Below are 56,645 nucleotides of genomic sequence, written 5' to 3'. Positions count from 1 at the left end.
TTCAGGCCGTACTGCCCGTTGTCCTTGAAGCAGTTGCCACGGATCTTGTTCGTGGCCCCGGCCATCAGCCCCGCGCCGGAGTTGTCGCGGATCGTGTTGTGCTCCACGACCCAGCCGTCGCCGGAGTCGTGGTTGACCACACCCTGATCGCGCGGCGCGACGAATCCGGTGATGGTCAGGTACCGGATCGTGACGCCGGTCGCCTGCTGAGTGAACGCGTACCGGTTCAGCCGCTGCCCGTCCAGTACCGCGCCGGGCGCGCCGATGAACGTCGCGCCGTCGCCGGGCATGATCTGGGAGTACTGGTCAGTGCCCAGCGTGTGCGTGCCGGTCTCGAAGTAGTACGTGGTGTTCGCCTTGCGTAAGTCCACGCCGCTGTTGTCGCCCGCAGGGACGACGACCGCCCCGGAGGGCGGTGTGGTCGGGCCGTTCAGCGACGAGCTGCCGCAGACCGCTGCCGTTGCCGTCGTCGAATCGGTTGCCGGATCGACCGCGTCGCCACTCGCCGGCGTCGCGCCGCCCATGACAACCGTGGCGAGGGCCACCAGCGCCACCGGCCAGGTTCTTCGCATTCCTGTTCTCCTCCAGGTTTTGACCAGCCTTGGCCGCACTCGACTGCCAGCCGTCGCCGCTGTCGCCAGAGCTCGCGCCTATCCTCAAGATCAAACGCTGAGAGAGTACTGCAGGGCCGATGCCGGCGTCCTGCTGATCAGGGACAGCGATCGACATCACTGCCCCTGAGACGTCCCCTCCCGTGGCGCACACAGTGGCCTTTGCGCTTGCCAGTTCCGATGACCAGGTCGGGGCGGATCTGCTCCACCGATTCGCCGTTCGCGCGGCGGCGTAGCACGGTGTGCAGCAGGTCATTGGTGATGACGGGCGGGCGGCCGCCCGGCCCGGACGGATCGTAGATGCCGGCCAGCGGCCCGGCGTACATCTCCAGTACCAGGCCGTGTGCGGTCAGGTGGTCGGCCGGCGCGGTGAGTTCCTGGAGGAGGCGGCGCAGGAGCTGAGAGGAACTGCGGACGACCCTCGGCGAGCCGAAACGATTTTGGAGAGGATCGGGAGGATCGCCGCCCTGACGGGAACCGCGAACCGCCGTCATAGAAGCGGTGCAGTCAGTAGCCGGAGCGCTGGGCATCGGCCGGTAATCCTGTACTGCTCGAAAACAAGGCGTCGGCCAGGGTGTCGTGGAGCAGGCCGAGGCCACGACGGGCGAGTCGGCACTGCACGTTGATGGCGTGACAGTGGTCGGCCGCAGAGGCTACGACTACGTACGCCGGGCCGAGCGAACAACCTCTTGGCCGACTTCGTCCCCGACGGGTCGTCGACCGGTTGTGCCTGCTCGGCCCGTCCTCCCACGCATGTGGACCGGGCCACGCCGAGCTCAGCGTGGCCCAGTTCAGCTCTACCTGATGCGGGGTGTGCCGAACCAGCCGGAGAGTGCTTCTCGCAGCGCGGGCGCGGCGGTGTCGGCAGGTTCGTCGAGGGTTGCGGCCCAGGCGATGTGGGCGTCCGGGCGGATCAGCAGGACGTCGGCCGGTCGCTGATCGGTTTTGGCGGTGTGGATGTCGACGCGATCCTGCCAGTCTCGGGCGGTCCGGCGAAGGTCTGGGCGGTCGGCGAGGTCGAGGAGGATCGGCCGGGCGGGGTGCAGGAGTTCCGCGACGCTGGTGATGCCCTGGTCTGTGTGCAGGGTGAGGTCGGGGGCGAAGGTGCCGGCCAACGCGTGGTGGTGGGAGCCGGGCATCGGGTAGCGGATGTCGGTGCCGGCGACCAGCGCTCCCATCCGGCGCAACGGCTGCTCGTCGGCGAGCAGTTCCTGGAAGACTTCCCGGAGCGCTTCAGCGGCCGGGTCGTGCCCGCGCCGCAGTGCCACCTGAGCTCGGGTGTGCAGCATGGTGCGGGCACCGGCGAGGTGGCGTTCGTCGTGGTAGGTGTCCAGCAGACCGGTCGGCGCCCAGCCGTGGAGGTCGGCGGCCAGCTTCCAGGCCAGGTTGACCGCATCCAGCATGCCGGCGTTGATTGCCACACCGGTGGCGGGGAACAGGTGCGCCGCATCACCGGCCAGCAGGATCCGCCCCTGCCGGTAGCGTTCGGCCTGCCGGGCCTTGAAGGTGAACCGCGACAGCCGCATCGCCTCTTCCACGGGCAGGTTCACGCCGAGCACGCGGCGGAGGCTGTCTTGGAGTTCGGTCACGGTCATCGGTACGTCGTCGTCGTATTCGGTGGTCTCGTCTTCGATGGTGTAGAGCGAGACGACCTTGGAGTCGGGCGATGAGCCGACTCCGAAGAGACCATGGTCGGTCCGGGTGAAACCCGCGCGGATCGTGCCGAAGCCGGGGACGTCGAGATCGCCGTTGCCGAGCACGGTCACCGTATCGGGCAGGGTGACCTGGGCCAGCCGGTTGACCTCCGGATAGATGGTGCCGGGAAAGTCGATGCCGGCCCAGTCGCGGACCCGGCTGCGGGCGCCGTCACACCCCACCAGGTAGCGGGCGCTCACCTGGTACGGGCCGTCCGGGCCCCGCACGTCCACGGTCACGACGGCATCGTCCTGGCTGACGTCGGTCACCTCGTGTCCGCGGCGGAGGTCGATGCCGAGTTCGTCGGCGCGTTCGTCGAGCAGGCGCTCGAGCAACTGTTGCGGGAGCGGCAGGGCGTGCATCGGGGGATCTGCCAGCTGGGTGAAGTCCAGATGCACACCACCGAAGGGGAATCGGGGAGCCGGGACAGGGTCGGTGCAGGCTGCTTGGAATCGTTCCAGCAGGCCTCGGTAGCGCAGCAGTTCCAGGATCTGCCCGCCGAGACCACCGGCCTTCGGGATGTCTCGGCGCTGCGGCCGCCGCTCCAGTACCAGCGGTCGCACACCGGCCAGACGCAGTTCAGCAGCCAGCATGAGACCTGTCGGGCCGGCGCCCACAATGATCACGTCGGTCTCTATCACTTGGCACTCCATTCGCGGTCGTTCGTCTCATCTCCGCGTGACCCGGTCGTCACCAGGATCCCCACGGGTTCCGGCAGCCTCGGCTGACGAGCCTGTGGCACGCCTGGGGTCTTGCCCAGGCCGTCGATCTCCTTTACGGCCTGGACGATGGCATCATCGGCCTCGATGTGCATGCGGCTGGGCGAGACGTCCTTGAGGAAGCGATGCTCGCCATCGGTCACCGACGCGGCCAGGGCGTCGAACACCGCGGGTCTGGCCTGGGTGTGCTCGAATACGCCCTCAGGCAGGACCACGTCCGCCGGTCCGCCCGGGCCCGCGCGGTGCACCGGCAAGCGGCGTCCCTCCACCGCGAGATACTCACCCAGCGGCGGCGTGGCCGGGGTGAGATCGTAATGCTTCATATCGATCGCCTTTCAATCGTGCGTGAGGATCGCGGCGACCAGTTCCTCGGGCGCCGCCCGGCAGCCTGTGGCCGGCGACGTGTGCCGCTGCCCGGATCAGTTCGTGGTCGACACGGTCGGTCTATATGGTCTTCTTCTCTGCCTTTTGCACGGTCAGGCGACGTTGACCCTTTCGATCTTGGAGCATAGGCGCCGATCGTCGACGTGGCGGTTTCGCCAGGTGGGGTAGCCCCGGCAGGATCGTTGACCGGTTCTGCCTTGCGGTCCGCGGTGCTCGGCCTCGTCTACTGGGCCGGTTTGGCCTCGTCGGCCGCCCCGTCGTGCCCGCCGCAGAACACCTCCTGGACAAGCTTGTCCACCAGCTTCTGGAAGTCCTTCACCGGGCCCCTTGTGGCCTCGTCCACCCAGGTCACCGAGGCGGTCAGGGTCTTGCTGCCGTCGGGTGAGCTGTACATCAGCGCCCCGTAGCCGTGCGGGGGGCTGCCGTTGTGCTGGTAGACGGTGCCGCAGTCCGGACCCAGGTCCTGCACGAACAGCCCGAAGCCGTAGTTGTACTTCCCGTACGGCTTACGCATCTCGGCCAGCAGCGGGGCCGGCAGGAGCTTGCCTCCGTTCAGCGCGGAGATGAACGTGTGCAGGTCCTGGGTGGTCGAGATGATGTCACCGGCGCCGGCCAGGAGGGAGAGGTTCTGGCGGGCGATGTCGACCACCTTCTCCTGACCATCCTCCTCATACCGGTAGTAGCCGTGGGCGTGCGGTCCGGGGAGCTCGGTCCGGTTGCCCGGCACCACGGTGCCCTTCAGGTCGAGCGGCCGCAGGATCCGCCGCCGCATCTCCGCGGCGTAGGAGCGGCCGGTGACCTTCTCGATCAGCAGCAGGGCCAGCGTGTAGTTGGTGTTGGAGTAGTTCTGGTCCGTGCCCGGCTCGAACCGTGCCGGCTTGGACAACGCCAGCCGTACCAGCTCTTCGGGCCGGTAGCTGCGGAACCGGTTGGCCAGCCACTCGTCGCCGCTGGCAGGGGTCCCCGGCACGACCGTCCCGTCGTCGTAGTACTCGCCGGTGTAGTTGAACAACCCGCTGGTGTGCTGCAGCAGCATCCGCACGGTGATCCGCCGGTCGAGCCCGAGCTCGGGCAGGTAGCCGGCCACCGGGGCGTCCAGGGCGATCCTGCCCTCGGCCACCAGTTGCAGCACCAGGGTCGCGGTGAAGGTCTTGGTGACGCTGCCCGCCCAGAACCGCCCGTTCGTCGGCGGTTTCGCGGCCGCGCCCAGCTTGCGCACCCCGGCGCTGCCGACCCACTCGCCCCGCTGGTCGTGCACGCGCGCCTGCATCCCGGCGAAACCGGCATCGATGAACGCCTCGACGGTCTCCTTCAGCTCCGGGCGTTCCTGCCCGGCGGCGGCCTTCGCCATGGCCACGCTGCTGTCCGCGGCGGCCACCCCAGGGGCGGCCACTCCCGCCAGCAGACCGGCCGCCAGCCCCGTGACCGCCACTCGCCGCAGGACCTTGCCGCTAAGGACCGGGCGCTGATGCACGCCGTCGATGCGCTGCCCGGTCGCCGTGATCACTGATGGAGGTTGGGTTTTCATTGTTCCTCGTCTTTGGTGTCGCGCTCAGGCGAAGAGCTCGCCGAGCAATTCGGGGTCGATGGGGCGAGGCGCTGGGCGCCCATCAGGCGCGCTTGCTGTGGCTGCTCAGGTCGGCATCCCCTCAAGCGGCGTCGAGGGCTGCGGTGATCTTGCGGATCATGTCGGCCAGGGTGGGGCTGGGCTCGCTCTGGTGGGTACGGGTGGCTGCTTCGACGGCGACGATGACGGTGCTGCGGAAGTTGTCGGCCTCTGCCGGGTCCTGCTTGTTGAGCAGGTTCATGGCTTCAGTCAGCGCAGGCAGCACGTGGTCGGCGAGTTCGGCGACGGACTTGCCGTCCAGCTTGATGTCCTTGGTCTTGGCGGCGAGCACGTGCCCGATCGGGCCGGTCGCAGAAGCCAGGGCGATGGAGCCCTCGGTGGCGACCTTGTGGGGGGAGCCGGCGGCATCGGCGGCGGCCAGCAGCGAGACGGCGCCGTAGGCGGCGGTGCGCAGGGTGGTCTTGTCCTGGTCGGTCAGGATGATGGACATGGTGGGGCGCTCCTTCGATGGAACAGTCGGATGGGGGAAGGCGGTCTGGCTGGGTGGCCGGGGGTCTTGGCCGGGGTCATGCGAGGGAATCGCACCGTCGGGCGAGCCGGCTTTGGCCAACCGGGCCACGGTTCGGCCGCCAGGGGGCGCGGGCCCAGGTGTCAGTCGTCGATGGCCTGGTAGAGGGTGGTCCAGAAGTCGTGGATCAGCCGCGCCGGATCCGGCGTGGACAGCCCGACCTGGGTGAGCAGGATGCCGGTGAGCTGCTTGTCCGGGTCGGCGTAGACGGTGGTGCCGGTTCCGCCGTCCCAGCCGAACTGGCCGACGGAGGCGTAGTCGCCGCGGTAGGTGCGCACCGCCATCCCGAAACCCCAGCCGCCCTGCTGCCCTTGGCCGAAGGACACATGGACGTTGTCGGTGGCCAGGGCGTTGCGGGCGGCGTTCTGCTCGGGCGTCAGGCGGTTGGTGGTCATCAGCTCGACGGCGGGCCGGGACAGGATCCGCTCGCTGCCGTGCATCCCGCCATTGAGCAGCATCCGGAAGTAGGCGTGGTAGTCATCGGCGGTGGAGACCAGCCCGCCGCCGCCATGCTGGAAGGCCGGAGGCCTGCTGTAGCGTCCGCTCGCGGCCTCGTCCCAGACGTGGAACTCTCCGGTCTGCGGGTCCGGGGCGTAGCTCGGCGGCAGCCGGTCGATCTTGTCGGCGGGCACGTGGAAACCGGTGTCCTTCATCCCCAGCGGATCGAAGACGCGATCGCGCAGGAACGTCTCGAACGTCTGACCGGTGACCCTGGCCACCAGCACAGCGAGCACATCGTGGCTGAGCTCGTACTGCCACCGCTCTCCCGGCTGGTAAGCCAGCGGCAGCTCGCCGAGGCTGCGCATCCACTCATCCGGGTCGGGCGCCGGCCCCGTTTCCGGGTTGTAGTTGGCCTGCTCCAGCACTGCGGCCATGATCGGGGAGCCCATCAACGTCAGGTCCACGCCGAGCCCGAACGTGGAGGTCAGCAGGTCCCGTACGGTGATCGGCCGCCGCGCCGGCACGGTGTCCTCCAGCGGACCGTCAGCCCGCGCCAGCACCTGCCGGTCGGCCAGTTCGGGCAGCCACTCATCGACCGGGTCGTCCAGCCTCAGCCGGCACTCATCCAGCAGGACCATCGCCGCCGCCATCGTGACCGGCTTGCTCGTGGAGGCCATCCGGAAGATGGTGTCGCGGCGCATCGGCGCGCCACCGTCATGCTGCATCGTCCCGATCGCTTCGACGTGCGTCTCCTCGCCCCGGCCGACCAGGGCGACGAGCCCGGGAATCTTCCCGGACTCGACATGCCGCGCCAGCACCTCACGCAGCCTACGCAGCCCTGCCTCGGAGAAGCCGCTGTTGCCGTGTCCCATCATGAATCTCCTTACATACAGCGTTCGAACTTGCGAAATCGTCCCGGCGGTGTCCCTGGCTGAACCGCTCATGGCAGCTACCATCGCCGACCGCCCTGATACCGGGCCGTTGCCGTCCTGACGCGGCCGCTGACACGACACCGCCTGGTCAGCGGCGCGGGCAAAGCTGTTGCAGCACGGGTCGGCATCCCGTCGAGTGGCGTCGAGGGCTGCAGTGATCTTGTGGGTCATGTCAGCCAGGGTGAGGCTGGGCTCGCCCTGCTGGGTGGCTGCTTCGACGGCGAGGATCGGGCCGGTCGCGGAGGCCAGAGCGACGGACCCGTCCGTGGCGATCCGGTGCGGCGAGCCACCGGCGGCCAGAAGTGACACGGCGCCGTACGCGGCGGTCCGGAGGGTCAGCTTGTCCTGATCGCCAAGGGTGAGGGACATGCGGAGGCTCTCCTTGCGAAGTGGTCAGGTGGTGGGCAGGTCGAGCTGGTATTCGTGGGTGCGGCGGTGGAAGCGGAAGCCCAGCCGCCGGTTGACGGCGAGCATGTGGGTGTTGTCCTGGGCGTTGTCGGTCTCGATCTCGACGATGCCGACGTGCTCGGCACGCAGCCTGCGGACCATTGCGGCCTTGACCCACAGCCCGAGCCCGTGGCCGCGGTGCGCGGGCACCACGGCGGTGTCGTACTGCAGTGCCCGGCGGGTCTCCCCGGCCCGGATGACGATCTCGGTGTATCCGGCCATCTCCCCCTTGCCGAGCGCGGCGGTCGTCAGTAGCAGATCACCGCGGTCGGCCAGCACTTTGGCCATGGCACGGACCCGGTCGGCGGTCCAGGTCTGGTTGCCGTAGTCCATGTCGCCGGTGGGCATGTCGTTCATCGCGTTCTTGGCTGCGGCGAAGGCTTCGGCCAGCTCGTCGGGAACCGTGCCGGTCCAACCGACCAGCTCGTAGCCGGGATGCTCGATGTCGGCCTCGGTATCGTCGGCCTGCGCGACGTCGAGCAGCAGATGGTCCAGCGTCAGCACCCGGTGGAAGCCGCGCGCGGTGCAGAAGGCCTCACCCGGCCCCCCGCCGGCCGCGGCGGTAATCAGGCTGCGGCGCTGCTCCGCCTCTGCTGCTGACACGGCTGTGGCCAGAAGCAGCGAGCCGACCCCCGAGCGCCGCCGGTCCGGGTGGACGTGCAGTTCCAGCTCGGCCAGATGATCTTGGCCGGGCGAGGTGAACAGCCGCAGCCCGGCCACACCGACCACCGCGCCGCAGGTCTCGGTGGCCAGCCAGAACAGTCGGCGGCTGTCCAGTCCGGCAGCGGTGAGCTGGGCATGGACCTGCTCGGGCGTGGGCCGGGGCTCGTCGGGCAGATCGCCGGCGAGCGAGGCCGCCAGGACCGCATGCCAGGCGGTGGCCTGCTCAGCCGATACCTGGGACAACGAGGCAATGTGGATCATGAAGAACTCCCTCGGTTGAAATGCTTGGTCCGGCCGCTCTCCATCAGTCGGTGTGGCGGACGAGCGGCCAGTCGATGTCAACGCAGGCCACCTTGGCGAGGTAGTTGGTGAACACATTGAGAGCCACATGGGCGACAACCTCGACGATCTGCCCGTCGGACAAACCGTCGTGCCGGGCCATGGCCAGCTGATCGTCGGAAACAGCCCCGCGCTCCCGGACCACGGCGGAGGCCAGGGCCAAGACCGCGGCTCCCCGGGGATCGCCGGCCTCGCCCCTCCTCGCGCGGGCCGTCTCGAGCACGGTCAGCCCGACCACCTTGGTCCCGCGGAACGAGTGCACCGACAGGCAGTAGTCAGACCTGTTCTCCTGCGCCACCAGCAACGCGATGCGCTCGATCAAGTCCGGCGACAGGGTGGTTCGCTCCGGGCCCAAGGCGCCGACGGCGTCCAGATACCCCTCCAACACGGCCAGGTTGTTGGCCATCACCTTGGCCAGGTTGGGGATGACCCCCAGGGCCTTGTGCGTGGCGGCGAACAGTCGTGCGGCTTCACCGGTGGCGATCTCCGGATCAACGATGTGAAGTCCCTGCATGTCGGTAATCCTGCAGGTAGGCCTTGATAGATTCTCGATGCGATCTCTATGCAAGTGCTGGCGACCCCGGGAGTGACGACATGCGGTTCACGATCCTCGGCCCGGTAGAGGCCGTGGTTCCCGGTCCGCAGCCACCCCGACTGGCGCCCCGGCATCGGGCGGTGCTCGCCTATCTGCTGCTGCACGCCGGGGTTGTGATCAGTACAGATCGGCTGGTCGATGCGATGTGGGGTCCGCTGCCGCCAGATTCCGCCCGCGCGCAGATCCAAACCACGATCGCTGCGATCCGGCGGATGCTGCGCGCTTCCGGAGCCGATCAGATGCTGGCCACTCGTCCGGCCGGCTACATGATCACCCTCGAGCCTGGCCAACTCGATCTGGACGAGTTCACCGTCCTGATCGCCAAGGCACAGGCCGCCTCCGGTGACCAGCAGGACGTCGCCGACCAGATCCGTGCCGCGCTCGCACTGTGGCGGGGAGAGCCGCTGGCCGATATCACCGCCGATTACGTCGAGAGCGCCCGAGCACGATTGAACGGGCAGCGACTGACCGCCATCGAACGCCTGGCCGACATGGAACTGTCTCTGGGCCACCAAGACGACCTCATCGACGAACTGACCATCCACGTGGTGGCCAATCCGCTGCGGGAACGGCTCTGCGGCCAGCTGATGCTCGCCCTGCACCGCGCCGGACGCCAACCTGAGGCGTTGCACGTGGCAAGAACCTTCCGGACGGCCCTGTCAGAACAGCAGGGACTGGACCCGGGCCACGCCTTCAGCAAGCTCGAACAGGCCATCCTGCGTGACGACCCCGGCCTGCGGGCGCCGGCCGCCACACCGGCGAAGTCGCAGCGGGTGAGCTTCCTGCCCTACGACGTCCCCGATTTCACCGGACGAGAAAGCGAGCTCGACAGGCTCGCCCGCTCGTGGACGAGCAACAACGGTGGAGTCGTGACGATCTCGGCGATCGACGGGATGGCCGGGATCGGCAAGACGGCGCTCGCGGTTCACGCGGGACACCTCCTCGCGGACCGATTCCCTGACGGGCAACTCTTCGTCGACCTGCTGGCGCACACCGCCGGTCAGGCGCCGCTCGATGCCGGCGCCGCGCTCGAGGTGCTCCTGGGGCAGCTCGGCGTGCCGGCTGAACAGATCCCGGTGTCGCTCGCCGATCGCGCCGCGCTGTGGCGGTCCGAACTCTCCGGCCGTCAAGTGCTGGCCGTGCTGGACAACGCCCTCGGCGCCGATCATGTACGGCCGTTGCTCCCTGGCACCTCCAGTACGCTCATCCTGATCACCAGTCGCCGACGGTTGACCGACCTCGACGGGGCACACGCCCTGTCCATGGACGTGCTGCCTGCCGCGGACGCCGTGGAACTGTTCACGACGATCGTGGGCGAGCGGGCGGCCGCCGAACCGGTCGCGGTCCTCGACGTACTGCAGTTGTGCGGTTTCCTGCCACTGGCCGTCCGCATCGCCGCCGCCCGCCTGCACCATCGCCCCCGCTGGACCGTCGAATACCTGGCCGACCGGCTCCGCGACCAACGCCGCAGGCTTTCCGAGCTGGCCACCTCGGAAAGAGGCGTGGCGGCCGCGTTCACCCTGTCCTACCAGCAGCTGGATCCCGATCAGCAACGCATGTTCCGGCTTCTGGGGCTGCAGCCGGGCCGTGACATCGGCCCCGGTGCGGCAGCCGCGCTGGCCGATCTTCCACTCGAGCGGGCCGAGATGCTCATGGAAGACCTTCTGGACGCCCACGTCCTGGCCCAGTACCAGCCCGGCCGCTACACCTTTCACGACCTGCTGCGCGAACACGCCCTGGCCACCGCGGCGGCCGAAGAACCGCCGAGCGCTCAGCGCGAGGCCCTCGGCCGGCTGTTCGACCACTATCTCCACCGCGCTAGCACGGCCGTCGACCACCTCTACCCGGAGAGCAAGAACCGCAGGCCACGCCTCCCAGCGACCTCGTCTCCGCGGGACGAGGTCGAGGCGGTCAGCTGGCTCGACACCGAGCGCGCGAACCTCATCGCGGTCGGCCGGCACACCGCCGACAACGGCTGGCTCACACACACCAGCCAGCTGGCGGGCGTCTTGCACCATTACCTGCTTCGCCACGCCCACCACGCGGACGCACTGGCCCTCTACGGCCTGGCACTTCAGACAAACCGGCGAAGCGGCGACACAGCCGCAGAAACACGCACGCTCCTCGACCTCGGCGAGGCGCTCTTCTGGTGGCAGGGCGACACCGACCAAGCAGCCGAGCACTACTCGAACGCCCTGGCCCTTTCGCGCGACATCGGCGACCAGGGATTAGAAGCCCGCGCACTGCACAACCTCGGCAACGTCCACAAGCGGCAGCGAGAATACGACCAGGCCTACGACCACTTTCGACAGTCCCTCGTCCTCTTCGGCGAGTCCGGCGACCGCGCGGGCGAAGCCAGCGCGCTGACCAACCTCGGAACCGTCCACGAGCGCCAAGGACGATACGCGGAAGCCCACGACCACCATCGCCGGGCCCTGCACGTCTATCTCGAGACCGGATCCCGCATTGGCGAAACCATCGTCCTGAACAACCTCGGGCTGGTGTACCAGCGGGAAGGCCGCTACGACCAGGCCCACCGCCATCACCGCGACGCCTTGCACCTGTGCCGCAGACACGGTTTCCCCGGGGACGAGGCCGAATCGCTCAACGCCCTGGCCGAAGCCGCCCGATCCATGGGCGACCTCGCCCAGGCCGTAACCGACCACGACGCCGCGCTGGCCGTCGCCCGCCAGGTCGGCTACCGCCCCGAACAAGCCCGCGCTCACAATGGCCTGGCGCACGTCCACCGCGACTTCGGCCATATCGACCTCGCCCGCGACCACGCCCTGCAGGCCCTCGATCTGTACACCGCCCTCGACGCCCCCGAGGCCGGGGATATCCGCACCTTCCTCAGCGATCTCCATCAGCAATGACACACAGCTGGATGCTGGACATTCCTATGGAATTCGCACGTTCGACGCCCGCACCACTTTGCTGAACACCGCGGAGGGCATCGGGCCGAAGTGGTTGCGCAACTGGAACCGCATCGGGCCTAGGTAGCGGCGAGCTGGCGGGTGATGCTGGGATCGCTGATCCTGGTGTCGTCCGCCAGCAGGAACGCCTTTGACAGGATGACCGACAACATGCCGCCGTCCTCCTCGAACGGCAGGAACACCGATGAGGCGGAGCGGTCGCGGTCGGGGACGATGCACAGGTAGGCATCGTTCGGCTCCATCAGGATGTTGCCCGACCCCAGATGAATCCGATAGGTGCGCAGTTGCCCGCGCACGCGCAGGAACCGGTCGGTCAGCTCCACCCGGTCGGCGATCTTCAGCCGGGGCAGCAGCCGGGCCAGCGCGTCACGCCGCGTGCGAGCGGTCTCGCTCAGTTCGCCGAACCCGTACGACTGCCAGTAGCCGTCGTGCCCGGCCGCCGCCTGCTGGTCGAGCCCCAGGGACCCGACCCCCACGGCGAGGTCGGCGTCGCGCAGCAGTTCCGACAACACCAGCGGCGGCACTTCGGTGAGCGGCGCGTCACCGGGAAGATCCGCGTGGCGGAACCGGATCGCGCCGGTGGCGGCGCAGGAGGCCGTGCCCCAGGCGTCCTGCTGGGGGTCGGAGGCGACCCGCATGCCCCAGGACGATCGGCTCGGACGAGCCCATCGGCGCCTTCTCTGACCGCGCCGGAAGCCTGCCGTGGCGACTCGCGGACTCATCGGCCGGCTGCCGGTGTCGCTCATCCGAGCTCGGTGACCCTCAACGTCGGCTCATCGATGTCCACGTCTGTGCACGACCGGAGAACGATGTCCCATGTCTCCGCCCCTGAGCGCGCGATGCTGTTGTCCCTGAAGCGAATGCCCTGGGTGCTCTTGGCGTAGAGCGCCGGGACGTCACGGAGCACGAAACGATTTCTTTCGACGACGACGCGGCGGTGAACCGGGTACGCGGAGTCGGTCCGCGCATTCCGCGGATCGACGAAGACTGCCGGCCCACCCGGTTCGACGAACTCGTTTCCGCGGACGATCAGATCGCGTACCGGCCCGGACTCCCACCATTCGTCGGCGTCGCCTGAGACGTAGATCGCGGCCATTCCCGGGCGTTCGAACCGGTTGTCCTCGATGACCACCGGACGCCGCGTGGTCACGAGCACGGCGCGCGTGGGCACGTTTCGGAAGACGTTGCGGGCGATGTGCACGGCCGGCGTCCGGGTCACGTTCTCCACCGCGGCCCGCCCGGTGAGGTCGCCGGGAAGCTCGGAGCCGACGGTCAGGACGATGACCCTGAGCGGGTGGGCGCGGTCCCGCCCGCTCGGCTGCCGTACGCGCTCCACCGTCGCGGTCGCGATCGCCTGGAGCGTCTCCCGCTCCACGATCTCGATCAGGTCGCCGGGCGAGAACTGCGGGAGTCCGGCCGTCTCCGGATGCGCGTACTCGAGCACCAGCGTGCGGCGATCAGGCTGATCGGCGATGCGGAGGTAGGTGCCGTGCACATTGATCGGGTCGTCGTGCGGCCCGTCAAAGAGGCAGTCGCGAACGGCCGCCGCTCCCCAGCATCCGGAGAACTGGACGAAGTCGGCGAAACCCGCCGTGTGCCGCCCGCTGCCCGGTGGGCTTCGGAACTCGCAGCCCTCGATCGTGACGTCACGGCTCGCCTGTGCCACGACGCCGAAGCCGTGCAGGAACCGGAAACGCAGCCCGGACAACGTCACGCCGGCGCTGTCGAGCACGAGCGCGCCGGGATGATCACGCGTCGTCAGGCGCATCTCATAGACGACACCGAGGTCGGCCGGTTCCTCGCTGCGGTCGTAATCGATCCGGATCTCGCGGTCCCCCACCGCCTTGATCGACCAGACGTCGTCGAAGAGCGGGTTCGGGCCGCGCCGCGTCCTGCGGCCGGACGGATCATGGATCTGCGTGTACTCGAGCGCATCACGGCCCTCCCAGGCGACGGCGCCCGAGCCGAGGGCCTCACCGCGCCAGCGGATCGAGTGTCCTTCGACGGAGAACAGCGTGACCTCGGGCACCCGGATCACCCGGTACGCCCGCCCCGCCTCGACGCCCGCGTCCACGACCGTGGCGTCGACGACCGTCGGCACCGCGAAATCGAACTCGAGTCCCTCGACGCGCACCCGCCGCGAGTCGATGACGGCGAAGGTCGTCTGGAGCCCATGAAGGAGGATGCGGGCGCCCTCCCCCGAGATGACGAGATCGTCCATCGCCTCGACGAGTACGGCGATCGTCTTCTCGCGGTACCGCGGATCGTCCCCCACCGTGTTGGAGACGTAAAGCTCACGACGTTGTGCGCCGTCCGGCCAGAAGTGATAGTCGCCCGGAGGGAATCGGAGGACCACCGGCCCCGCCACGGCGCCGGCGGCCCGGAGGGCCGCCGCGACCGCGGGCGCGGCATCGGAGCGGCTGCCGGGAGCCGCCCCGAAGTCGGTGACGTCCAGCGTCGGCGGCACCGGGCTAGATCCCCTCGGCGGGGCCGTCCGCGCGCCCGCCGTCGAGGTAGAGATCGGCGAACGGCAGACAGACCTGCGACCAGCCGCCCTGCAGGGCCATGAGCCGCCGTTCGGCCTCCGGCACGTCGCCCCGATCGATCGCCGCACGTGCCGCGAGCAGCGTGGACGGCACCCCGCGCGAATCGGCCCGCCTGGTCACCTCCCAGAGCAGGCGGTCGGGCACCGCGACCCCGTCCGATCGGCCCGGCCGGGGAGGGCCGGGGGAATCGGCTATGAACGTCGTCGCGGAGACCTCCGTCATGTCGAGGGCATCGATGAAGGGTCCCGGCGCAACCGGGCAAGCCCACCGGAGGGAATGGCCAGCGCCTGGGGCCCGGAGGCCAGGACGATGTCCCCGTCGACGACCCGCCGCCCCCTGGCGTCCCAGGTCTCCAGGCCGGCGCTGACCTCGTCCCCCTCGTTCAGCAGGATCGGGGAGCTGTCGTCGGCATTCGCGACCAGCAGTTCCGTCCAGTCGCCGGCCGGAATCAGGATGGCGTGCGGCGCGTACCTCGCGACGAAGTGCCGGCCGCCGTCGTGAACGCGGGCCGCCGGGTACATCAGTTCGGGGCGCTCGGGCACCAGGCGGCCGTGCAGAAGGAGGTCACGGTGCTCGCGCCAGACACCGAGCCAGAACGTGAGCGCCTCGGACTGGCCACTGGGAAGCCGCGTCAGGTCCACGGAAACCTGCGGCACGCCCAGCAGTGAGTTGATCAGATGATGGGCGACCCGCTCCGGGCTGTCACCCTCGGCCCACATGATCGGGTCGCTGTGGATCGGCGTGCCCGGCCGACTCAGGCGGAGGTCGAGGATGCCGACGCGGTTCTGGACCGCGTTCAGCGGGCAGTCGCCGACGCGGATCATCGAGGCGTGCCGGGCTGCTTCCGGATGCACGTACGGCTCGCGGAACTCGATCAACGGCTCGACTCCGAGCCCTCGCAGCCTGTCGACGATCTCGGTCACGGTGTCGACGGCCGCGGCCACGGACCCCGGCGCCTCCGGGTCCTGGAACTCCTCCAGGAAGTCGAGCTTCAGGCCGTCGGCCGCCGTCCGCGCGATGATCTCCTCCATCCGCCCGACCAGGTAGGCGCGAGTGAAGGGGTCTCGCGGGTCGAGGACCTCCGCCTCCAGCTCGGGTTTGTCGCGCAGCGTCGCAAGTCCCAGGTCGCGGGTCTTCGCCCGATAGCCCAGGAATGGTGTGCCGATCCACCACACGGTGCGCAGCCCTCGGGCGCGTAACGCCTCGACCAGGCCGGCCGCATCGGGGAACTTGTCCTCCGCGACCTCCCAGTCGCCGCACGATCCGTATCCCCGGCCGTGCGAGCTCGTCTGCCAGCCGTCATCGACGATCACGGTGCCGAACCCCATCGCGGCCGCACGATCGGCCTGCCCGAGTACGGTGGCGGCCGAGACGTGCTGGTGCGCGAAATACCAGGTGCACAGGACCGGGTCCTCGGCCCCCGGCGCCCCGCGATGGCCGTCCTCCCCTTGAAGCCAGCGCCCCGCCTCGGGAACGGCTTCCGCGAAGGTGCCGCCGGACACGTCCAGGAGAAGCCGCACGTCGCCCGCCGCGCCAGAGCCGCCGACGGCGATCTTGATCACAAAGTCGGCGGTCTCCTCCACCAGGCCGGCCAGCACCTGGGTCTCGCTACGGCCGGTGTCGACCGCGTAGACCAGACGGGCGACGTCGCGCGAGCCGAGCAGGGCCCCGAGCGGAATGCCCCGCAGGGCGGTCGCTTCGACCGCCGCCCCCCACGATGGCGGGATCGTCGCGTGCGGCACGGTGCTGCCCGGGCACCACCACGCGGCCGCATCGGTGGCGGGGATCGTCACGGTGAGACTGATCGGCTCACCCAGCGTGCTGAACACGACCTCGAAGACTCCGCCCCGCAGTTCGCGCACGTCACCCGGCCGCGTCGCCCGCAGCAGGAGCCCCGCGCCGGAGTGATCGGCGCCCAGCGGGACAGGCGCCTCAGGCTCCGAGTGGGTCCACCCCGGTAGCCAGGAGGCACCCGTGGCAGGCATTTCGATTTCCGTCATTTGATCCCCGTGAATGATATTCCGCCGATGATGTGACGCTGCGCGAAGAAGAAAAGAAGAACGCACGGGAAGGTCACCACCAGGGTGGTGGCCATCAGCAGTGGAGTGTTCGTGCCGTGCACGGACTGGAAACCCGCCAGGGCGAGCGGAAGGGTCTTCCACCGATCCGTTGAAAGGTAGATCGCGGCCTGGAAGAAGTTGTTCCAGTAGGACATGAACTGCAACACCGCGGTCGCGATGACGATGGGCCGGGAAAGCGGCAGATAGATCGAGAACCAGATGCGGAACCAGCCTGCGCCGTCGATGAGGGCAGCATCCGTCAGCGCGTCCGGCAATCGCAAATAGAACTGCCGGTACAGGAAGATGAAGAACGAGGAGCCGAAAAAGGTCGGGACGATGATCGGCCACAGCGTGTCGATCATGTCGAGATCTTTGAAAAGAATGAACTGCGGAACGATCGTCACCTCCCCGGGAAGCAACATCGTCGACAGCACGATCGCGAACAGCACCCCGGAGCCCCGGACCCGGATCCGCGCGAACGCGAACCCGATGAGCGACGACGAGAAGACCACCGCGACGACCGGGACGAGCGTGCTCAGCACCGAGTTGCGCAGGTAGGTCCAGAACGGGAACGAGCCGAGACCGTCGGAGAAGTTGGACCACTGCCACTGGATGGGCCAGAGCGACACCCCTCCCTGCGACACACCCGCCTGCGTCCGCAGCGCGGTCGCGATCATCCAGAGGAAGGGGTAGACGAAGACGACGGACCCGACCACGAGCAGCGTGACCGCGAAGATCCTGGGCCCGAGCGGCCGGGGTCGCGCCCCCTCCGCACGCACCGCTCCCGCGCTAGCTGACATGGACACGCCGCCTCCGCTCCCTCGGCCGTTGCGATTCGTAGTAGACCCAGAAGGCGCTCCCCCGGAACACCAGCGCCGTGAGCACCATGATCATGCCGAACAGGATCCAAGCCAGGGCGGAGGCGTATCCCATCTGGAAGAAGGAGAACGCGTTCTGGTACAGGTACAGGACGTAGAAAAGGAGCGAGTCGGACGGGCCGCCCCCGTTGTGCGTGACCACGTAGCCCTGGGTAAAGGTCTGCATCGCACCGATGAGACCCGTGACCACGTTGAAGAAGATGACGGGGCTCACCTGGGGAAGCGTGATGTGCCACAACGAGTGCCGGCGCCCGGCGCCGTCGATCTCGGCCGCCTCATAGAGGCTCTTCGGCACGTCCTGCAAACCGGCGAGATAGATGATCATGTTCCCGCCGACCGTCCAGAGGCTCATGAGAATCACCGCGGGCAGGGCCCAGTCGGCGTCGAAGAGCCACTTGGGTCCGTCGACGCCGAACAGGCGGAGCAGCCCGTTGACGAGGCCGTAACTGGGGTTGAAGACCCAGATGAACAGCACTGCCTGGGCCACTCCCGTCACCAGCGAAGGCAGGTACCAGATGGTCCGGAACACGTTGACCCCGCGAACCCGGACGTTCATCAGGAGCGCGACACCCAGGGAGAGCACCGTCTGCAAGGGAACGCTCACGACGGCGTACGTCAGGGTGACCTTGATCGCCTGACCGAGCGCGGGGTCCGAGAGCGCTTCTTTGTAGTTGGCGAGCCCCGTGAACTTCGCCGGATCGATCAGGTTCCAGTCCATGAATGACAGGACCAGGGAGTACACCATCGGCCCACCTGTGAAGATCACGAAGCCGACGATCCACGGAGAGACGAAGAGCCAGAACGCGGCGGCGTTCCGCGAGATCCAGCGCGCCCTGAGGGCGCCCCACAGACCGGCGCCGATGAGGCCGAACACGATGGCCAAGATGATGACCAGGGAGAGGATGGGCCTGAGCCCCTCGTCGACGTGCAGCCGTTCGAGGAATCCCGCAAGCCCATCCACGATGCCTGACATGCCGAGATCCCCTCTACGCAATCCGCTCGGCGACCGTCACTGCGCCGCGTCCAGCAACTTCTGGCAGTCGGCCTGAAGCTGCGGCAGCACGACGGCCGGATCCTCGGTGCCGGACCCGATCGCGGTGCGCGAGTTCAGGTCTCCTGAGAAGGCGCTCTCGATCCGCACCTTGTCCTTGACGGCGGGCGTGGTCACCGCGTTCGTGACGGCGTCGATGAAGGCCTGCAGGTTCACCTTCGGGGCGATGGATTTGAAGGCGTCGAGCGATCCCTGGATGACGGGGATGCCGAGGGCGGACGTCGTCGTCGCCAGCAGGTTCTGCGCGTCGGGGGTCGAGCTCATGAACTTCGTGAAGGTCTTCGCCGCGGCGGTCTCCGCCTCGCTCGCGTCCTTCGCGATGCCCAGGCTGTCGACCTCCATGGGCTCGCCCTTGCCGGGCATCGGCACGATGAGGAACTTCGAGGTGTCCAGCGCGGCGATCTTGGCGATGTTCCACGGGCCGAAGTCGGGCAGCATCGCGACCTTGCCGTCGGCGAGCCACTGGAACATGTCCTGCCCCTGCGCGTCGGCCTGGTTGGGCGCGAAGCCGTCGGCCTTCACGGCGTCCACCACGGTCCGGGCGGCGCGGATCCCGTCGGCGTTGCCCATCGTGCACTGCTTGCCGTCCGCGCTGTAGTACGAGCCGCCCTCCGCGATCAGCCAGCCGTCGTACCAAAGGGGCGCGGAGCCATAGACCTTCTTGGAGTCCGATCCCGACGTCAGCTTCCTGGCCGCGGACACGAAGTCCGCGGTCGTCATCGGCGTCGTGCCGGACGGGACGGCGATGCCGGCCTTGTCGAAGGCGTCCTTGCCGACGGCCATGACCTTGCTCTTCGCAACGAAGGGCACCGCGTAGTCGACCCCGCCGAACGTCCCCGCCTTCTGGACGGCCGGCGAGTAGTAGACGCCCTTGTCGACCTCGACCTGCTTGAAAGCGTTGGCGAAGCTCGGCAGCGAGGTATCGGAGATCTCCGCCACGGTCGGGGCGGAGCCGCCGGCGATCGACGTCTGGAGCTTCTGCTCGTAGTCGCTCTGGATCCAGTTGGGCTCGACCTTGATCGTCGGGTTGGCCTTCTCGAACGCCGCGATCATCGCCTTCATGGTGGCGGCCTCGTCGGTGGTCCCCCAGAAGGCATAGCTGATCGTGGTAGTCCCGGCCGAGCCTCCTCCATCACCGGTCTCGCTGCTACACGCGGCGAGCGCGAGGAACGAGGCGGCGGTGACGGCGGCGAGTGCCTTTCGGTGCAAGGGGGGTCTCCTTTTGTCAGTGATCTATCGCTGCCCGCGGAGCACGACGACGCTGCCGTCGGCACCTGCGCGTACGCGTGAACCGTTCGGCACGTCAACCGTGGTGACGTGCCCGTTGTCCCAGGTGGAGGTCCAGGTCACGCCTGGTCCGCCAGTCACCTGAAACTCGGTGGCCTCCCTGGCCTCGTGCCGCAGTCCGACGACGGAACCACCGACCGGAACTTCTCCGACCTCGATCCACTCCCCGGCCGGAAGATGCGAGCGGGTGTGGACGACGCCCTCCCTGGCGCCCGGCTCCAGCCCGGTCAGGCCGACCGCGACGTGGGCGACGTGCGTGAAGGGGACCTCCGGATAGTCCGCCCTGGAGCCGGCGAGGTATCGCATCCACCGCAACGCCTCCTCGTCCCACCCGTACCGGAAGAACGCCTCCGGAAGGTAGGTGAAAGCCTCGATATTGGACGGCGGCGTCGCCGCGAGGCCGGATCGGAGGAAGCCGAGATGCGCGCTCGAGCGCTGGTCGTCGCGCATGATCCCCTTGAGCGCGGGGAACCAGGTGCTCTCCAGCCGGAACCCGCCGGCCGGTCCGTCGGCGGTGAAGCCCGCAGCGTAGTGCTGGTCGCCGGGCAACCACCATGATGTCGAGAAGTGCTCATCCAGCTGCTCGGCCCGCTCACGATTCCACGCGGCGAACTCCTCGTCGAGCACCGTACCGGTGACGGAGCCGAGCGCCAGGTGCGCCGCCCATTGGCTCGCGATCCCGTCGGCGGCGACCAGGAGGTGCGGTGGCCGCTCCACCTCGTTGTAGGTCGCCGTCCCGCGGAAGATGTCCCCGCTGCCACCTTCGCCCGCGACACCCGTCCCGAGGGGATCATGGGCGTCGACGAACGACGTCATCGCGTTGCGCACGAACGCCGCGATCTCCGGAGCGAGCAGGAATCGGTCGTCCGCCGTCCAGCGATATTGCTCGACCGCCTTCTCGACGAGTTCGAATGGCGCCGGGACCTCTCGTACGAAGTCGTCATCCGAGTGGTAGTCGATGGCGGCCGGCGTCCCGTCGAACTCGAACGCCCACAACGGATACCAGCCGCGGTCGCCGTTCGACGATCCGGCGAAATGCCGGAGCATCGAAAGGTTCTCCGCGTCCAGTCCGAGCAGATGCGCGCCGAGCATTTGGTGGGCGAGGTCTCTCGAATAGAACATCGGCCGGTCCGTCAAACCGGCCCAGTAACTCGGGAGATATCTCGGGTCCCGTCCGGTCTGCACCCACTCATGCGAACGATGTGACGCCCAAATGAAAGATTCGACAAGATCGTGCATGCTCGAATCAACCCGAAGTTGCCATGGTGGGTGATTTTGGCCGGCCCGTGTGGCGTGCGCCGCAGGTGGTGACTGCCTCATCATGAAAACCGAGTGTTACATACACGTCATAAACACGTCAACAGCAGGGCAAAACCGTGCATTACAAGACGGCAACACGCTCAAGGAGCCCGCGTCCCACAGCGACAGGGCGGACCCATCGTGGGCCCGGCAGGAATCACACAGCCCGCCGTAGCGGCAGGCAGCCCCTCCGCGGCGGCCGGCGACGGCGGCCGTACCACCCCACCGTCCGGGCAGCCATCAGTAGAGGACACATCCCGCGAGCAGGTACGATCGCCGCCGATGCCGTCACGCTGGCGACATCGGGCGAATCCGGTGAATCAGGCAGCAGCGAGCGGTCGCGGATCAGCCTGCTGAGCCGCGACCGGCGACTATGCGCGTGGGGCGGCCGTCGAGCCGCGGATGATCAGCTCGGGGTCGAACATCAGCTCCCCCGCCGGCACCGGCCTCCTGTTGACCAGATGCACCATGGTGGCGGAGATCGCCTGCGCGATCCGCTCGATCGGCTGCCGGACCGTCGTCAGGGGCGGATCGACGAATCCCATGATCTGGGAGTCGTCGTATCCGACGACGGACACGTCGCCTGGCACGGACAGACCGCGGCGCCCCGCCGTACGAATCGCCCCCAGGGCCATGTAGTCGCTCGCGGCGACGATCGCGGTCGTACCCTGGTCGAGCAGGGTCTCGGCGGCCGACATTCCGCCCTCGACGCTGTACACCTGACGCGCTACGAGTCGCCGCGGGTCATCCACGCCATGTGAGCTCATCGCCTCGACGAAACCGTCGAGGCGCCGCTCGCTGGGCCGGTTCCCCACCGGGCCGACGATCATGCCGATGTCACGGTGGCCGAGGTTCCACAGGTGGTCGACGGCCAGCGCCGCCGCCACTTTGTCATTCGTGGAGAAGCTGGGGGCCGGGACGCCCTCGATCGCGCCGTTCATCGAGACGATCGGGATCTGGCGTTCCAGCAGCAGCCGGTACGGCGCCGGGTCCGCGCCGATCAGGGTGTTACTCGCCGAGGCGAAGACCGCGCCCGCGATGCCCAGATCCATGGTGGAGGTGATGAAGTCGATCTCCTGCAGCCCGCCCACCGTCGTGGAGCACACGACGGCCTTGAACCCCTGGGGTGCCAACGCCGACTCGATCAGCTCGCAGAGCCGTCCGAAGAAGGGCTGGGCGAGGCCCGGGGTCAGGACGATGACGAGCTGGCTCTGTCCTCCGCGGTCGTATCCCAGCTCGCGGATCGCGTCCTCCACGACACGGCGCGTGCTGGCGGCAACCACACCCCGACGGTTGAGCACACGACTGACGGTCGCTTCGCTGACCCCGGCACGAGCGGCGACGTCACTGATTCCGACCTTGGCCATAGCTCCCTTTTGATCATACGGACGACGCGTGATGTCACTATACGGCCAGACCTACTGCGCAGGCAGTTCGGTCACACCGCGGCAACGGTGTCAATCCTGGGCGTGCCGTGACGGCGTGGTGGCTGACCAGGCAGAGAGGGATGGTGGGCTGTTGGCCGGCCGAGGGCGCGTTTTCGTTGCATGGCGGCGGTCGCAACGGGCCACGGGCGGGTGGCCAGACTCCGGACCGTGGGGTGGCCAGACTCCGGACCGCGAGGCCGAGGAGCGCAGCAACGCGTTTGATGTTGCGCTCCTCGGCATACCGCTCGAATATTGAGTGCCGTGCTCCGTGTGAGCCGCTCAGCGACGCCGGTCTGCTCGGATGCACGAGGGTGTCACATCGAGCGTGGACAAACTTGATGATCTTGGCCGTACTGGTCGTCCATGCGACACGAGCTTCTCGACACCTGGAGAGCCTGGGACAGGCTCGAGCGACTGGACTCGGCGCGGGCAGACCATGCGCCAAGACCGGCTCATCGACTTCAACCCCGCCGCCGTCCTCAAGATGCCGGCCCAGACGCGACCCAAACCCCTGGTGTGGACCGACGACCGGGTCCGAACCCGGCAGACCGGCTACCACGCCGCCCGGCAGGCCGAGAAGCAACGCCGGGGCGGGCGGCGGGTCGACCCCATCGACGCCTACACCACCGTGCCACACCCTTCACCGGTCATGCTCTGGACCCCCACCCAGACCCGCCTCTTCCTCGAAGAAAGCCCAACGCCACCGCCTGTTCGCCCTGTACCGGCCCATCGCGCCGCGCGGGCTTCGCCGGGGCGAGGCATGTGGGCCGCGATAGAAGGAGGTCCACTGTGTGATCCCAGCGTTCCTGTACCACCTTCACCTCCACCCCGGCCGCCAGTGCCACCTGCGGGTAGACAGAGGTATAGGTGTCGGCGATGAGGGCGCTGGAGACTGGTCGCCGCCCGCCCAGACAAGTGATGGACTACTATCATTTTTGAAGGGCGTTTCCGGCACATCGGCCTCTCCAGGAGATGACATGAGCGATCCTGTGACTCTGCCCCTGCATATGCGGCGCACCGCGTTCGACCCGGTTCCCGAGCTCGCGAAGCTACGCGACGGCGTGGGCATCGAGCGGGTGCCCACGCCGTTCGGGCTCGAAGCCTGGCTCGTCACCCGCTACGCCGACGTCAAGGAGATCCTCGGAGACGCCGAGCGGTTCAGCAACAGGCGCCCGCAGAACCTCCCCATGCCCGGCATGCAGGGCCTGAGCCCCGAGCAGGTCGCGAAGATGCAGGCGGGCAACCTGCTGCTGTTCGACCCGCCCGAGCACACCCGGCTGCGCAGGATACTGACGCCGGAGTTCACCATGCGCCGCATGCGCCGGCTGGAGCCCCGCATCCACGACATCGTCAACGACCACCTCGACGCGATGGAGCGCGCAGGCTCGCCGGTCGACCTGATCAAGACCTTCGCGCTGCCCATTCCCTCACTGGTGATCTGTGAGCTGCTCGGCGTCCCGTACGAGCACCGCGACGACTTCCAGCGGCGTACCAACACGCTGCTCGACATCTCCAGGCCCGCCAAGGAGCGCACAGCGGCCTCGCTGGAGTCGCGTGCCTACATGTCCGAGCTGGTCGCCCGAGCCAAGGCCGAGCCGGGCGAGGACATGCTCGGTATGCTGGTGCGCGAGCACGGCGACGACCTGTCGCTCGACGAGCTCGCCGGCATCGCCAGCCTGCTGCTCCTGGCCGGCCACGAGACAACCTCCAACATGCTCGGGCTCGGCACTCTGGCCCTGCTGCGCCACCCCGACCAACTCGAACTCCTCATGAAGGAGCCCGAGCGGATCGGCGCCACGGTGGAGGAGCTGCTGCGCTGGCTCAGCATCGTGCACTCGGGCGTGGCCAAGGTGACCACCACCGAGGTCGAGGTCGCGGGACAGCACATCCCGGCGGGCGATCTGGTGATGCTGGCGCTCCCCTCGGCCAACCGCGACCCGAAGTTCATCTCCGACCCCGACCGTTTCGACATCGCCCGTGGCGAGATGGGCCATGTCGCCTTCGGCCACGGCGTGCACCACTGCCTGGGCGCGCCGCTGGCCAGGATGGAGCTGCGCATCGCCTTCCCCGCTCTGTTCGACCGCTTCCCCGGCCTGCGCGAGAGCGGCGCCCCCGCCGAGTTCCGCTCCTTCCACATCGTCTTCGGGCTGACCAGCTTCGAAGTCGCTTGGTGAACCCGGGGCGCGTCGGCTGCTAGCGTTCACATGTGCACGAGCAGCGAAAGCGAGCCGACGCGCTGCGTAACGCGGACAAGATCGTCCGGGCCGCCATCGCGAGTCTGCGCGAGCACGGCCCGGACGTGTCACTCGAGGAGATCGCCCGATACGCCGGCATCGGCAGCGCCACCGTCTACCGCAGGTTCGGCGACCGCGATGGCGTGATCAGGGCGGCCTTCCAGACGTACTTCGCCGAAGAGGTCGAGCCGCTGGTCCTGGCCGCCCGCGACGCCGACGACGCCGGACGGGCGCTGACCGAGGCGCTGACCGCCTCGGTCGAGACCCTCGCGGCGCACCGCGCGCTGCTGCGGGCGGCGCGCATGTCGGGGGCGTTCACCGTCGATATCGCCGTGCGGTTCATGGGGCCGCTGGGCGTCGTGCTGGCCAGGGCCCAGCGGCAGGGCGTGGTACGCCATGACCTGATCGTCCGCGACCTGGCCGCCATCCTGGTGATGGCGCTGGCCACCATGCACTCGGGCGACCCCGAATGCGGCGATCTCCGCCGCTACCTGGCGCTGCTGCTGTCGAGCCTGCGGCCGTCGGACGACGAACTGCCGGCCCCCTCCGCCCGGTCGCGCCACATCCTCGACTCGTCCCCAGCTTCGCGACAGATCGGACACTGAACCCGCCTGATCGCGGCTACCCAACGTGGAGACGGCTCGGCATCAAGATCGCGCCCTCCACCGTCTGGGAGCCCCTCAAACAAGAAGGCCTTGACCCAGCACCCCAGCGGGCATCCACCACGTGGGCCGACTTCCTGCGCTCGCAAGCCGACGCCCTACTGGCCTGCGATTTCATCGAGACCGTCACCTTGAACGGGCAGCGTCAGTACATCCTGGCCGTCATCGAGCACGCCGGCAGGCGCATTCGCGTGCTCGGCCCCACCGCTCACCCGAGCGCCGGCTGGGTGATCCAGGGGGTCAGGAATCTCGTGATGGACCTGGAGGATGCGAACTGCCGGACACGCTTTCTGATCCGGGACAGGGACGGCAAGTTCCCCGCCCTCATGGACGAGCTCCTCGCGCGAAGGCGGCATCAAGACGGTGCTCACCGGATTCCGGATACCCCGCATGAACTCCATCATGGAGCGATGGGTGCAGTCCTGCCGCCACGAACTCCTGAACCGCTGCCCGATCTGGAACGGACCCCACCTGCGGCACGCCCTACGCGAGTACGAACACTTCCACAACCAGCACCGAGCCCACCAAGCCCTGAACCAAGCCGCCAGCTGCATACCGTCCCGGAAACGATCACGGACCTCGAACGCATCACCGACCTGAACATACGCCGACGAGACCGGCTCGGCCGAGTCCTCCACGAGTACTCACATACCGCTTGACCTGCCTGGATGGAATTTTCGGCAGGCGCAATGCCCCCACGGCGCCACTCCCTGATCAGCACCACCCTCGCCAGCGCTACCCTCCTGGCCAGCATGACCCTGATGGCCGCCACCCCCGATCTCGCGGCCGCGGCCACGCGCCCTGCTCAGCGCACGTTCCAGGCCGCGGCACAGCGCGCGGAGGGACCGCTGCCGGCCGACGCGGTCGCCATGCTGCCGGTGGACGCCGAGCAGCGCGAGGGCTACCAGCGCACATCTTTCAGGCACTGGACCGATCAAGATCGTGACGGCTGCAACACTTCCGTGCCGAGGTCCTCCTCGACGAAGCCATCACCCCGCCCCAGGTCGGAGCCGGCTGTCGACTGTCCGGCGGGTACTGGGTGTCCTGTTACGACGATCAGCCCGTCGACGACCCCACCCGGCTCGACGTGGACCACCTGGTATCTGTGCCCGCCACACAGGTTCCCACTCAGCCCTGGTTCATTTCCCCCGACTCGCGCCCATGAGCAGCAGTTCGTCGAGCGATCCACCGTTACCCGGACCAGCAGCCCGGAGAGCCCTTCCCCGACGTCCTCATCCCGGCGGTGAAACACCGATCGCAGCCCGTTCAGCGCCTTCCGGGGAACTCTCCGGACCAGATGGGCAACGCAGAGCCGAGCATCTCGTAGGTGACGGCGAAGAGCAGGCGGGCGATGGGCGACGAACGCGCACGAATCGCTGTCATTGACTGCGGACGAGGGCGAGCATCTCATCCACTGAACCGGCCGGATCGCTGATCGGAAACTGCACCGCCCGGATGATCGCGTCGGGGTCGAGCAACAGGGTGAGGCGCTTGAAGCGGTCGACGCCGGCCGTTCGGAAGGTCGGCAGCAGAAGCCCAGCGGCGAGTCTGCTGTCCTGGTCGGACAGGAGGGGATAGGACAACCTCGCATGCGTGACGAAGGCAGCCAACTGGTCGGGTCGCTGGGTGCTCACGCCTCGGATCGCGGCACCTGCCGCCTCGAAGTCGGCACAACGTGACGCGTAGGTGAGAGCCTCCAAAGTGCAACCCTTCGTCCCCGGGATGTCGGCCCAACCAGGCGGGTAGCCCTGGGCGCCCGGGGCAAAGGCGCCGGGGAAGAAGTAGAGCACAGTCCAGACGCCGCCCGGCGCGTTGGGCGTGACCGGCTCGCCGTCATGTCGTTCCAGCACGACATCCGGCATTCTCCGGTTGACCAGCTCGTGCACGCGACGGCTCTCGGCAGACCCGTCCTCGCTGGTCGCGGTCAGCGCCCCATCGCCCATCACATGTCTGGCGCCCCAATCCTGCAGGGCGATGAGCGCCGGCAGCAGGCCTTCGCCTTTCGTGGTCAGCACGTAGTCGTAGCGCGGCGGGCGATCAGAATAGGGCCGCCTCACGAGCACCCCGTGTTCGACGAGCCTGGCCAGGCGTTCGGCCAGAGCTCGACGGCTGACGCCGAGCTCACGCTGAAGGCTGTCGAAGCGGGTGGTGCCGCCCGCGATGTCCCGCACTACCAGGAACGTCCACCAGTCGCCGATCACTCCGAGCGCTTGCGCGATACCGCAGTCGGAGTCGGGTAGATCGGCGCGCTTCACGTACTCCAGTATAGTGCGTTCCATTCTGGAACTTACCTAAGAGAGGCGCTGGGATGGGAATCGACAGTGGAGGTGGGGCGGGCGTCTTCTGGCGGTGGTGGACGGCCGGCACGACCAGCGCGGTCGGATCGGCGGTAGGCGCAGTGGCGCTGCCGCTGACGGCCTTGACGGTGCTCGACGCCTCCGCGTTCGAGATGGGCATGATCGCCGCCGCCGGTTACGTCGCCTGGATCGTGATAGGCCTGCCCGCCGGGGTGGTGGTGCAGCGACTCCCCATGCGAAGGGTTCAGGTCGGCGCCGACCTGGCCCGCGCGGCGGCGGTCATCTCCATCCCGCTGGCCTGGTGGCTGGACCGGCTGACGGTCGCCCAGCTGGTCATCGTGGCCCTCGTGACGAGCTTCGCGAACGTCATCTTCGACGTCGCCAACTCGACCTTCCTGCCGTCGATCGTGAGCAAGGAGCAGTTGCAGTCCCGTAACAGCCTGACGTCCGGCACCCACGCCACTACTCAGCTCGGTGGGCCGTCGGTTGGCGGTCTCATCGTCCAGGTGCTCGGGGCGGTGCCCACCCTCCTCGTCGACGCGGCCAGCTACCTTGTCTCAGCCCTGCTGCTGCGGACCCTGCCCGAACGCCGCGCAGAGGCCCCCGACCGCTGGCCACCGGTGCGCGCGATGATCCGCGAAGGCTGGCGCTTCGTCGTGCACCACCCGGTCATGGGTCCGTGCATGTGGGCCGCCACCGCGGCCAACACGGTCTGCGGGGCACAGCACGCGCTCTACGCGCTCTACCTCGTACGCGAGCTGCACGCCGAGCCCGGCCTCGTCGGCCTGCTGCTAGCGGCGGACGGCGTCGGCACGCTGATCGGCGCGGCGTTGACGAACCAGGTCACGGCGAGGCTCGGCACCGCCCGCGCCCTGATCGTCGCCGGCTTCGTCGCGGTCGCCGGGGCGCTCGTCGTTCCCCTCGGCACCGGTTGGCACGGCTTCGCCGCCTTCGCCGCGGGCAACATGGTATTCGCCGCCGGCGTCGTGGTGCTCAGTGTGGTGACCCGCACGTACCGGCAGATCGCCAGCCCGCCCGACCTGCTGCCTCGGGTGATGGCCACGGTCCGCTTCGTCTCCTGGGGCGCGATCCCGATCGGCGGGTTGATCGCCGGCGCGATCGCCGGAGTGCTCAGCGGCCGGGTCACCCTGATGATCTTTGTCGTCGCAGCCATCTGCATACCGTTGGTCCTGCTGGCCTCACCGATCCGGCACCTGCGCGACCTCACCGACTATCAGCAGAGCGACGAATCCACCGGCTCGCCACCGCGTCGTCGGCAGCTCGCCCCCTGAAGCCCAAGCGGACACGTCCAACCCGTGAAGCCCGGGTCCGCGAACTCCCGCCTGTCAACAGGAACCAGCCGCATGGTCGAGCGGACGGTCAGATCATCTGTGCCGGCTGACCACATCACAGGAACTCGATGGCGCTCCACAACGACGGAATCCTCAGCTCGGGAGCAGTTTGGCAGCTCATCGCAGAATTCTTAACCCAATCCCGATGACCTTCTACCCACCGGCCAAGATCAAAAATTCAGGAAGACACTAAGCGATCCCGGGTGCCTAGCCGTACCGGCGGGTGGTCTCAAGGCGGGCATGTCCAAGGATCTCGGCGACGAGAACGAGATCCGTTTTGCCGCGAACCAGCGTTGTGGCGAGCGTATGTCTGAGGACGTGGGCGGTGGTGGGATCGGCCAGGCCCGCTCGCTGGGCGATCGTGGCGATGATGCCGCTGGCGGCGCGGGCGGCGAGCCGCCCGCCCTTGGCGTTCAGGAAGAGCGCGGGGTTGGCGTCAGCTTCGGGCCAGGTGGGCCGCTCGTCAAGCCATACCTGCAGCTCGGGATGGAGCTTGGGGTGGATCTCGACCTCGCGGAACTTGTCGCCCTTGCCGTACAACCGCAGTTTTCCCTTGCGGGCCGAGAGGCGAACGTCGTCGACGTCGAGCCGGACCACTTCGCTGATGCGGGCGCCGGCATAGTAGGGGATGAGGCGGCCCCGTCGCGCAGCAGCCACATGCGGTAGTCGCGCACCGCCCAGTCCGCGCTTGAATGTCGGTGAGCGGATCGGCGTCGTAGCTGGTGGCGTGGTCGGCGAGCCAGGCCAGGTATACCCGGGAGCGGTGTAGCAAGGGCTCCCGCGCACCGCGGCGTAATCTCGGTAGCGGATTCGCCGTCTTCGAGTGGCCGTGACCGCGGAATCTCGCAAGTCACACCTGGGTGTGTACTTCCGAGATGGCGTTAATCTCGGAAGTGGCGAAGGTCGTGGTGAGAGAACATGCCGCATCCGGCGGTCCGCAGCGGTTTCGTCGCAGGTGTGCGGCGCGCTGTTCTCGGCCGGGCCATCGGTAAATGTCGGCGTTCGGCAGCAGGTAGCCGCTACCGTGCCTTCATGTTGGATGCGCACGAGCGATTTGTGCCCTCGGGGCCGCTGCGGATTTGGACTGAGAGGATCGGGGATCCTGGGCTTCCCGCTGTTTTGATGGTCATGGGGTCGGCTGCTCAGGGTGTCAGTTGCCCTGATGCACTGGTTGGTCGGCTTGTTGAGCGTGGGGTTCAGGTGATCCGGTTCGATCATCGGGACACCGGTCGGTCCAGCGTTGTCGACTTCGATGCTCACCCGTACACGCTCGGGGACATGGCTCGCGACTGCCTGGCTGTGCTGGACGGTTATGGACTGAGCTCCGCTCATGTGGCTGGGACTTCCATGGGCGGCATGATCGCGCAGCGGCTGGGAGTGCACGCGCCGGACCGGGTCCGGTCGTTGACGGTGATGTCCAGCTCGCCGATGGGTCATGATCCGAGTCCGGCGTGGGCCCGGGCGAGGGCCGGGGAGCCGGCCGACCCGGATGATCTACCGCCGCCGTCGCCGGCGTTTCTCGCGCATATGGCCGCCGGGCTGCCGCCGGGAGTGGAGTCCGACGTGGCCTTGTTCCGGGTCTTCAACGGGCCGGTTCGGCCGTTCGACGAGCCGGCCGCCCGGGCGATGCTGGAGCTGGCGCTGTCGCGGGCTGCCGACCCGGCGGCCGCGGCCAACCATCACCGGGCCGCGTGGATGGACGCCCCTGACCTGCTCGCTCCGCTGTCGTCGATCACCGCGCCGACCTCGATCGTGCACGGCGACCAGGATCCGGTCTATCCGCTCGGTCACGGCGAGGCCCTGGCTGCCGCGATTCCGGGCGCGGTACTGCACGTCGTGTCCGGGATGGGCCATGTCATGACATCACCTGGCCTGCCCGAGGAGGTCGCCGACCTGGTCCGGCTGTGACCCGCCTTACGGGGGCGGGGCCGCGCCGATGAAGGGGTGCCGGTAAGAAACGTGCCAGTGCTGAGCCCCAAACGGGCGGGATATCCGGGTCCGGTTCGGTGCGGGCGTTGAGGACGACCGCGGCCTCCTTCAGAGGCTTCACGTGTGTGCCGCGGCTCCCGACGTCAAGGAGGCGGCATAGTGATCGAGGAACAGCCGGGCGATCAGGTCGCCGCGTGAACCGGTGCCCGACTTGGCGAAGATCGACTTCAGGTGGTCCTGCACTGTGTACGACGACACATGCAGCCGACCAGCGATCTGCTTGGTGGACAAGCCCTTGGCCACCAGCTCGGTGACCCGGCGCCCGCCGCCGCGGCAAGAACAGAGCCATCGTCGCCGTCGGCCGCTCCATCCTCACCATCATCTGGCACCTGCTGTCCGACCCCGACGCTCACTTCATCGACCTGGGCGCCGATTTCTACGACACCCGCATCGGTCCCGAACGCAAGAGGCGCAACCACGTCCGCCAGCTCGAAGCCCTCGGCTACCGGGTCATCTTGGAACCTGCGGTCTGATCGGCTGACCTGCTCACCAGCCTCGGCGCACCGAGCACGCCGGGGCTTGCTGCCGTGTTCCTACTTACGCTCCGATTTTCGGATCAGAAGCCGGTCTGAAAGTACAGAGTGTGGCCGAGTCGTTTCCAGGGTCAGGGTTGCGCACGTATGACGGCGAGGGCGATCTCACCGCTGACGGCGTGGGCCGCAACCACAGGCGCGACAGCACTGTCGACGGTGACGGTGGCTTGGCTAGCCGAACCGGACGCGTAACTCACACTGTCCACCAGAGCCTCCTCCACAACAAGCGAAGGCCCTAGGGCGCCGGGTCTACGCCCAGGCACGTGAACAAGCTGGACATGTTCCCCGCGCTGTAGGTCATAGGGCGCCTGGCCAGGCTTGAGGGCGAGTCCCACCTTGACGGTCTTGCCCGCGACCGCTCCGCTGTCGCCTGCCGCAGCCATCGGCTGGGTGAGCAGTGTCCCCGGAAGCACTGTGACCGTGGCGACGGTCTCGGCGACACGATCACGCTGAGACCAAGGCCAATAAGACACCCCCTCATCGGCGATGCGAGCTTCCTGCAGCGCGTCGCGACCGAAGGGCTGACCGGCGCCGGTCCGCTTGGTGACGCGGATAACGGAGGTACGCTCATCGGCGCGCATCACCAGCAGGGTTGTGGCCAGGGCACCACCAAGCACGAGCAGCACAGCGAGCGCGGCGAGCCCCGGCCGGCGTTGACGAGCCTGCTGCGGCAGCCCACGGGAAGCGGCCCCGGCCAGCACACCGTTCCTCCGGTCGTCTACGAGATGGAGTCGTCCTGGAAATTCGCCTACAGGTTGCGGGCCGGGTTACACCAGCGCCACGAGCCACCATTGGGATCGACGTCCGGACCGTAGCAAAACCTGGCCCACTTGATGGAGCCGAAGAAGACCGAATCCAGGACACATCCCCGCTTAGGTCCGGCCTGCAGCAGGATCGTCCGGCCGATCGTGGTCTTGTACTCCACAGCCACCTTGTCCTCGTCGTCGAGGCGATCACACAGTGCCACGTTCTTCCGGTCAGCGCTAATCTCCACGTCGCCGAGCTGACCATACGCATCGGTCCACGGATGCGCGGACGCCAACACAGGCCCAGTCACCAGCAACGAACCCACCAACACTCCCGGCGCCACCGTCGCTCACCGTGACATCGCCTCTCCTCTCCTCTCCTCTCCTCTCCTCGGAACCCACACCATGATGCCACCCACTGTAATTGAACGTAATCGAAGTGTAGCGGATAGGTAAAGCACGCGATCCCTAAATGACCGTCGACCACAGCCCCTCAAGACAACAGAGCCACTGCCCGGATGGGCCACATACCCCAAGGCGGACAGGCAGATTTGCACAAATGTGGCAAAAGATACCCGCCCTTAAGACGCTGACCACGGCCATACGGAACAGCTGACGTTCTTCTGACATCTGTCGCAACGCCAGACCGTCGGCCACCGCACACAGCGAACACCGAGAAGCGGATCCGGCTCTCTATGGCCATGGCCCCCTCGTTGTCACTCGGGACGAACGGCCCACCATCTCCGTTAGAGCACCCGCACCCGAAGAGCGGGTACACCTTCCACTCTCCCATCAGGCAGATTGTCCGAACAGGGAAAACAGCAATCAAGAAATACATGGCGGAAGGTCATCGTCGAGGAACTGATGCACATCGAGCGCCAGCTACATATCCCCCATTACAAGACATACTGGACTCCAGACAGCTCCCGCTCTCCTAAAGCGGGTGCCGCAGGTTCGAATCCTGCCGGGGGCACTCTTCTTCACCAGGCATTTCGCCTTCTGACCTGCGGTTTCTCTGCCGCGGGTCTTTTGCCTACCAGACCCTGGATAGGTCGCTGAGGGCAGCCAAATGCAGCCGTAGGACCTTGATCAGGGGACATACGGGGGATGATCTTGGCGAGTTGTCTCCGGGCTCACATAAGCCTGGCTGATGCTCAACCGAGCTACCCGCAGCCGCCCGCTACCCCGCACAGACGATGAGCTGTACCGGACAGCCCCACTGGCAGGTGGCAGCGAACTGTCTGACTGCCCCACGCCGCTATTGGAGCCGGCTACGCGCTTCTTTGATGAAGTCCCACCATTCGCCCACGCGTCCACCTGAATAGCCGTGCCCCTTCAGCGTCAGTTGGAGGGTTCGCTTCAGCGGATGCGGTGACTGCATGATCGCCTCGTTCCGCAGAGCCAGACGGGTGAGCTGGCCCTGCGAGGGCGGCTGGTTGCTCTTCTGCCCGTTGCAAGGCCTGTGCGCGGGGGCAAGGTTCCAGATCGCGTCCAGGTCGACGTCCGTACCGCTCAGGAGCCGCTTGAAGGAGTACGGAAACACGTGGTCGACCGCGACCTCATCGACACCGGGGATGAGCGGTTGAGCGCAGATGATGCAGCGACCATGCTGAAACCCGATGACGGCCTCGGTGACCCCAGCGACTGAGCGCCGCCGTTCTTTGTCGGTGATCCGCAGCGTCTCCAGATCGACCGCGACGCCCTCCTCGACCAGACTTCGGCCTACCCCGGCAGCGAAGGAGGTCTCAACGATGCTCCACCTGGCAGCCAGTTCCGCCTGCAGGGTCGACCTCTGCTCCGACAGGGCGACCTCACGGAGGTGCTCTGTCAGCTTGACCACCCGTTCCCGAGCGCTGCCAGTCACCTCGTAGAAGCGATGAGGTATCTCAGCACCGCCGTTGCCGCGCAGATTGTGAAACTTCTGCATCACCATCTCCGGCATCGACTTCATTGCGGCAGCGAGCAGCTTCTCGGTGGGGGAACCAAGCCGTACGGACTCTGCGGCCTCCTCCTGCGCCACGGTCAGGAAGTCGGCCCCGCCGGTAACACTCCTCTGCGAGGCCTGGGGCGCCTGCGCCAGATGCTCCACCAGGCTCATCGCGTACGGCCCGGCTAGCTCCCGTAGAGGGAGGTCGGTGCGTCCTTCGGCAGCGGCGCCCAGCAGCGCCTCCCCCAAGGCGAACTTGTAAGTACGCGAGTTGGCGCCCATGAGCACCGCCAGCCTCCATGAGGAGCGAGCGGTCGGTTCTTCGCGAAAGAACTCCACAGTCATCCGTACATACCAGCCTTGATCGCGTTTCGACCGGTTCAGGGTAGTTCGCGACCAGGTGAATGTCACTGAAGCTCGATAGGCTCGGGATCCTTGCAGGTAGGCCGCTCGAAGCGAAGGACGTGGAGCATGGGCAAACTGGTTCGGGACAAGATTCCGGATATCATCCGCCAAGGCGGTGAACAACCGGTCATTACCGTGCTCGACGACGTCGATTACCGCAACGCTCTGCTGACCAAATTGTTTGAAGAGGCCACCGAACTTGGCGAAGCGTCTCCCTCCGAAGTCGCTGAGGAGATCGCCGATGTGTACGAAGTCCTACGCGCGCTAGCTACGGTCCATGGGCACGACTGGAGTGCGATCGAGAAGGTGGCAGCCAGCAAACGCAAGGAGCGCGGAGGGTTTCGCCATCGTCTTTACCTGGCGTGAAAGGTCATGGCCCCACACCTGAGCTATGGGGATCTGCTGGTCAGATGTGGTTTGCAGGCGTTTGAGCATGACGGGGATGTTCTCGGTGTCTATGCGTACGATGGGCAGGTTCAGAGCCTGGAACAGGTCGTGCCCTCACAGCAGGCAGCCGAGTTCGGCGACGGTAGCCGGGTGCCCGGGGCCTGCTCGCCGGGCCTGATTACGTCGCCCGCCGATACCAAGCGGGGCCCAGGTAGCCGACGGGACATTACGCTGGCCATCACCCAATAAGGGGCTGGTACAACCTGTACCGCTTGCACTGAAGCCTGGACTACCGTAGCCCTGCTGACTACGAGATCACCCAAGCGGCGTGACCACCACGCCGAGGTGTCTGCCTTAGCGGAACAAACTCACTATCGAGTCGTTTTGAGGGGGAGAACCACAATGGCTGGAATGCTGTACTACCCGCTCATCAACCCGCCGCCGGCCGTGCTCAACCACGCCATTCTGTACTGGGACGAGATCGCGACCATCGTTCCTGAGACGGATTACGAGCGCTACCTGCATCGCCCGCTGAGGCAAGTCGACGACGCGGGTCTGTACCGGCCCGTCACCTTCAGCTCCCATCGGATGATGATCCGAGATCTGTTCAGCGGCCGTCCCCGCGACCTGGAAAGCGACGGCAACGCATACGACAAGCCAGCGCACACTGCTGAGGTCTTGCGGGAGTTGCGCCGGTCCGTGCCGCTCGACGACCTACTGCCGCCTCGCACGGTGACCGACAGGGATAATTCGCTGCTGTGGCCGATGAAATTCTCCACTGCCCTGGTCGATGCGCTCGTGGATGACGGGCTTGCCCGCTGGCACCATGCACCCGAATACCGGCGCCTGGTGGTTTCTCCGGCGTTGCAGACGTGTCTCCTCGGCATGCAGGCGGAACTGATAGCAGCTCAAGCGAACGTAGGCATGGACGAGGTTAGAGACCGGGGCAGGGTCAGAAACCTCATCCCCCACACTGACCGTACCGAGGTCTGGCGCTTCGTTCATGGCGCCGACAGGGAAGACGGGATGTCAGATCGGTATCCAAGCAGATCAAACCGTACCGACGCCCTCCTGCTCGAAGTAGGACGTCTGCTGCCGTCCCCCGGCTCGAACGCCTCCACCGACGCCGTGATCGCTTTCCGGAACCGCTACAACGACGAACGCCTCCGTCTCATCGTCGCTCTGCACCGCCTCATCCGCGAAATTCACCGGCAGCCTGCCCGATCAGAAGGCGGCAGCGATGTCGGCGCACTCGCCGAGCTGTTGCTCAACATGCGACTCGAGCTCGACCAGGCGCAGCGGGACATGGACAAAGCCGGCCGCGCAGTTGGCATGGAGTGGGTGCGCCGCTCCGTCTCCGTCATGATCGCTGTAGGGGGCGCCGCAGCTGCATACGCATCCCAAGACTGGGAGTGGCTGCTCGGTGTGGTCGCCGGTATCGGCGTCAACGTTGCCACCAACCGCACCCACGCAGGATGGCGTGACAACCAGTTCTCCTACCTGCACCGCGTCGACAAAGCACTCACAAGCGGCCAGTAGAGGCAGCCGACCTGTCGGGCGGGGCAGCAGTTGGGAGACGTGGTGATAAGACGGTCTCTGAACAGCGCCGGGATTGCTCGCTCAACCACGCCACTAACCGAGCAGATAACGCCCCGACCAGCCCGCCTTTGCCCCACCAAAGGCAAAGGGGACATCGGCCCACGCAGCGCCTTCTCGATGCTCGGTGGGCAACGATGAGCACGCGCATGACACCGGCGCCGCAAGCTTTCAAGAGCTGATCGGAAGGTTACGCGCATGGGCGCGAGCCGAGGCTCGGAGACCACTCAAGTACGGATGGAAATCGTGACGGCGGTTCTGATCCAAGTTGAGGGGAAGGTCCAGCTGAGCGATCAGTGCGGACTCTCCCGTCCAAGGCTCGTCATGACGGACCCAACACACGCGGGCGTGCTCTGCCATCCACTCCGTCAGTTCCTTCTCGCCAGCCTGGCCGAAGGTCAACCGCTTCCCGCTACCTACCCGTCGGAGCTCAAGCCCGAGCAGGCAACCGAGGCTGAGCCGCAGAGTGGAGCCCTCAGCGTTGCCGCGGAAGTGATACCGCACCCTGCTCCGGAGATTCTGCCTGCTGGCTCGGGTCGCCATGCGGCGGGGAGCGATCCCCACGTAGAGGAGACAGTCAGCCGGCAGGCTCGGATGCGGAGGCTGGGTGAAGTACCATCCATAGATGCCTGCAGCACGAGGCACCGGGCTTGGGCGGGTAAGGACTTCCGCTGCTTCCCACAACTTGACCGGATTCAGCAGCCCAGCGGTGTCCATCCTTAGCCTCCAGTCTTATCCGTGCAGGAAGGCTAAAGCACGCCACCGACAATGCGGATGAGGGTGCTGCAGCGGATACCGGGCAGGTTCGAACCCTGCCCGGTCGCTCATACCTGCGATTCCAGCAGTCCCGAGAGGAACTCTTGCGTCGCCGGATCGACCGAGTACACGGCGGTGCCCATCATGCCGCGGGTCAGCAGCACCTTGTAGGTGTTACGGATCAACCGGTCCGCCTGTTCGTCGCTGACTCCCCTCCGCATGAGCGCCGGGTCCTTGCTGGCGCTGCGAACAGTGACCAACCTGCCGTCGCGGTAGACGAAGTCCGGGCCGAAGATCACGCCGTTCCAGTCGTACTCGAAGCCCTGCGCGGTGTAGACGCACCCCACCTGCTCGAAACCACCGGCCGCCGAGGCCCACAAGGCGCTGGCCGGCGCGTTCCCCACAGCCCTGTCACCCTTGACGTTCCACGGCCGCGCCCAATCACCGATTCGCACGTCGGCGACCAGGCTGTCATCCTCGCTCGGCGCGCTCCAGGGCCAGCAGAACCCGGCTGTCATCCGTGCCGAGTATCCCGCTTGAAGCCGAGCTCGGAGCATGGCCTCCAACTCGTACGGGGACTCGGTAAGGGAGACGGCGAAATGATCGTCCCCCTTCCATACCTCTGGAGCATCGCCGTCCAAGCCCAGCAGGCGCAGCACCCACTCCTCGTACTTGCGGCTCCCACCGCAGCGGAATTGCGCGTCCAGATCGACCTGGTGAACGTCGAGGCCGAGGGATTCGGCGTAGGCGGTGATGTCGGCGACGCGCCCCATCTCGCCCGGTCGTACCACCTGATGCTCATCCAGCAGGAAGACTGGCACTCTCGCTGCGTTGATCAGCTCATCCAACTGCGGCCGGCCCGTTCGCTGGTCCGATCTCGTGAACCTGTTGGCCGAGGTCTCGCGAATGCGGTGGGCCTCGTCGCAGATCAGGACATCCAACTCGTTGGGCTTGGCTGTCATGAAGTTGTTGAAGTACTTGAACATCGCCTTCAGCCGGGTCGACCCCTTGGCGACGACGCGCCTCATCGTCTCGGTGAAGGAGCGTGAACCGGTGGCATGCAGAGCCGAATATCCATGGCCGGAGAGCTCACCCAGCAGGGACAGCGCGATGACGCTCTTGCCAGAACCAGGCCCTCCGGTGATGATCACCACTTGCTTCGAATTGCTCGCTCGAGCCTTCTCCACCGCATGCATGACCATCTCGTAGGCCAGCCGCTGCTCGGCCAGCAGGACGAACTGATCACGGTTCTTGATCTCGCCGGCAGCGACCTTGAGTAGTTGCTTGGACGGCCGGATGGAACTGGACAGCAGGCGATCGGCTGCAGCAGCACCCGGCTCGGGCGCGAACTGTGCCTTGAGGTAGTCGACGAACTGACCGCGGCGTGTCTTGCTGAAGAGCCGGGTGCGTTCGTCCTCGACGTGGTCATAGAGATCGTGGATGTCCGGGTCGCTGGCGTTGTGCAGGTAGGCAACCCCACGCACGGCGTTCCGATGCTGGTCCAGGGCTCCGACGAAGTCGGCCAGGTATTCGCAGTAGCTCCGCACCTGCACAACTGGGTGAAGCTTGGGCCGCGGGCCCATGCCGGACACCAGGACGAGCTCAGCGTCATCCTCGTACAGCTCGGCCTGGCTCCACTGTTTGAGTTCGACGATCAGATAGGAGTCGGCTCCCGTACACCGGTCGCGTCCGGCGAGAATGACGTCCGCCCGCTTGCTGGTTAACGGCAGTTGGTACTCGATGAGCATCTCGACGCCACCGAGCCCAGCTTCGACCAGATCTCGGGCCAAGATCGGGATGCTGCGGTCCCAGGACCTGCGTTCCCCTCTGCCTGGGTTGATGCCTTGGGTGGCGCGCAGATTCTCAGCAATCACCTCGCTGAGAACACGTTCGGGCACCGACTCAGACACCAACTGGACAAGGCTTTCCGCCGAGTGCCGGAAAACGGCCACGGATCTACCCCCAGGCAGCACGAAAGACTCGTGCGGTATGGGGGCGTGTCCGCTACTGGGGCGGAAGCCCGTCGGGCCGCATCACCGATACGTCAAAGATTAGCGGGATCTTGCCTCGATCCACTCCCTGATAAGCCAACGAAAGCCTCGACTGGAGCAGCCCGCATCACCTCTCCGCAATTCGAGGCGCCGGATCACTTGTTACGGCCCGATGATTCGGTAGGCACTGTCCGAGGTACGCAGCGGGTACAGGACGGACTGTTGTCGCCGGGAGGTTCCCACCTAGGGTGTCATCGTGCAGCGCCTTGCCCTCTTCGACCTCGACAGGACGCTCATTGACCTCAACGGCGCGTTCCTGCGGTGGGCCGAGGAGTTCGCTGAGCAACATCGTTTGGAGTCTGAAGACATCTCCTGGCTCACCTCCCTGGATCAGGGCGTACACCCTCACCGAGACGTCTTCTTCACCCAGGTGCGCGAGCACTTCGCGCTGCTGGCACCGGTCGAGGAGCTATGGGCAGGCTACCGTCAGCGGATGCCGTACCTCGTGGAGTGTTACCCCGGTGTCCTGGCGGAGTTGGGTGACCTGCGGGCCGCGGGGTGGCGAGTAGGGATCGTCACAAATGGCATGGCGGACAACCAGCTCGGCAAGCTCCGCCGAACCGGCCTGGCTGACGTGGTCGACGGCTATGCCGTGTCAGGGGTTGAGGGTGTCCGGAAGCCGGATGCTCGTCTCTTCCAGATCGCCGCTCAGCGGTGCGGCGCCAGCCTCACCGAGGGCGGTTGGATGGTGGGCGACAACCTCGTCGCGGACATCGCAGGTGCTCAGGCTGCGGGTCTGCGTGGGATCTGGGTCGATCGAGGTACGTGGGCAGGGCATGAACATCGGGCCGATCACGTGGTGGCGGGCGTAGCCGAGGCCATTGCCATCATGCGTGATACGTATCAGCCGGGATAAATGTTGAGCTTATGCCGTATGAGCAGTTCGGCTCGACCGCGCCACGACAGCCCTTTATCGTCATATTGATCCATAGATAGCCGTCCTCAAGGTCCAAAGGATCCAGGATGATGGCGACCCAGGAACAACTCGCCGCTGCGCGACGGACGATCGAACAGTTACGTGACCAGCACGCCAACGACGTGCGCAAGCTCATCGGCCTGCTCGAAGACGGCGCGATGAAGGGCAAGGCCGCCGACAAACTGCTCAAGGACTGCCAGGTCTGGGAGGCGGCCTACCGAGGCTTCTTCAACCGAGCTCTGGCACTGGTCGAGTCCGTACATCCCGATCCCGCCAAGCCAGCAGACCCCTTAGAACTGTGGCCACCACCCCTGAACCTGCCGTGGAAGGCCGGCGGATGAGCCCGTCTCCGAACCGGATCGGTATCGACCCAGCCCTGATGACTCAGCTCATCGGCGAGATCAAGCGCCTCAAGCAGGCATGGCCGGACGCGGATGCGCAGATTGCCAGAGCCCTGAGCTCGATCGGCACCAGCATGACCGGACCAGGCACACTCAGGGACGTCGCCTCCCAGATCGCCCAGCAGATCCCCGACCTCCAGCGGCGCCTGGACCTCATCATCTCTACCCAGAAGATCGGACTCGACAAGGGCGTCGTGTGGGCGGAGGAGACACTCTGGGTGTCGAACTCACCGGCAAGCGGCGCCGCAGCGGCCAAGACCGTAGCCGACCAGCTTCGCGAAGCAGTCAGGGATACTGCTAGCGGTGAGGGGACACTCTCCAAGGAGACCTTGGATCTGCTGGAGCAACACCAGCACGATCCCTACTTCGCCGTCGCCTTCGCCAAGGAGATGCCGCCGAAGGACCTGAAGGCGCTACTGGAACGTCTGTACCTGGCGCACCGAGGATCCTTGGAGGACGACTGGACAAAGCCGTCGTCGTCCTCCGTTATGGACCGTCTGGCACGAGCTCTCAGTGTGACGTTGGGAACGGCCTCGCGCGGAGTCGGCGAGATGAAGCTCCCCAAGACCTATGTCGACGAACTGATTGCTACCGACGACGATCCGATGAGCGGCCGCATGGCCGACGAGCTCCTGCGCTACGGCACCTTCGACGACGCGTTCCTCCGCGAGGTCGCCAACAAGGTCTTCGACAACGCACAGAAGCCGCCATCCCAGCAGCAGGACATCATCAAGTTCGGGCCCGGCCTTGCAGCCGCTCTGGGGAACAACGCCAGAGTCGCTCAAGACTTCTTCACCGACCCCGCACGTAAGCCCCTGTCCTTCCTGATGCGAGACAACTTCTGGGGCAGCGGCAGCGGTGAACTCGGCCGGGCCATCGAGGCAGCCACGACAAGATTCCGCGACCAAGGCCAACCTCCCGGGACTTCACGGGGGTACAAGTCGGCCTTGATCGCGTCCTGGGCCGTCCACTTCTGGTCAGACCGGCGAGCGCAGGCCAACCTTCCCGATACGCGGCAGAGCGCCGCCCGCGTCTTCTCTGCCTACATGGGCGATGTCCATCGAGCTGCTATTACTGGTTTCCCAGAGCCCATAGGCGTAAATCCGCAGCCTGACTCTGACCCGAACCTTCCTGGCAAGCAGCCTTATGGAGCCATGTTCGACGGCGGCGCGGTCAAGACCGTGATGACCTGGGCTTTCAAAGACCCGCACGCACTGAAAATCGCAGTCGAAGGGCATGGCGAGTACAGCACAAAGGTTCTGGACGCCCAAGGAAAGACGATCCGCGAGACGGTCGACACCGCATTCACCGAATGGCGAAGCACTCATCCGAATGCATCGAAAGGCGAGCAGCAGGAATATCGTCAGAAGCTGCTTACCGACAACATGAACAGCAACCCAGGAAAGCTGTTCAACGCGCAGACCAATGCTCTCGGCAAGTCGCTCCACCTAATAGTCGATGCGGGAAATTTGACCAATATCAACGAGGCAGACCAGAAGGACGAGAAAAGCAAGGCATTTAAGGACGGCGTGTCCAGGACGCTCAAGCTGGCACTCACTCCAGCAGGAGACTGGGTCGTCGCCGGCTACGAATTTCTTGAAGGCCCGATTAGTGACAGTATCAAGCCTGCCGAAGGCAAGGCCGCCCGCAGCAAGGGAGAGGCAACCCTCCGTGAGAGCCAGCGCCTTTTCAAAGACTTAACGGCAAATGTAATGATGCGCTACGGGCTGTTCGGAGACGGATCAACAAAGGGTTCCGCACATCCTCACGCATCCGAGAACTACACCAAGGGGTCAGAAGGCGACTTCCTCACCAACGACCAGATTATCCCTCGTAGTCAGATGACTTGGCAGCAGCAGTTTGCTTACAATGAGTGGCTTAAGAGCCCTCCGGCCTCTGCCGTCTTCCACGAGATCGACCGAGCTGTCTGGGAGGGGTTCCAGTTGGACGTTCCTCCATATCCGGAGGCAGAGGAATGAGAATTCGGCCGGCTCTAGCCTTATTGGCTGTCACCCTCATCACGACAGCAGCGTGTTCATCGCCTTCCCCGGTAGATCGCCGTCCACTCGGCAGCGTGACAACACCGCCTGTGGAATGTGGTCTGCTTTCCAGCCAAGCTATTGGTCGAGCCATTGGATTTAGCAACTTCTACGCGACTGGCTCCACATCAGCGAACGATTTCTCGCATTGCGTCGTTAGCAAATCGCCGAGCATCCGAGATAAGGCTTCGATGACCGTCGAGCTACATAATCCCTTTCCTTCAACTATGCAGAGTCTGGAAAATGGGAAAGTAAGAGACAGAGGAGTCGCCCTGCCGAACGGTATCGGCCCCGGCTACAGCGCATCAATAGTGGATACAGACGGAAACATCGTTGGAGCCAAGGCCTTCGCCTGGACACAGGACGGCACCAAAGTGCTCGCCATCCAGATCGTCAAGGGAGCACCGGGGCGAGATCACCAAGCGGACGCCATCGAGTTCGCCCGTCAACTCCGTCCCCTTCTCTTGACCTCGACCCCGTAACGACCGCGCTATCCGTGGAGAAGGTGACACGCCCGATTACGGATGAGGAACTCTGAGCGGGCCGGCGGAAAGAGCTCGTCACAGTTCGCGGCGATCAATGGAGCCTCGCGCCTCCTGCTGCTCTCCTGAGGAACCACGGGCCTGGTATCTCTCGGGCGCTGAGGGGGCGTCGCAGGCGTCGTGTGCTGCGTCCTGGGGGCATCTTGGTAACGCGGGCGGGGCACAGTCGAGCCCTGTGATCGGTGACGGTCCCGTGTCCGTTCCGCCTTGTCCTTCGACTGCTTGCGATCTTTCCGCGGCGCCGCCGAGGGCGAAGACGTATCGGGGGCGGGCGTGTGCGTCGCTGGCGAGGTGAGCACGACCGGGCGTTCAGCAAGGCTCGGGCGAGGCGTCGACATCGAGGCGGCCTTCGTCGAAGGCGAGGCGTTGCCATTGCCCCATGCACCCGACCAGGCGCCGAAGCTGGCACAGGCCAGGAGGCCGGCGATGAGCACCGACCAGGTCAGATGATCTCGATTTCGCAGGTGTGATCGCTCAGGTGGGGCGGGGGTCGAATACGTTCGCCAGTCGAGAGAGTCGGACGCGGTGAGGTGCCTGGGCCGATTCGGAAGCGGCAGGCCGTACGGTGGGCGCCGCAGCCGGCGGAGATCTTGGCGTGTGGGGTGATCTTGATCTTCGCGCATGATCCTCCCTACTCGCTGCCCGTGCCTGTCAGCGTGCCGCAAGGCACCCACATCCAACGGGAACGACTCGGCAAAGACAGCGTTGCAAGACGAACCGGCCCCGGGACGCTCGGGGCCGGAGATGGATGAAGGGCTATTGGTCCAGGGCGTCGTTGATCTTTCCGTTGATCTGCTCTTGCTGGCCGTCCATGCACTTCGCGTAGACCCGCAGCAGGACGTCAACGCTGTGTCCGGCCCGCTTGGCGACTTCCGGGGCCGGGACGCCCGCGTTCAACCAGAGCGACACCGCCGCGTGGCGGAGGTCGTACGGCCTGGCCGCCAGCGACGAGGCGACCTGTGCTGGGCTGAGGGCGAGCTTGCGGGCTTCCTGCCAGACGTAGGAGTGCGCCGAACTGGAGTAGGTGCCACCGGTTCCGGTGCTGAAGATCCTCCCGTCCTTGGCTGTGCCGAACTCGGCGACGTGCTCACGGAGCATCGCCACCAGGACGGGCGGGATCGGGATCTCACGTGTCTCCTTGTCCGCGCGGTGCTTCAGACTGCGCGACTCGTGGGTCTGGCCAGAGTCGGTCCAGCGCTTCGTTGCCTGGGGTCGCGCCTTCTCCAGGACGATCAGACCCCAGCCCGTCTCGGGCAGCGTGCAGTTCGTCAGCCGCAGGTCCGCCGCCTCCTCCGGCCGCAACGCCGCGTAGTAGATGCAGGCGAACAGCGCCTTGAGGCGAGGACCGCGCTTGCGGCCCACCTTGGGCACGGCGTCGAGGAGTCGCCGGGCTTGGGCCGGGTTCACCACGGTACGTGGGTCTACGACCGTGACGGCCTTCGGGGCCGTCCATTTGATCTCGTCCAGCGGATTGCCGCTGAACACCTTCTCCTCCACCGCATGCTCCAGCAGGTGATGGAGGATGGCGCGCTTGCGCCGCACCGTGTTAGCTCCTGCTGAGGCTCCGGCGAAGGTGACCGAGATGGCCGCGAGCGCCGTACGAAGGACATACGGCTCCTTCAACGCGGACAGCGGGAGGGACGCCCGCTCCAGCCAGCCCAATGCCGCACTCTGCGCCGCGGTCAGGGCAGGGCGCCTCTTCTCCGGGATGAGCGCGTAGGTCCTCAGGACTTCCCGCAGTTCCTCGGTTGTGGGACGCCGCGGCGCGTCTGTCACCAGGGCAGGAACCAGCGACAGGAGCGCGTAGGCGTCCGTCTCCCGAGTGCGGGCCGCCGACGAATTCCAGCGGCGGAGCACGTACGCCTGGGCGAACTCGAAGAACGTCGGGCCGGAGGACGCACGCGCCAGCATCGACACCGGCAATCCGGTGGCGGTGTCGAACTCCTCCCCCGCCTTCGCCGCCTGCCGCAGGTCGGACATGAAGGCGTTGGCCAGGCCCTTGGTCCGGAAGCTCTTCGATTTGGGCTTGCCCGCGACGCGCCAGCGGGCGATGAACAAAGGCGTGTCGCGGTCCGTGCGGTGCTGAATCGTGCCGAGCTTCACGTCGTACGTGGCGTTCACACCGTCTCCCGTCGTGAGTCCAGCCAGGTCATGAGGTCGCTCCGCCAGACGCGGAGTTCGAGGTTGGGCAACTGGACGCAGACCGGCGCACGGCCCAGTTCGCGCCAGCGGTAGAAGGTGCGGCGGGAGACTCCGCCGAGTTCGGCGAGCACCTCCGGGACGGTCAGCAACTCGTCGCGCCTACTCATCGGTCATCACCGCCGGCCCCGGGAGACGGGTGCCGGTGAGCGCAGCCGCGAGAGCCTGCTCTCCGATGGAGAGCCCTTGACCGGCGTACTCCCAATGGGCGATCACAAGGACGGTGTCCTCGTCGAACAGCGGGAGCCGTCCGGTGCTGACCTCCTCGGCACGCATGTGCTCCTCACGCGCGGCGCGGAGGTCGCCGAGAGTGGTGGAGTAGCGGCGGCTCTTGGTGGAGAAGTGGCCGCGGAAGCCGAGCATGTGAGCCCAGTGAACGAGCCTGAGGTTGGCCAAGCCGGAGTGGCTTCCCAGACGCATGCACGCCGCGATTAGTCGGCGCGCGTGCTCGCGAACGGGCAACTCGTCGAGGTTGTCGAGAGGCTGGACACGCCGGTCCAGGGTGCCGACGCATTCGGCGGCCTTGGTGGCGTACTTGGCGATATAGGCGGCAACGGCCTGCTCAGTAAGATCGCCGTCCATCGTGATGCGGCGGGCGTCGAGCTGTGTGCCCCAGCGGAACGTCCGGCTGAGCGGCTCGACCTCCGTAGTGACGACCTCCGCCGCGTGCTGGGCGGCTTCCGCCAGAGCATCAGCGCTCGCCCAGGCCGGTGGCGGCGAGGACGGTCCGTCAGGGCCGTCGAGGCGAATCACCGCGTGGAAGTGGACGACGCCTCGACGCTGGTACTCGGCGACCTTGGCGAAAGAGATCATCACCTGTTCGCGCAGGGCCTTGACGGTCAGGCCGTTGAGCCTGGCGAAGCGTCGGCGCAGAGCCAGGGTGAAGCGCCGCCACAGCTCAGGACTGACCGCGTTGAACAGAACGGAGCCGTCGTAGTCGTAACAGTCGGGGCAGAGCGGCTCCCCGAGCCGTTGATCGTCGGCGCTGTGCCGATCGGTGCAGGACATGGCCTGTCCGTGTGAGCACGTCTCGGCATCGCGGCGGGCGTGGCAGGGCAGGACCTTGCCGTTCTTCTCCCGCCGAGTATGGACCGCTCCAAACGATGGCGCAGTGAGAGTGACGAACAGGCACGGGTGGCCGTTGACGGTTTCGGGCACGCCCTTGCCGCCGACGAGGCCGGCGCGGACGAGCTGGTAGGTGTCGGCCCGGTAGACCTCGGCACAGGCCGGGCAGCGGGAGGCGCGGCGGGTCTTGCACGGTACACGCAGGACGCCGTTGGGTTCGGTGCGGGTGGTGTAGCGGTGCAGGAGGTAGCCGGTGGCTTGGTCGTAGTGTTCGACCTTGCCGCGCAGGTGGATGGGTTGGCGGCAGCCGCCGGTGCGCTTGATCTGGCTGGCCCAGCGGTCGTAGTCGGGTTGGTGGAGCCGGTGGATCATCCCGGCCACAGCGTGAGAGTGGGCAACGTGGGGCAAGATGGGTTCCGTCCTATCCAGTGACGCTGGTGTGGATGGCCCCCGGCCTGGCGGACGTCTTGGCGGATGTGTGGCCAGGCGGGGGGCGCTACGGCGTTATGCGCCGTGGTTGTCGATGCCGGTGCCGTTGCAGTCGGCGCAGGTCTGGTCGTCGGTGAGGCCGGTGCCGTTGCAGGTGCAGCAGCAGTAGCGAGCGAGTGCGGCGTCCATGGTGATCACCGGTTGTCGCGCGGAATAACGCGGACGTAGACGCGGTACTTGCGCGGGTGGGCGCGGTCGGGAAACGCCCTGGACATCGCGGTGACGGTGAAGACCTCGCGCAGGTGGATCATGCCGAGTGTGATCTCCGCACGGTTTCCTTCGAGGCGAATACGCATATTGTCGGTCTCCTAAGCGTTGGGCTCGATGCAGCCCTGGTAGCTGCTCTCGGCGTCATGACGGGCACGGGCGGCGGCGGGGATCGCCACAGCGCGGTATGCGACTGGTCCGAAGTGGACCGAGGTTGCGTAGTGGCCGTACGGGGAGTGCTCGGACTCGATGCGGGAGCCGAGGAGCGCGGCGATCCGGTCGATCTCAGCGCATAGGTCCTCGTCCTTGCCGCTGTGCGGGAAGTAACGAAGGGTGAGGCCGGACGAGACGGGCACATCCGGGTGAGCTTCCAGGAAGATGGCCAGGTTGAGCAGGCCATTGATGAGGGCTCTGCGGTGGTCTTGCATGGGTCTCCTTCAGGCGTTTTCTGGTGTGTTCCGCAGAGTGCGGAGCAGGTCGGAGGCGAGTTGGTTGGACACGCCCAGGCGTGTGCGGAGTAGGTCGCGAGTAATGGGCTTGCCATGCTTGGCGTGGTGTTCGGTGGCGACACGGCGGGCGTAGTCGATCAGTTGCGGGTCGGGCGTGGGTCCGTCGTCCTGACCGTCCTCGTCGGCGGGGACGAGGGCAGGACGGTCCGCAGGTGGGACGGCTTGCGTCCGGTCCGGGACGGACGGGGACGCCGTCGCCCAGGACGAGGACTTCTGCGGGACGCCCCGGAAAGGTTCGGTACGGGTGGCGGTGGCGCGGCGTTCGAGCATGGAGACCGCGACCAGGAAGGCGCCTGCCGGGGTGGCGGCGGTGATCCAGCCCCAGACGGTCGGGGCGGCCTGTTGCAGGTTGGCAGCCAGCGAGAGGACGATGCCGCCGGTCAGGACGAGGACGGGCCAGGAGACCAAGCCACGCCGTACTTTGCCGGTCTTCCTGTCGTGCTGGCGTTCACGGGCTGCCATGACGCAGGTCAGGTCGATGCAGATGGCGATGGCCCAGGCCATCCAGCCTTGCTGGCCGTTCTCGGTGGCGGTATCGCGGATGTGGGTGAAGGAGCCGGCGCCCGCGATGGCGGCCAAGATGAGGACGGGTCCGGTGTCGAGCAGCCAGGCGGCGAAGCTGCGCATCTCGTTCCTCCTCTCGATCGGTCAGGCGGTCTGCGAGTCCGGCGTTTGGTGAGGCTGTGCCGCCATGACCTCGTCCCAGGACGGCGCGAGGCCGGCGTGAGAGCGGGCGGCGTGTTCGGCGGCGAGTTCACTGACGTAGAAGGAGCGGGCGCGGTACCACTGGCCGTCTTGTGAGGCGACGATGGCGACGCCAGGTGTCTCAGCGGCGATGGCGCGAGCCGAGTCGAGGGCGGCGGGGTCGAGGTCGCCGAGGGTCATGGTGGCGGTCTCGGGATCGTTGACCCGGTGGCAGATCCGGCCGGAGCACTGGGCCCGGAGCGCGGTGACCCCGGGGCCGAGGTCGGAGCCGATGCGCTGCCCGCAGCAGAACAGGTAGATGCCGAACGCCCGCCCGAGCTGCGCCACCCGCAGCAGCGCGGTCGAGGTCTTGGCGATCTCGTCCTTCTCCGCCTTGTCGGCCATCAGGTAGAGCTCGGCCAGCTCGTCGACCAGGACCACGACTGGTATTGGGCGCATGCCTGGCGGGAGCTGCCAGATATTGCGTGCCGAGGCCATCCGGCACACGCCCATTCGGTCCGTCATGAGCGCCACCAGGTCTTCCAGCAGCCCACCGCACTCGGCTCGGGTGGTGGCCAGTGCGGACAGCCGGGGTGCGTACGGAGTGAACTCCACGCCGCCCTTGAGGTCGAAGCCGACCAGGGCGACCGGTTGCGGGGCCAGGCCGACGATGAGTGCGTTGGCGAGGTTGGACTTGCCGGACTGCGTGGCCCCTGCGTTGATCCAGTGCGGGACGGTCTTGAAGTCGACGACCCACGGCCCGCCTGTCTCTAGCCGTCCCACGGTGACCTTGAGCAGTTCGGTGGAAGGTGGGAGTTCGTCGACCCTGACCAGCGGGTCACGCATGGTGGCAGCCAGGCGTACCCGTCCCGGCTTGTCGGACGAGACGCGCACGGCGTGCACGCCCCAGGAGTGAGCCAGTCGTTCGGCGACGTCGGCGTAGTCGGCCGGGATTTGCCCTTCCAGGGTGTGCAGAGTGACGCGCCACCCGTGCCGGGTGGGCATGGGCAGCCACATAAACGGTGCGGTGTCCACGGCGATGCGCTGAAAGCGGCGCCTGACCCGGACGACACCGGTCGAGGCCACCAGGCCCGGCACGGTGGTGAACCAGAAGCGCTGCCGCTTCTTGGTCAGGCCGCAGCCGAGGGCGACCTTGCGCCAACTCGCTCGCACGCTGATGGCCGTCAGCGGGAAGCCGATGGTGAGCCAGAAGGAGCGGTAGTGCCAGCGGCGCCAGGCCCAGAGCCCGGCCGCGGCAGCGGCCAGGACTCCGAGCATCGTGAGGAACTGGTCAGACATTGGCGGCCTCCTGCTGCGGGAGCAGCGCGGTCGCCCGGTAGGAGATACCCCACTTACCGGCGATCTCCCAGACGTAGCCGAGCAGGCCGACGGCGTTGACCTGGTCTCCGGCGGTGATAGGCGGTTCGCCGGTGATGCCGATCTTGACGAGTTCGATCCGGCCGAACTCGTCTTCCACGGAGACAGTGACCTCGTAGACGGTGTTGCCGTTCTTGTCGGTCTTGATCTCGCCGGTGTCGCGGTTGAGCACGCGAGGGCGCGGGGCCTTCACGCAGGTGATGGTGAGCTTGCTGGTGTCCACAGGAATGGGGACGGTGCGCATGGTGTGCTTCTTTCGTTCGTTCGGACTCTTGGAATACATAGAACGCTTAGGATTCTAAGTTGTCAAGGGCTTCCACGAAGACTTGGTTGGCATGTCGTGCGGGCTGTGCTGAACTGGAGGGGCACGCAACCCTCGCGGAAGGCACCGGATGGTCGAGAAGACCGGTCGCCCCGGCTACCTCCAGATAGCCGACGACCTTCGTACGCAGATCAGGACGGGCTCACTCGCACCCGGCGCTGCGCTGCCCTCGACCGCCCAACTGTGCCAGCGTTACGACGTGTCCGCCAGCGTGGTCAAAGCGGCCATCAGCGTGCTTCGCACCGAGGGCCTGATCGTCGGACAGCAGGGCAAGGGCGTGTTCGTCCGCGAGGACGCCGCAGCGTCGGCCGAGGCGCCGGCCTCGTCGGAGGTCATGGAGCAGCTCGCTCAGATGCGGAGCACTCTGGCGACTCTCGGCGAGCGGATCGCGGATCTGGAGAAGGCCGTGTTCCAAGAACCGAAGCGATCTCGCTAACCCGGCAGGCCAACTCCTCCATTTCCGACCGAATAGCCTGAAGTTCGTTGATGATCTGCTGATTTTCGGTCACTCCCGGCACCCCTTTTCTAATCGGTCACTATCCCGGCGGGATGCCGTTAGTTCATCGCGTCTTGACGCTGGTGAGTATCACGGAGCGTTAGCTAAGCTTCTTCATTGCTGCCTGCACGGCGGTTACACATGCGCTTACACATTGCGCTCCCCTCAAAGTGCGCAAAAAGGATGCGATGAAGACATTTCACCGCCCCGGATGGCAACCTCTAATCCTGCGCCAGCACCGCGAAGCGCACGGGCTCACCCTCGAAGCTGCAGGTGACCAGCTTCGCCAGGTCGCCCGCCGACACGGCCTGAGCGCCCCAGCCGCGAATTTCCAGACACTCTGGGCACACGAACAAGGATCGGTATATCCCGGTCCTCACTACCGAAGAGCGTACTGTCTCCTATACCAGACAAATGAAACCACGCTGGGTTTCCGACTACCGCTCCCCGGTGAAATATCCGAAGTGGAAAATTCCATCTCGGATTTGCCTCAGCCCACCGACCCCGCCACTGACAACGCCGCCGCCCAGGTGATCGAGAACACACTGCTCAAAGTTGCAGGCGCCCCGTCCAACGCCGAACAGAACGCACTTCTCAACCGCGTCGTGGACGCCTGGCGCCGCCGCCACGGGCAGGGCAGCCCCAAGCCCATCCTCACCCTCGTCGGCGGCTACGCCGGATCGGGCAAGACCGAATTCTCCCGCTTTCTGTCCGACATCACCGGCTGGGCCTTTCTGGACAAGGACTCCCTGACTCGCGCCATGGTCGAACGCCTGCTCATCTCTCTCGGAGGCGACCCCCACGACCGGCACACCGAGCTCTACCTGAGCGAGGTCCGCCCTCTGGAATACCGGTGCCTGATGGAAACCGCGTTCGACAACCTCAAGGCCGGAACCTCGGCGATCCTGTCGGCGCCGTTCATCGCCGAACTCGCCGACCCTGACTGGGTGTGCCGGCTGACCAACCGGTGCGCGGCCAGGGGCATCGACGTGGCGGTGGTGTGGGTGCGCTGCGACGCCGAATCCATGCGCGAGTACATCGAGTTCCGCGGAGCCGCTCGCGACGCCTGGAAGCTCGACAACTGGGAGTCGTACGTCAGCGGCCTCAACACCGAGAGCAGCCCCTCCACGGCGCACATCACTGTGGACAACCGGCTCGGCGCCGCGATCAGCCTGGCAGACCAGACCCGTGAAACCCTGAAACGGATCCTCACATGATGGGCGTCGTGCTGTACGGGCCGCCTGCCAGCGGCAAGAGCACCACCACCATCGCCCTCGCCGAACTCGACCCACGGTTCACGCTGGTACGCAAACTCAAGACGGGGAACCGGCGCGGCACCGAATACGACTTCGTCAGCACCGAGGAATTGGCCAAACTACGGGCCGAGGGACGGCTGATGGTCGAGTCCCAGCGCTACGGCAACACGTATGCCATCGACCGCGACCAGGTCGACCAGTTCACCGGCACTGGTCGAGTGCCGGTCGTCCATCTGGGCGACATCCCCAGTATCCGCCGGCTGGTGCAGGTCGCCCCGTGGCTCGTCGTCCTGCTCTGGATTCCGCGCGAAGTATGCGAGCAGCGTTCCCGGGAGCGCGGGGACCACGACACCACCCATCGGCTCCAGGCATGGGACGAGGCCCTCGCCGACTTGCGCGCCAGCGGCAACGGCCTGTTCGCCCACCGGATCCGTACTGACCAGGTCACGCCAGAGGAGATCGCCCAGCAGACGGCGGACGCGTTCTTTGGGCAGCAGGTCATGGCGGGGAGTCAGCAGGCCTGACCCGCCAGAATCTGCGACCACAGCTCCCGGGCAGCCCGCGCTTGCATCCACGTACTCTCTTGGACCTTCGCAGGGTCCTCCCCGGTGAACTTCCGGACGAACCACAAGCCGGCCGCCGTGCAGAGCTCGAACATCGGGTACGTGCACATGCACGTGTGCTCGCGAACCCGCAGCAGATCAGCACGGCGCAGGGCCCGAACCCAATCCACCCGGACGGCTTCCGCATGAGGGGCGGGCACATGCAGGCCGTGATAGTCGAAGTGCGAGGCCGGACGGCTCACGACCTCACCACCATCCGGGCCTGATCCTCCAGCAGTGAAACGAGCGCGTCCACATCGTCCGCGCTCACCGTCTGCCGCAACCCCTCGTAGATGTCGACGTTGCGGAGTTGGACACCGCGCCGGGTCGCATAGAACACGCCTGCGTCACTGCAGAAGATTGACCAGGCAGGGAACTCGGCGCGAAGAGCATCGATGTCGTAACTAGGTGTTGCCATACGGGCAGCGTAGAAGTTGCCCGACAGCCTGTCTACCCCTATAGGCCCCACGGGATAGCTAGGGGTACCGATAGATCCATATAGGCGACTGAAGACCCGTGGCGTCCCCTTTCTACCCTTGGTGTTTGTGATTGACTTCGAGCCGGATCGCCCTCGCTGGCAGCAGATCGCCGACGTGCTCCGCACCCGCATCGGCGATGGCGAATACCCGCCAAAGTACCTCGTCTCGGAAGTTCGCCTCGTCCAGGAGTTCGGCGTAGCCCGCGACACCATCCGCAAGGCAATCCGCCAACTGCGCGACGAGGGTCTGATCTACACCGTGCCGAACCTCGGCAGCTTCGTCAGCCCACCGACCGACGCCGAACCTGCCGAAAACTGAACACCGCAACTCGCCCTCGATAGGCTTCCGTAGCGTGAGCAGGCGGATCGACTACCACGACGACCCGAACGCGCCCGAGCCGAACAGCCTCGTACCGTCCGTCAACGTCGTTGTCACCAACGAGGCCGGCGACCTTCTCCTGATCCGCCGTACCGACAACGGCAACTGGGCCCTCCCCGGCGGGGCAATCGATCTGGGCGAGTCCATCCCAGCAGCTGCCGTACGGGAGACGAGAGAGGAGACGGGGATCACGTGCGAGATCACCGGCATCGTGGGCACCTACAGCGATCCCAAGCACGTCATCCTCTACACCAGCAACGGCGAGGTCCGGCAAGAATTCTCCATCGTGCTCACCGCCTGCGCCATCAGCGGCCAGTTGACTCCGAGCGTCGAGTCTTCGGAAGTGCGCTGGGTGCCGCGGAAGGAGCTCGACAGCTACGATATGCACCGCTCGATGCGCATGAGGGTCAGCCACTTCCTCCAGGGCGGCAGCCCACACATTGGCTGAGCCGGGCCCGACCAGGGCGGAGGGCATCAAACGCCATGGAAGCGACAGCCCAAGGCGGCAAGCAGCGGTTCACAAGCATGCCTTCGACACGATGGTCAACCCGACGAACACGACCCTGCCGCCCGACCCGACGGCCCTATGGATGAGAACTTTCTCTACGTCTTCAAGGGCAGTCCGCCTGCGGCGGCCTGCCGCGCGTCGGGCGGTCGCTGGCCGCGCTGCGGCTCTTCGGCCGGTCGCGGCCCGCGCCGCCACGCGCGAAGTCACCCACAGCCCGCATCGCTTCCCTGTAACAAATCTCCCGTTTCACAGGTCACTCAGAGGGCTCGTCGACAGCGACGGCCGTGACGATCGCTCACTTCGCTACCCAGCGACGGTGGCTCGGGCGATCGGCTGCCGCGGCCCGACTTCGTCGGCCCTTGCCACCGGATGAGAACGTTGCCCAAATGGGAGTGGGAGGGAGACGTCTTCGCTGGGGAAACGCATGCCGTGCATGGCTCGGGACCAGCTACATCTACATGGCAAGGGCGACGAGGTGCACACAGCCGTAGAAAGCCCTCCGGCCGCTATTGGAGCAAGATTGTGATTTCTTCTGTTGCTTCTTCCAGCGGTTCGACTAGCCCCTTGCGGCACTCGATGGCGTCAAACTCACCCTCGGCAACAATTTTGATTTCGACCCGCACGTTACCAGATTGTTCGCGGAGCCAGGACAGGGCCCTGCCGAGGTTGAACAGTTCGGGTTTAGCGATGACGGCCGTGATATCAGCTGTGCGGATGATATTGCGCGGAGTACCGGGGCTAGTCTCTCCAGTGTCGCTTTGCCTGGGAGTAGCTGTGTTCTCCTCGGGCTTCGGTGGCCCAAGAGGGTCAGCGATGAATGGGGAGTCGGTCGGTTCGTCTTGCGAGACGGGGGCCGTATCAGGGGGGGTTTCCAGGCATTCGCGGACGTAGGGCTCCCATAGCAGTGCCGCGTCGGAGGACAGATCGATCTCGTCGGGAGTGACGCGGTCTTTAAAGCGGACCTGTCGTTTGTCGCGCGGAGCGAGTTGGTCTGCGTGTCTAACCAAGCCAACGACGTAACCAAGTTCCCCCTCAGAGATCGCTTTGGCGATCGTCCCTGCGATGGCCTGCTTGTCCCACAACTTGGTGAATTCGAAGAAGCTGTAAAACCAGTCGACGAGGTCGGAGCAGAGTACGGCCCGGCGGTCGGGGCCAAGGCCTGCCAGCGCGATCAATTTGGAGGAGGTGAGGGAACTGAAGACGCGTTGGCTGAGTGCTTCGACGACGCGTTCGTGTAGGGCTCGTCCGGCGACCAGGGTAGTGCGCAGGTCAATCCGCTCCAGTTGGTAGGGACCGTCCCCAGACCTGGCCTTGGTCGGGACGATCACCATGCTGTAAGCGACGTTGAGCGCGGCCGCGCAGTCTCGGCGGGCGCTTGCGGCCTTGTCTTTAAGCTCCTCCGCTTGGGCAGTGGTAAACCCGTATTTGTCGGCCTGTCGCAGGAGGGAGTCAGCTGCGGCGCGTGTGCGCATGGCATGGCGAGCACGGTCGAACTGGGCTTTGTCGGGGAGGACGAGGGCCAGACCATTGCGGTACCGACGAGGAGTGCCCCGACTGGCCTGCTCAATGAAAGTCGCCGGAGGTTTGCGCTCTTCCGACCAGTCGGGATGAAGGTAGGCCACAGTGAAGCGGGACTGTTCGTCGGCGATACCCGCCGGTGAGTCAGGCCACAAGGCCACTCCGGTGCTGCCACGCAGCTGCAGTTCCAGTTCCGCGCGGACGCCAGCCAGCACCTCGGTTCCCTCAAGCTTGTCGGCCTCATCCTTGACGAGCTTGGTGAGGTTGGGAGTGGGCTCGAACCGGTAGCGACGGCCGGTGTTGTGCAGGTAGAGGGCTTCCTCCCGCAGGTCGTGCAGTGCCGAGATCACGACGTTACGGTCGAGGCCGGGTACCAGCACGCTTTTGACCAGGTCGGTTTCCAGGACGCCGCGGTCTTCACCCTCCCGGGCACCGAAGCTGTACAGCATGATCGCACGGGCGACGCGGGTGCCGACTTTGAGCTGCTCGATCAGTGGGCTGTCCGCACCGAGCCGGCGGTCTACGGTTGCGGCACCGGAGCGGTGCGCGGTGATGTCGCTGGATACGACTGAGGTGTAGCGTTCACGTTCTCCAACCTGAGAGAAGAACGCACTCCGGGTGGCCTCATCAGTGAAGTCGATGTCGCCCGGTCCAATGAGCGGGCTGTCGGCACCGGAGGTCCATTGCGCGTGCACGGCCGCGGCGAGGAACTGCAGTGCGCCGCGGGTCCTTTGATAGGACACCAGCGAGCCCCACCGGTGGTACATCAGGTCGAGCAGGTCGGGGTGGAAGGGATAGGCGGCGATGACCCTCTGCTCGAGGGTGTTGGCAGCGACATCGGCTTCGCGGCGTGCGTCTCCGGTCTCGGCGGAGGCCAGCAGCTGGCGCCGCAGCAGCTGAGCGTAGGCGGCAGCAACCTGATGGTGCATGTCAGGATCGCCAAGTTCGGCGAACAGGCGGCGTTGGACGACTCGTAGAACCTCGTCATCAGCAACCGGCTCGCGTTTGGCGTCAACGCGAGTGACGAGTTTGTCGAGGTCGCTGAGTAGTCCTTCAGAACCGACGGCTTCGCCGACGCTAGCCTGGAGGCTATAGACCATGGCCGCATTCGGCTGTGAGCTGATGGCCTCGGTCAGCGCCTGGACGAACAGCATGGCCTGGCGGCCTGCGGTGGACTCGGCGCGCTGGACGGCCATCGCTTTTTCGACGTAGACCAGAACCTCATCGAGCAGGATCAGGGTCGGACGGCCCGCGAGCATCTGCCGTAGCACGTCCCCGCCG

56 protein-coding genes and 1 tRNA gene (2 of these 57 running past the window's edge) are annotated in these 56,645 nt (G+C 66.4%); 19 read left to right on the top strand and 38 right to left on the bottom strand.

The genetic code is table 11. The features are described from left to right. The 9 genes from ACIBI9_RS40370 to ACIBI9_RS40330 all read right to left on the bottom strand — a co-directional run. On the bottom strand, positions 1-572 hold the start of the coding sequence (locus tag ACIBI9_RS40370) for a right-handed parallel beta-helix repeat-containing protein (RefSeq protein WP_397230457.1). The gene continues 1,399 nt to the left of window position 1, outside the view; 572 of the gene's 1,971 nt are visible here — the first part of the coding sequence; its start codon is at positions 570-572; its stop codon lies beyond the left edge, outside the window. Between the two features lie 137 nt (positions 573-709). Further along, positions 710-1,105, bottom strand: a complete 396-nt coding sequence (locus ACIBI9_RS40365) for a hypothetical protein (protein WP_397230455.1) — start codon at positions 1,103-1,105, stop codon at positions 710-712. Positions 1,106-1,408: 303 nt separating this feature from the next. Continuing rightward, positions 1,409-2,947 carry an FAD-dependent monooxygenase gene (locus ACIBI9_RS40360; protein WP_397230453.1) on the bottom strand — a complete coding sequence of 513 codons (1,539 nt, stop codon included), beginning with the start codon at positions 2,945-2,947 and terminating at the stop codon, positions 1,409-1,411. Continuing rightward, positions 2,944-3,348 (bottom strand): hypothetical protein, encoded by a 405-nt coding sequence (locus ACIBI9_RS40355; protein ID WP_397230451.1) that lies wholly within the window; start codon positions 3,346-3,348, stop codon positions 2,944-2,946. Before ACIBI9_RS40355 ends, ACIBI9_RS40360 begins: the two co-directional genes overlap by 4 nt. Before the next feature lie 284 nt (positions 3,349-3,632). Further along, positions 3,633-4,916 carry a serine hydrolase domain-containing protein gene (locus ACIBI9_RS40350; RefSeq protein WP_397230449.1) on the bottom strand — a complete coding sequence of 428 codons (1,284 nt, stop codon included), beginning with the start codon at positions 4,914-4,916 and terminating at the stop codon, positions 3,633-3,635. 142 nt (positions 4,917-5,058) lie between these two features. Continuing rightward, complete coding sequence (locus ACIBI9_RS40345; RefSeq protein ID WP_397230447.1) at positions 5,059-5,466, bottom strand: hypothetical protein; 408 nt, start codon at positions 5,464-5,466, stop codon at positions 5,059-5,061. Positions 5,467-5,627: 161 nt separating this feature from the next. Then, a complete protein-coding gene (locus ACIBI9_RS40340) occupies positions 5,628-7,286 on the bottom strand; it encodes a serine hydrolase domain-containing protein (RefSeq protein ID WP_397230445.1) in 1,659 nt (552 codons plus the stop codon). Between the two features lie 24 nt (positions 7,287-7,310). Continuing rightward, entirely contained in the window at positions 7,311-8,288 is a 978-nt protein-coding gene (locus tag ACIBI9_RS40335) for a GNAT family N-acetyltransferase (protein ID WP_397230443.1), read from the bottom strand. A 43-nt stretch (positions 8,289-8,331) separates the two neighbouring features. Further along, positions 8,332-8,880 (bottom strand): carboxymuconolactone decarboxylase family protein, encoded by a 549-nt coding sequence (locus ACIBI9_RS40330; protein ID WP_397230441.1) that lies wholly within the window; start codon positions 8,878-8,880, stop codon positions 8,332-8,334. An 80-nt stretch (positions 8,881-8,960) separates the two neighbouring features. Here ACIBI9_RS40330 and ACIBI9_RS40325 point away from each other — a divergent pair, with 80 nt between their 5' ends. Beyond that, on the top strand, positions 8,961-11,834 hold the full coding sequence (locus tag ACIBI9_RS40325) for a tetratricopeptide repeat protein (protein WP_397230439.1): 2,874 nt from the start codon (positions 8,961-8,963) through the stop codon (positions 11,832-11,834). A 119-nt stretch (positions 11,835-11,953) separates the two neighbouring features. Here ACIBI9_RS40325 and ACIBI9_RS40320 read toward each other — a convergent pair whose 3' ends face one another. The 9 genes from ACIBI9_RS40320 to ACIBI9_RS40280 form a co-directional block, all read right to left on the bottom strand. Further along, complete coding sequence (locus ACIBI9_RS40320) at positions 11,954-12,532, bottom strand: hypothetical protein (protein ID WP_397230437.1); 579 nt, start codon at positions 12,530-12,532, stop codon at positions 11,954-11,956. Positions 12,533-12,636: 104 nt separating this feature from the next. Further along, the gene (locus ACIBI9_RS40315; protein WP_397230435.1) at positions 12,637-14,361 is read right to left on the bottom strand and encodes a right-handed parallel beta-helix repeat-containing protein; all 1,725 of its coding nucleotides are present in this window, start codon (positions 14,359-14,361) and stop codon (positions 12,637-12,639) included. A gap of 4 nt (positions 14,362-14,365) precedes the next feature. Further along, on the bottom strand, positions 14,366-14,662 hold the full coding sequence (locus ACIBI9_RS40310; RefSeq protein ID WP_397230433.1) for a hypothetical protein: 297 nt from the start codon (positions 14,660-14,662) through the stop codon (positions 14,366-14,368). After that, positions 14,659-16,440 carry an alpha-galactosidase gene (locus ACIBI9_RS40305; protein ID WP_397230431.1) on the bottom strand — a complete coding sequence of 594 codons (1,782 nt, stop codon included), beginning with the start codon at positions 16,438-16,440 and terminating at the stop codon, positions 14,659-14,661. The genes ACIBI9_RS40310 and ACIBI9_RS40305 overlap by 4 nt, the downstream gene beginning before the upstream one ends. Beyond that, positions 16,437-17,177 (bottom strand): carbohydrate ABC transporter permease, encoded by a 741-nt coding sequence (locus tag ACIBI9_RS40300; protein ID WP_397230429.1) that lies wholly within the window; start codon positions 17,175-17,177, stop codon positions 16,437-16,439. Before ACIBI9_RS40300 ends, ACIBI9_RS40305 begins: the two co-directional genes overlap by 4 nt. A gap of 112 nt (positions 17,178-17,289) precedes the next feature. Then, positions 17,290-18,351 carry a carbohydrate ABC transporter permease gene (locus ACIBI9_RS40295; RefSeq protein ID WP_397230427.1) on the bottom strand — a complete coding sequence of 354 codons (1,062 nt, stop codon included), beginning with the start codon at positions 18,349-18,351 and terminating at the stop codon, positions 17,290-17,292. 36 nt (positions 18,352-18,387) lie between these two features. Next, positions 18,388-19,638, bottom strand: a complete 1,251-nt coding sequence (locus ACIBI9_RS40290) for an ABC transporter substrate-binding protein (RefSeq protein WP_397230425.1) — start codon at positions 19,636-19,638, stop codon at positions 18,388-18,390. 24 nt (positions 19,639-19,662) lie between these two features. Then, positions 19,663-20,838, bottom strand: coding sequence for a hypothetical protein (locus tag ACIBI9_RS40285; protein WP_397230423.1), 1,176 nt, complete (start codon positions 20,836-20,838; stop codon positions 19,663-19,665). Between the two features lie 548 nt (positions 20,839-21,386). After that, complete coding sequence (locus ACIBI9_RS40280; RefSeq protein ID WP_397230421.1) at positions 21,387-22,382, bottom strand: LacI family DNA-binding transcriptional regulator; 996 nt, start codon at positions 22,380-22,382, stop codon at positions 21,387-21,389. Between the two features lie 1,037 nt (positions 22,383-23,419). Between ACIBI9_RS40280 and ACIBI9_RS40275 the strand changes: the two genes are divergently transcribed. Beyond that, positions 23,420-24,616 (top strand): cytochrome P450, encoded by a 1,197-nt coding sequence (locus ACIBI9_RS40275; protein WP_397230419.1) that lies wholly within the window; start codon positions 23,420-23,422, stop codon positions 24,614-24,616. Between the two features lie 32 nt (positions 24,617-24,648). After that, positions 24,649-25,281 carry a TetR/AcrR family transcriptional regulator gene (locus ACIBI9_RS40270; RefSeq protein ID WP_397230417.1) on the top strand — a complete coding sequence of 211 codons (633 nt, stop codon included), beginning with the start codon at positions 24,649-24,651 and terminating at the stop codon, positions 25,279-25,281. Between the two features lie 155 nt (positions 25,282-25,436). On the opposite strand, the gene ACIBI9_RS40265 is transcribed toward ACIBI9_RS40270, so the two are convergent. After that, positions 25,437-25,742, bottom strand: coding sequence for a hypothetical protein (locus ACIBI9_RS40265; RefSeq protein ID WP_397230646.1), 306 nt, complete (start codon positions 25,740-25,742; stop codon positions 25,437-25,439). Between ACIBI9_RS40265 and ACIBI9_RS40260 the strand changes: the two genes are divergently transcribed. Next, complete coding sequence (locus ACIBI9_RS40260) at positions 25,729-25,938, top strand: hypothetical protein (protein ID WP_397230415.1); 210 nt, start codon at positions 25,729-25,731, stop codon at positions 25,936-25,938. The genes ACIBI9_RS40265 and ACIBI9_RS40260 overlap by 14 nt on opposite strands. A gap of 779 nt (positions 25,939-26,717) precedes the next feature. Here ACIBI9_RS40260 and ACIBI9_RS40255 read toward each other — a convergent pair. After that, a complete protein-coding gene (locus ACIBI9_RS40255; RefSeq protein ID WP_397230413.1) occupies positions 26,718-27,593 on the bottom strand; it encodes a winged helix-turn-helix transcriptional regulator in 876 nt (291 codons plus the stop codon). 53 nt (positions 27,594-27,646) lie between these two features. Between ACIBI9_RS40255 and ACIBI9_RS40250 the strand changes: the two genes are divergently transcribed. Continuing rightward, entirely contained in the window at positions 27,647-28,927 is a 1,281-nt protein-coding gene (locus ACIBI9_RS40250) for an MFS transporter (protein WP_397230411.1), read from the top strand. Positions 28,928-29,194: 267 nt separating this feature from the next. On the opposite strand, the gene ACIBI9_RS40245 is transcribed toward ACIBI9_RS40250, so the two are convergent. Next, positions 29,195-29,644: a tyrosine-type recombinase/integrase gene (locus ACIBI9_RS40245; protein ID WP_397230409.1), complete on the bottom strand. Its 450-nt coding sequence runs from the start codon at positions 29,642-29,644 to the stop codon at positions 29,195-29,197. Positions 29,645-30,019: 375 nt separating this feature from the next. Between ACIBI9_RS40245 and ACIBI9_RS40240 the strand changes: the two genes are divergently transcribed. Next, positions 30,020-30,895 carry an alpha/beta fold hydrolase gene (locus ACIBI9_RS40240; protein ID WP_397230407.1) on the top strand — a complete coding sequence of 292 codons (876 nt, stop codon included), beginning with the start codon at positions 30,020-30,022 and terminating at the stop codon, positions 30,893-30,895. A gap of 138 nt (positions 30,896-31,033) precedes the next feature. Here the strand turns inward: ACIBI9_RS40240 and ACIBI9_RS40235 are convergent, their stop codons facing one another. The 3 genes from ACIBI9_RS40235 to ACIBI9_RS40225 all read right to left on the bottom strand — a co-directional run bounded on the left by ACIBI9_RS40235 (position 31,034) and on the right by ACIBI9_RS40225 (position 32,581). After that, positions 31,034-31,222, bottom strand: coding sequence for a response regulator transcription factor (locus ACIBI9_RS40235; protein WP_397230635.1), 189 nt, complete (start codon positions 31,220-31,222; stop codon positions 31,034-31,036). Between the two features lie 358 nt (positions 31,223-31,580). Further along, positions 31,581-32,210 carry a hypothetical protein gene (locus ACIBI9_RS40230; RefSeq protein ID WP_397230405.1) on the bottom strand — a complete coding sequence of 210 codons (630 nt, stop codon included), beginning with the start codon at positions 32,208-32,210 and terminating at the stop codon, positions 31,581-31,583. Positions 32,211-32,257: 47 nt separating this feature from the next. Beyond that, complete coding sequence (locus ACIBI9_RS40225) at positions 32,258-32,581, bottom strand: hypothetical protein (protein WP_397230403.1); 324 nt, start codon at positions 32,579-32,581, stop codon at positions 32,258-32,260. 551 nt (positions 32,582-33,132) lie between these two features. Here ACIBI9_RS40225 and ACIBI9_RS40220 point away from each other — a divergent pair. Then, positions 33,133-33,228, top strand: a tRNA-Arg gene (locus tag ACIBI9_RS40220). Between the two features lie 285 nt (positions 33,229-33,513). Here ACIBI9_RS40220 and ACIBI9_RS40215 read toward each other — a convergent pair. Continuing rightward, complete coding sequence (locus ACIBI9_RS40215) at positions 33,514-34,527, bottom strand: HNH endonuclease (RefSeq protein WP_397230401.1); 1,014 nt, start codon at positions 34,525-34,527, stop codon at positions 33,514-33,516. Positions 34,528-34,653: 126 nt separating this feature from the next. On the opposite strand from ACIBI9_RS40215, the gene ACIBI9_RS40210 reads away from it, so the two are divergent. Next, a complete protein-coding gene (locus tag ACIBI9_RS40210) occupies positions 34,654-34,953 on the top strand; it encodes a hypothetical protein (protein ID WP_397230399.1) in 300 nt (99 codons plus the stop codon). A 432-nt stretch (positions 34,954-35,385) separates the two neighbouring features. Next, positions 35,386-36,513, top strand: a complete 1,128-nt coding sequence (locus ACIBI9_RS40205) for a hypothetical protein (RefSeq protein WP_397230397.1) — start codon at positions 35,386-35,388, stop codon at positions 36,511-36,513. A 228-nt stretch (positions 36,514-36,741) separates the two neighbouring features. Here ACIBI9_RS40205 and ACIBI9_RS40200 read toward each other — a convergent pair whose 3' ends face one another. Continuing rightward, positions 36,742-37,287 (bottom strand): GIY-YIG nuclease family protein, encoded by a 546-nt coding sequence (locus tag ACIBI9_RS40200; RefSeq protein ID WP_397230395.1) that lies wholly within the window; start codon positions 37,285-37,287, stop codon positions 36,742-36,744. A gap of 107 nt (positions 37,288-37,394) precedes the next feature. Beyond that, the gene (locus tag ACIBI9_RS40195) at positions 37,395-39,278 is read right to left on the bottom strand and encodes a DNA/RNA helicase domain-containing protein (RefSeq protein ID WP_397230393.1); all 1,884 of its coding nucleotides are present in this window, start codon (positions 39,276-39,278) and stop codon (positions 37,395-37,397) included. Between the two features lie 295 nt (positions 39,279-39,573). On the opposite strand from ACIBI9_RS40195, the gene ACIBI9_RS40190 reads away from it, so the two are divergent. The 5 genes from ACIBI9_RS40190 to ACIBI9_RS40170 all read left to right on the top strand — a co-directional run bounded on the left by ACIBI9_RS40190 (position 39,574) and on the right by ACIBI9_RS40170 (position 43,725). Beyond that, on the top strand, positions 39,574-40,233 hold the full coding sequence (locus ACIBI9_RS40190) for an HAD family hydrolase (RefSeq protein ID WP_397230391.1): 660 nt from the start codon (positions 39,574-39,576) through the stop codon (positions 40,231-40,233). A 107-nt stretch (positions 40,234-40,340) separates the two neighbouring features. Continuing rightward, positions 40,341-40,634 carry a hypothetical protein gene (locus ACIBI9_RS40185; protein WP_397230389.1) on the top strand — a complete coding sequence of 98 codons (294 nt, stop codon included), beginning with the start codon at positions 40,341-40,343 and terminating at the stop codon, positions 40,632-40,634. Between the two features lie 38 nt (positions 40,635-40,672). Then, the gene (locus tag ACIBI9_RS40180; RefSeq protein ID WP_397230387.1) at positions 40,673-42,673 is read left to right on the top strand and encodes a hypothetical protein; all 2,001 of its coding nucleotides are present in this window, start codon (positions 40,673-40,675) and stop codon (positions 42,671-42,673) included. A gap of 95 nt (positions 42,674-42,768) precedes the next feature. Further along, on the top strand, positions 42,769-43,215 hold the full coding sequence (locus tag ACIBI9_RS40175) for a hypothetical protein (protein WP_397230385.1): 447 nt from the start codon (positions 42,769-42,771) through the stop codon (positions 43,213-43,215). A gap of 267 nt (positions 43,216-43,482) precedes the next feature. Beyond that, on the top strand, positions 43,483-43,725 hold the full coding sequence (locus ACIBI9_RS40170) for a hypothetical protein (RefSeq protein ID WP_397230383.1): 243 nt from the start codon (positions 43,483-43,485) through the stop codon (positions 43,723-43,725). 306 nt (positions 43,726-44,031) lie between these two features. Here the strand turns inward: ACIBI9_RS40170 and ACIBI9_RS40165 are convergent, their stop codons facing one another. From ACIBI9_RS40165 to ACIBI9_RS40130, 8 genes are all read right to left on the bottom strand, one after another. Beyond that, complete coding sequence (locus ACIBI9_RS40165; RefSeq protein WP_397230381.1) at positions 44,032-45,396, bottom strand: tyrosine-type recombinase/integrase; 1,365 nt, start codon at positions 45,394-45,396, stop codon at positions 44,032-44,034. Continuing rightward, a complete protein-coding gene (locus ACIBI9_RS40160; RefSeq protein WP_397230379.1) occupies positions 45,393-45,584 on the bottom strand; it encodes a helix-turn-helix transcriptional regulator in 192 nt (63 codons plus the stop codon). Before ACIBI9_RS40160 ends, ACIBI9_RS40165 begins: the two co-directional genes overlap by 4 nt. Continuing rightward, on the bottom strand, positions 45,577-46,911 hold the full coding sequence (locus ACIBI9_RS40155) for a replication initiator (RefSeq protein ID WP_397230633.1): 1,335 nt from the start codon (positions 46,909-46,911) through the stop codon (positions 45,577-45,579). The genes ACIBI9_RS40160 and ACIBI9_RS40155 overlap by 8 nt, the downstream gene beginning before the upstream one ends. A gap of 251 nt (positions 46,912-47,162) precedes the next feature. After that, positions 47,163-47,324, bottom strand: coding sequence for a hypothetical protein (locus tag ACIBI9_RS40150; protein WP_397230377.1), 162 nt, complete (start codon positions 47,322-47,324; stop codon positions 47,163-47,165). 12 nt (positions 47,325-47,336) lie between these two features. After that, entirely contained in the window at positions 47,337-47,663 is a 327-nt protein-coding gene (locus ACIBI9_RS40145) for a hypothetical protein (RefSeq protein WP_397230375.1), read from the bottom strand. Between the two features lie 9 nt (positions 47,664-47,672). Continuing rightward, positions 47,673-48,371 carry a DUF2637 domain-containing protein gene (locus ACIBI9_RS40140; RefSeq protein ID WP_397230373.1) on the bottom strand — a complete coding sequence of 233 codons (699 nt, stop codon included), beginning with the start codon at positions 48,369-48,371 and terminating at the stop codon, positions 47,673-47,675. Positions 48,372-48,392: 21 nt separating this feature from the next. Further along, entirely contained in the window at positions 48,393-49,727 is a 1,335-nt protein-coding gene (locus tag ACIBI9_RS40135; protein WP_397230371.1) for an FtsK/SpoIIIE domain-containing protein, read from the bottom strand. Then, positions 49,720-50,049, bottom strand: coding sequence for a hypothetical protein (locus ACIBI9_RS40130; protein ID WP_397230369.1), 330 nt, complete (start codon positions 50,047-50,049; stop codon positions 49,720-49,722). The genes ACIBI9_RS40135 and ACIBI9_RS40130 overlap by 8 nt, the downstream gene beginning before the upstream one ends. 148 nt (positions 50,050-50,197) lie before the next feature. Between ACIBI9_RS40130 and ACIBI9_RS40125 the strand changes: the two genes are divergently transcribed. The 3 genes from ACIBI9_RS40125 to ACIBI9_RS40115 all read left to right on the top strand — a co-directional run bounded on the left by ACIBI9_RS40125 (position 50,198) and on the right by ACIBI9_RS40115 (position 52,403). Next, positions 50,198-50,563 carry a winged helix-turn-helix domain-containing protein gene (locus ACIBI9_RS40125; RefSeq protein ID WP_397230367.1) on the top strand — a complete coding sequence of 122 codons (366 nt, stop codon included), beginning with the start codon at positions 50,198-50,200 and terminating at the stop codon, positions 50,561-50,563. A 545-nt stretch (positions 50,564-51,108) separates the two neighbouring features. Continuing rightward, positions 51,109-51,840, top strand: coding sequence for an AAA family ATPase (locus ACIBI9_RS40120; protein ID WP_397230365.1), 732 nt, complete (start codon positions 51,109-51,111; stop codon positions 51,838-51,840). Then, a complete protein-coding gene (locus ACIBI9_RS40115) occupies positions 51,837-52,403 on the top strand; it encodes a guanylate kinase (RefSeq protein WP_397230363.1) in 567 nt (188 codons plus the stop codon). The genes ACIBI9_RS40120 and ACIBI9_RS40115 overlap by 4 nt, the downstream gene beginning before the upstream one ends. On the opposite strand, the gene ACIBI9_RS40110 is transcribed toward ACIBI9_RS40115, so the two are convergent. Together ACIBI9_RS40110 and ACIBI9_RS40105 are read right to left on the bottom strand one after the other, a co-directional pair. Further along, positions 52,391-52,684, bottom strand: a complete 294-nt coding sequence (locus ACIBI9_RS40110; RefSeq protein ID WP_397230361.1) for a hypothetical protein — start codon at positions 52,682-52,684, stop codon at positions 52,391-52,393. The two genes, ACIBI9_RS40115 and ACIBI9_RS40110, sit on opposite strands and share 13 nt — an antisense overlap. Continuing rightward, the gene (locus ACIBI9_RS40105) at positions 52,681-52,899 is read right to left on the bottom strand and encodes a hypothetical protein (RefSeq protein ID WP_397230359.1); all 219 of its coding nucleotides are present in this window, start codon (positions 52,897-52,899) and stop codon (positions 52,681-52,683) included. The genes ACIBI9_RS40110 and ACIBI9_RS40105 overlap by 4 nt, the downstream gene beginning before the upstream one ends. 127 nt (positions 52,900-53,026) lie before the next feature. On the opposite strand from ACIBI9_RS40105, the gene ACIBI9_RS40100 reads away from it, so the two are divergent. After that, complete coding sequence (locus ACIBI9_RS40100) at positions 53,027-53,278, top strand: GntR family transcriptional regulator (RefSeq protein ID WP_397230357.1); 252 nt, start codon at positions 53,027-53,029, stop codon at positions 53,276-53,278. Positions 53,279-53,312: 34 nt separating this feature from the next. Next, complete coding sequence (locus ACIBI9_RS40095; protein WP_397230355.1) at positions 53,313-53,786, top strand: NUDIX hydrolase; 474 nt, start codon at positions 53,313-53,315, stop codon at positions 53,784-53,786. Positions 53,787-54,352: 566 nt separating this feature from the next. On the opposite strand, the gene ACIBI9_RS40090 is transcribed toward ACIBI9_RS40095, so the two are convergent. Next, a protein-coding gene (locus ACIBI9_RS40090; RefSeq protein WP_397230353.1) for an ATP-binding protein crosses the window boundary here: on the bottom strand, positions 54,353-56,645 show its 3' portion. Its footprint extends 530 nt past the window's final position; only the last 2,293 of its 2,823 coding nucleotides appear in the window; its start codon lies beyond the right edge, outside the window; the stop codon is at positions 54,353-54,355.

The organism is Nonomuraea sp. NPDC050451 (assembly GCF_044458585.1).
The sequence above is the reverse complement of the archived record's forward strand: the minus strand, read 5'-3'. Positions and strand labels throughout refer to the sequence as shown.

Bases quoted from the DNA above. Each gene is read 5' to 3' on its own strand.
- ACIBI9_RS40295 (WP_397230427.1), bottom strand. From the start codon at position 18,351: ATGTCAGGCATCGTGGATGGGCTTGCGGGATTCCTCGAACGGCTGCAC.
- ACIBI9_RS40340 (WP_397230445.1), bottom strand. From the start codon at position 7,286: ATGTCCCTCACCCTTGGCGATCAGGACAAGCTGACCCTCCGGACCGCC.
- ACIBI9_RS40280 (WP_397230421.1), bottom strand. From the start codon at position 22,382: ATGGCCAAGGTCGGAATCAGTGACGTCGCCGCTCGTGCCGGGGTCAGC.
- ACIBI9_RS40155 (WP_397230633.1), bottom strand. From the start codon at position 46,911: ATGATCCACCGGCTCCACCAACCCGACTACGACCGCTGGGCCAGCCAG.
- ACIBI9_RS40105 (WP_397230359.1), bottom strand. From the start codon at position 52,899: ATGGCAACACCTAGTTACGACATCGATGCTCTTCGCGCCGAGTTCCCT.
- ACIBI9_RS40180 (WP_397230387.1), top strand. From the start codon at position 40,673: ATGACTCAGCTCATCGGCGAGATCAAGCGCCTCAAGCAGGCATGGCCG.
- ACIBI9_RS40250 (WP_397230411.1), top strand. From the start codon at position 27,647: ATGGGAATCGACAGTGGAGGTGGGGCGGGCGTCTTCTGGCGGTGGTGG.
- ACIBI9_RS40345 (WP_397230447.1), bottom strand. From the start codon at position 5,466: ATGTCCATCATCCTGACCGACCAGGACAAGACCACCCTGCGCACCGCC.
- ACIBI9_RS40130 (WP_397230369.1), bottom strand. From the start codon at position 50,049: ATGCGCACCGTCCCCATTCCTGTGGACACCAGCAAGCTCACCATCACC.
- ACIBI9_RS40300 (WP_397230429.1), bottom strand. From the start codon at position 17,177: ATGATCGCGACCGCGCTGCGGACGCAGGCGGGTGTGTCGCAGGGAGGG.
- ACIBI9_RS40260 (WP_397230415.1), top strand. From the start codon at position 25,729: ATGAACTCCATCATGGAGCGATGGGTGCAGTCCTGCCGCCACGAACTC.
- ACIBI9_RS40330 (WP_397230441.1), bottom strand. From the start codon at position 8,880: ATGCAGGGACTTCACATCGTTGATCCGGAGATCGCCACCGGTGAAGCC.
- ACIBI9_RS40320 (WP_397230437.1), bottom strand. From the start codon at position 12,532: ATGCGGGTCGCCTCCGACCCCCAGCAGGACGCCTGGGGCACGGCCTCC.
- ACIBI9_RS40160 (WP_397230379.1), bottom strand. From the start codon at position 45,584: ATGAGTAGGCGCGACGAGTTGCTGACCGTCCCGGAGGTGCTCGCCGAA.
- ACIBI9_RS40205 (WP_397230397.1), top strand. From the start codon at position 35,386: ATGCTGTACTACCCGCTCATCAACCCGCCGCCGGCCGTGCTCAACCAC.
- ACIBI9_RS40210 (WP_397230399.1), top strand. From the start codon at position 34,654: ATGGGCAAACTGGTTCGGGACAAGATTCCGGATATCATCCGCCAAGGC.
- ACIBI9_RS40275 (WP_397230419.1), top strand. From the start codon at position 23,420: ATGAGCGATCCTGTGACTCTGCCCCTGCATATGCGGCGCACCGCGTTC.
- ACIBI9_RS40140 (WP_397230373.1), bottom strand. From the start codon at position 48,371: ATGCGCAGCTTCGCCGCCTGGCTGCTCGACACCGGACCCGTCCTCATC.
- ACIBI9_RS40310 (WP_397230433.1), bottom strand. From the start codon at position 14,662: ATGACGGAGGTCTCCGCGACGACGTTCATAGCCGATTCCCCCGGCCCT.
- ACIBI9_RS40150 (WP_397230377.1), bottom strand. From the start codon at position 47,324: ATGCGTATTCGCCTCGAAGGAAACCGTGCGGAGATCACACTCGGCATG.
- ACIBI9_RS40240 (WP_397230407.1), top strand. From the start codon at position 30,020: ATGTTGGATGCGCACGAGCGATTTGTGCCCTCGGGGCCGCTGCGGATT.
- ACIBI9_RS40285 (WP_397230423.1), bottom strand. From the start codon at position 20,838: ATGTTCTATTCGAGAGACCTCGCCCACCAAATGCTCGGCGCGCATCTG.
- ACIBI9_RS40365 (WP_397230455.1), bottom strand. From the start codon at position 1,105: ATGACGGCGGTTCGCGGTTCCCGTCAGGGCGGCGATCCTCCCGATCCT.
- ACIBI9_RS40185 (WP_397230389.1), top strand. From the start codon at position 40,341: ATGATGGCGACCCAGGAACAACTCGCCGCTGCGCGACGGACGATCGAA.
- ACIBI9_RS40305 (WP_397230431.1), bottom strand. From the start codon at position 16,440: ATGACGGAAATCGAAATGCCTGCCACGGGTGCCTCCTGGCTACCGGGG.
- ACIBI9_RS40265 (WP_397230646.1), bottom strand. From the start codon at position 25,742: ATGATGGAGTTCATGCGGGGTATCCGGAATCCGGTGAGCACCGTCTTG.
- ACIBI9_RS40325 (WP_397230439.1), top strand. From the start codon at position 8,961: ATGCGGTTCACGATCCTCGGCCCGGTAGAGGCCGTGGTTCCCGGTCCG.
- ACIBI9_RS40335 (WP_397230443.1), bottom strand. From the start codon at position 8,288: ATGATCCACATTGCCTCGTTGTCCCAGGTATCGGCTGAGCAGGCCACC.
- ACIBI9_RS40355 (WP_397230451.1), bottom strand. From the start codon at position 3,348: ATGAAGCATTACGATCTCACCCCGGCCACGCCGCCGCTGGGTGAGTAT.
- ACIBI9_RS40145 (WP_397230375.1), bottom strand. From the start codon at position 47,663: ATGCAAGACCACCGCAGAGCCCTCATCAATGGCCTGCTCAACCTGGCC.
- ACIBI9_RS40215 (WP_397230401.1), bottom strand. From the start codon at position 34,527: ATGACTGTGGAGTTCTTTCGCGAAGAACCGACCGCTCGCTCCTCATGG.
- ACIBI9_RS40200 (WP_397230395.1), bottom strand. From the start codon at position 37,287: ATGGACACCGCTGGGCTGCTGAATCCGGTCAAGTTGTGGGAAGCAGCG.
- ACIBI9_RS40125 (WP_397230367.1), top strand. From the start codon at position 50,198: ATGGTCGAGAAGACCGGTCGCCCCGGCTACCTCCAGATAGCCGACGAC.
- ACIBI9_RS40115 (WP_397230363.1), top strand. From the start codon at position 51,837: ATGATGGGCGTCGTGCTGTACGGGCCGCCTGCCAGCGGCAAGAGCACC.
- ACIBI9_RS40135 (WP_397230371.1), bottom strand. From the start codon at position 49,727: ATGTCTGACCAGTTCCTCACGATGCTCGGAGTCCTGGCCGCTGCCGCG.